The sequence below is a fragment of the Glaciibacter sp. 2TAF33 genome, from assembly GCF_052114945.1.
Taxonomy (GTDB): domain Bacteria; phylum Actinomycetota; class Actinomycetes; order Actinomycetales; family Microbacteriaceae; genus Cryobacterium.
In genome coordinates, this window is sequence record NZ_JBFRFS010000005.1 from 113169 (window position 1) to 170839 (window position 57671).

Genomic DNA, 57671 nt, shown 5'->3' on the forward strand with positions numbered 1-57671 from the left:
CCTCGACCCTGACTTCGTTGCGACAGCGTATGAGCTGAACCGGGTGAACGTGGTGCACGCCGAGGAGGACCCGACGCCGCTTCCGATTGAGCCACCCGCCTTCGACCGGGTCGTCGACATCGACGTGCCCACGCTGGTGACGGTCGGCGAGTTCGACATCACCCCGGCGCTGGCGCAGTCCGAATACCTGTTGTCGGCGATTCCTAACGCGAGCGGATGCACGTTCCGTGGGACCGCCCACCTGCCCAGCGTCGAGCGCCCGGCTGATTTCAACCGCGTGCTCACCGGGTGGCTGGCCGAGCACTCGCTTTAGGTCGCGACGGGCTGGGTATCGGTTCTCCAGCCCGTCGCGGCCGATTCAGCGATCGCGCGGAGCCAGCGTGGAGACTAGCGGTCCGCCTGGTTGAGGCCGATCGTGTCGATGGCCCCGGGTTCCACTCCCCACTTGCTGAGAATCTTCAGGTAGGTTCCGTCGTCCAGCAACGATTGAAGCGACGCTTGCAGAGCCTTGGCCACACTGTCGCTGCCCTTCGCCACCGGCATGCCGTAGAAGAACACGTCGTAGACATCGCCGGCAAGTTCCAGCTTGCCGCCGCTCTGCTTCACCGCGTACTGGATCACGGGCGAGTCAGCGGTCATCGCATCGGCACGACCGAGGACGACGTTGTTCGACGCCTCGTCCTGGGTGTCGAACCCGAGGATGTCGATGGCGGGCTTGCCGGCATCGGTGCACGCTTTCGACTTGGCCGGGAGGTCCTCGAGCGCCTGCGTCGTACCGTTCTGCGCAGCAACTTTCACCCCACAGGCGTTGTTCGGGTCCACCGACTTGCCCGCGGGGGTGGCCCACTGGATGCCCGCCGTGTAGTAGTCGACCATGTCGACTTGTTTCTCCCGCTCCTGGGTGTCGAAGAAGGAGGACAGGCCGAGGTCATACTTCCCGCCGAGGATGCCCGGGAGGATGTTGTCGAACTTGGCGACCTCGTACTTCGTGGTGAGGCCCAGCTTTGCTGCCATCGCGTCAGCGAGTTCCACCTCCCAGCCGATGGGATCTCCGTTGGCATCCTTGTACTCGTTGGGCGCATACGTGGCATCGGTGCCGATGGTGAGAACACCGGCAGTCTTGACCGAGTCGGGGAGCAGCGCCACCGCTGCCTGATCCTGCTTGACGTTGGCGGCCGCACTCGAGTCCTGCTGGCCGGCGGCGGAATTATCGACACAGCCGGTCAACAGCACGGCAGCGGATGCCAGGAAGGCCAGCGTCGGCAGGGTACGGGGAATGCGCATAGGAACTCTCTCTTCTGAGGTATCACGGTAACCAGTGATGGGGTGGCGGGGTGTGCAAGCGACGCCGGTGGCGTCCGGTCATGCTCCGAAAACTCTCCTTCCGTCGATCCAGGTCGAGACGACTCGGGTGGCTCCGATCTCCGACGGCGGGCCAGTGAACGGGTCGCGATCGGTCACACAGAGATCCGCAGCGGCACCGACAGCGATGACGCCGGTCGTGCTCGAGTGGTTGATCCACGCCGAACCCTGGGTGTACGCGCGGAGGGCCGTTGTCAGCCCCAGCGCCTGCTGGGGGTAGAAGGGTTCGGGGTTGAAGCCGGCCATCGAGGCGGGGAGAGTGCGGTTCACCGCGACATGGAGAGCTGCCCACGGGTCGGGGGTGGTGACCGGCCAGTCGGAGCCGGCACAGAGACGACTTCCCGCCCGGGCGAGGTCGCCGAACGGGTACTGCCGGGCAGATCGCTCCGCGCCGAGAACCGGCAGGTTGAGTTCGACCATCTGCGGGTCAAATGACGCCCAGAGCGCCTGGAGATTCGCCGTGACCCCGAGTGCGGCGAAACGCGGGACGTCATCGGAATGCACGATCTGCAGGTGCGCAAGGTGGTGCCGGTGATCGTTCGAGCCGTTCAAGCTCAGTGCCGTTTCGAAGGCGTCGAGTGATTCCCGCACGGCACGGTCGCCGATGGCGTGCACGTGGGCCTGGAAACCTGCCAGGTCCACTGCAGCGATCACCGCCTTCAGTTCGACCGGGTCGATAAAGGAATGACCGGAAGTGCCGCTGCCGACTGACCCGCAGTATGGCTCCAGCATGGCGGCGGTTCGGTTCTCTGGGATGCCGTCCTGCATGATCTTGACGCTGGTGGCCGCGAATCGTTCGTGCTGCAGCTCCCCGCGTCGGTGCACGAGCTCCGCCAACTGCTCCACGCCTCGATTTCGATCCCACCACAGCGCCGCGATGACCTTCGCGGTAAGGTCACCGTTCTGAGCCGCCTCGAGATAGACGTCCCCGGTGTCGCTGTGGTTGCCGTAATCCCCGACGAGGGCATCTTGCCAACCCGTGATGCCGAACGTGTGCAGATAGCTCTGCGCTGCCAACAGTGCTTGGTAGTTCTCGGTCGCGGTGTCTTCAGGGATCATCCGGGAGACCAGCAGTCGGGCACCCTCCTGGAGGACTCCGGTGGGGTTTCCGGCGCGGTCTCGCTCGATGCAGCCGTCGGGTGGGTCGTCGGTGGCTGCCGTGATTCCGGCCATTTCGAGCGCCCGGGTGTTGACCCAGGCTGCGTGGTGATCGCGGCTGGACAAGAACACCGGGCGATCGCTGACGATCTGGTCCAGTTCGGATGCGAGGGGGACTCCACCGGGGAATGCAGCCAACTGCCATCCGCCACCGAGAATCCATGGTGCATCCGTCTCGACGCAGTAGCGGCGGATGAGTGAGCGGTATTCGGCACGATTCTCCCCGGCGGAGAGGTCGCATCGCATCCGTTCCAGGCCGCCTTCGATGGGATGAATGTGCGCATCGGTGAACCCCGGCAGCAGCAGTGCGCCGCCAACGTCGATCATCTCGGTGCGGGGCCCCACGAGGTCAGCGAAGTCTTCGCCGCCCACTGCGACGATCCTTCCGCCGGCGACGGCGACAGCGGATTGGGGTTGGTACTCATGGCCGTCGAAAACCGCACCGTTGGTGAAAACCGTGTCCGCGCGGGTCGACATGTCCTCCGCATCCCCCCTGGCTCGCCACCGAGCCTGACTCCACTACCGGTGATATGGCATGAGTATTGCACGAAGACACACGGAATTCGTTCCGTTAAGCGATTTCGACCACTAATCTCGTCGAATCAGGTCGGGTGTCGAGCCAGGAACGGTCTATCGCCGGGACTCGGCTAGCCCCCGAGGCGCTCGTCGATCTCCCGGATGACCTCCCACGCCCCTTCTTCGGCGTTGCTGAGCACCACAACGTCGAGCCCGTCCTCCCGGTAGTGCCGCAGGATCCCGCTGGCGCCGGCGCTGACCCCGTCGGTGTAGTACGAGCGCACCGACCCGTCTTCGTTCAGGTCGAACTCGAGGCCGAATCCGTATCTGGTGTACTCGTCATGCTCGATCTGCGGGGCGAAGTACTCCTCGGTCAGCTCTGCGCCGAGGAGCTCTCCGTCGCGGGCCGCTTGAAGGAAACGCACCAGGTCGGCGGCGGTGGCCTGCGCGCCTTCGTGCGGCGCGCCAACCGGCGGGACGGAATAGACGTTCGAGATCCACCGGCCGTCGTCGGCGCGGTCCCATCCCTCGGCGACGCGCGGTGCGGCATCCGTCTTGTCGTAGAACCCGGCATTGGTCATCCCCGCGCGGGTGAAGACGTCGTCGTAGATGGACTGCCGGTAGGGCTGCCCGGTCACCTTCTCGAGAGCGAGCCCGGCGAGGATGTAACCGGCGTCGGAGTAGATGGCTTCGGTTCCCGGCACACCGAGCGGCTCCTTCTGTGCGAACAGCGGCAGGTAGTCCGCGGTGTTGCGCAGGGTGTATGCGGGGGTCTGGGCCCAGAGCGCGGCGAAGTCCTCACCGAATTCCTCGTCGACGATGTCAGCGATGCCGCTGGTGTGCGTGAGCAGGTGCAGCAGGGTGACGTCGGTGCCGATCGTGGTGCCGGACAGGTCAACGTAGTGGTGGATCGACGTCTCAAGATCGAGGCGGCCGGCCTCCACCTGCTGCAACACGGCCACGCTGGTGAACAGCTTGGTGATCGAGGCGGTGTCGAACCGGGTCTCGACCGTGTTCGGCACGCCCCAGCGCTGGGAGGCGAGGCCGGTCGCCGCCTCGAACACCGTCACGGCGCCCCGCCGCACCAGAACGACGCCCGAGAACTCCTGGTCGTCGAGAAACTCATTCAGTCCTGAAGTATCCACCGTGCCAGCTTACGGATGCCGGGAGCCGGCGGCACCGGCGCCGCGTCACGCTAGAGCCGCCCGGTGAACTTCTCCATCGAGCGGTACACGCCGAACAGGCTTCCGGCGACGGCGTCCCAGACCGGCAGCGGCAGGATTCCCCGCAGGGCCTTGGAGAGTCCCACCGTCCAGGGCAGCATCAGCATCGGCGTCCCGCGGAGCATCGCGCGCCACACCCGGTCGACGACATACTCCGGGGTCAGCACGGGGGTGAGCAGGGGTCCGCGGGCGCCGGCGAACATGCCGGTGGAGATGTAACTCGGTGACACCGTGGTGACCTTCACATTGCCGTGGTCCTGCTGCACCAGTTCGAGCCGCAACGAGTCGCTCCAGCCGATCACTGCGGCCTTCGAGGCGGCATAGACGCTCATACGGGGGTTGGACAGGGTGCCGGCAGCGGATGCGATATTGACGATCCGCGCTTCCCGGTAGGCGTTGTCGATCATGGCCGGCAGGAACTCGCGGGTGATGTACATCGGCGCCAGGGCGTTGACCTGCATGGTCGGACGGGTATCGTCACCGTTGTCGTGCTCCCAGAAGTACTTGCCGCGCACGATGCCGGCGTTGTTGATCACGATGTCGGGGTTCCCCACCTCCACCCGTACCCGCTGGGCGGTCTGGGCGATCGCCCCGAGGTCGGCGATGTCGACGACGTAGAAGGCCACCCGAGTGCCGGCATCCGCTCGGTCGCTGAGATCGGCCGCGGTGACGGCCAGGGCCGCCGCGTCGTTGTCCCACAGGATCACCGCTGTCGCACCTTCTGCGACGGCGCGCTCGGCGTAGAGGCGGCCCATGCCCATCGCGGCTCCGGTGATGAGAACGCGGGCGCCGGCGACAGTACGAGTCATGGGTCAATCATCCCAAGAGTTTCCGGGGCCGGACGACGACTGAAACACGAGCGAGATGAAAATGACTTGCAGGCGCAACGGAAGTCATGAATACTACTTTCACAGTGATAGTCAGGGCCGCCCGGTCCGATCATCGTTTTCAATGAGGAGACCGCACAATGAAGAAGCGCTACCTCTCTATTGCCATGTTCGCCGTGGCAGCGCTCGGCCTGGCCGCGTGTTCCAGCGGCGGTACCAGTGCAGGAGATTCCGCCGATGCGAAAGGCCAGACCTTGAAGGTCTGGATCATGCAGGGCACCAATCCCGACTCGAAGGGCTATTTCGACGAGGTCGGCAAGGCGTTCACGAAGAAGACCGGCGCGAAGCTCGACGTCGAGTTCGTGCAGTGGGCCGACGCCCACGACCGGTTCGTCACGTCGATCGCCGGCAACACCACGCCGGACGTTGCCGAGACCGGGACCACCTGGACCGCCGAGTTCGCTGATGCCGGTGCTCTCGCGCCGATCGGCGACAAGGTCAAGGCCGCCGGCCTCACCGACGACCTGGTCGAAGGACTGGCGAAATCGGGCACCTACGACGGAGACCTCTACGGCATGCCCTGGTACGCCGGCGTCCGCTCGCTGGTCTACCGCTCCGACGTCTTCGACGAATTGGGCCTGAAAGCACCGACAACCTGGCAGGAGATCATCGACGCGGGCAACGCCATCAAGGCGGCGCACCCCGAGATGATCCCTTTCGCCGTGCCCGGCAACGCCGAATTCGGCGTCTACCCGTGGGTCTGGGGCGCCGGTGGCGACGTGTCCACCAAGAAGGGCGACACCTGGACTTCCGGGCTGGCCAGCACCAAGTCGCGTGAGGGAATCCAGTTCTACACCGATCTCGCCACCAAATACGGCTTCTCCACGGCAGGCGCCACCACGTGGAAAGAGACGGACGTGCTCGACAACTTCGTGCAGGGCAAGGTCGCGATGGCCCTGACCGGTTCATGGACGCCGGCCACCATCGTGCAGAAGGCCCCCGACCTCAAGGGCAAGTTCGCTGCCACCCCGATCCCGGGCCAGGATGGCGGCATCAGCCCGTCAGTTCTCGGGGGCTCGCACCTCAGCATCTTCAACACCAGCAAGAACCAGGACCTTGCGTTCACCTTCGTGAAGATGATGACCACCGGCACCTTCGCCGCGAAGTGGGCGGAGCAGACCGGATACTTCCCGGGCATGCAGTCGCTCCTGGCGAAGACGATGAAGTCCGACGACCCGCTGGTCACCCCGTTCGCGAAGCAGATGGTGGACGGCGGCGCCGCGGTCCCGGTCACCCCGAAGTTCGGTGCGGTCCAGGCCAAGCAGACGACGAACACGATGATGCAGTCCATCCTCTCCGGTACCAAGTCGGTCGATCAGGCCACAACGGATGCCGCAGCCGAGATGGACTCGATCATGAACGGTAAGTAGTGACTACGCTCACCACTCCGGCTCCGGCCGTGGGCGACGGGACATCCCCGTTGCGGGTGTTCCTGTTCTCGCTCCAGGACTATGGGCTCCGCGAGATCGTCAGCGGCAAGACCAACTTCATCGGCTTCGCGAACTACCTCGAGGTGTTCGGCAACTCCACACTGTGGACAGTCGTCCTTCCGAACACCGTCGGCTTCGCGGTGCTCTCCGTGGCCGGCACCGTCATCTTCGGCACCCTTGTCGCCCTGTTGATGGCCTCCCTCGGCACCTTCTGGCGCACCATCGTCGGTAGCGCGATCATGGTCGCCTGGGCGATGCCGGCCGTCACCGGAACCTACATCTGGACCTGGATCTTCGACGCCGACAACGGCATCGTCAACCAGGCGCTGATGGGCGCAGGGCTCATGGACGATCCCTATAACTGGTTCACCAACCGCTTCACCTTCTACGGCATCGTGCTGATCAACATCATCCACCACGGCTTCCCGTTCGTGGCGATCACCATCCTGGCGGGCCTGCTCGGTGTCTCCAAGGAGATGCTCGAAGCCGCAGCCCTCGACGGCGCCGGTGCCGTCCGGCGCTTCTTCCAAATCATCTTCCCCACCATGAAGTCCGTCTTCGCGGTGGTCATCATCCTTTCCACGATCTGGGACTTCAAGGTCTTCGCGCAGGTCTACCTGATGCCCGGCGGGGCAGGGTCGAACCGCGACGTGTTGAACCTCGGCGTCTGGTCGTATGTCGAATCATTCGGCCAGAACCGGTACGGCTTCGGTTCCGCCCTCGCCGTGCTGCTGACCGCCGTGCTTCTGGTGATCACCGTGTTCTACGTGCGAGCCATGTTCAAGGAGGAAAAGCTGTGAGAAGGCGCTCCGTTCGCGCGAACACCGGCAAGGGCGTGCTCGTCGCGCTGCTGCTGGTCTTCACACTGTTCCCGGTGTACTGGATGCTCTCCAGCGCCTTCGACGCCCAGGCGTCCAGCGGTGGCCAGTCCCTGCTGCCCAAGGAATTCACCCTCGACAACTTCCGCTACGTGCTCACCGGCGGCGGTTTCGACGTCTTCCTCCGCAACTCGGCCATCGTAGCCGTGGCGACGGTGCTGGTCTCCGCGCTCGTCGCACTGCTGGCATCCGTTGCTGTGGCCCGGTTCAAGTTCAAGTTCCGCACCACGATCCTGTTCATGATCCTGGCGGTGCAGATGGTGCCGCTGGAGGCACTGGTGATCCCGCTGTTCGTGCAGGTGCGCGACCTGCAGTTGCTGAACACCCTGCTCGGCCTGATCATCGTCTATGTGGCGATCTCGCTGCCGTTCGGCATCTGGATGCTGCGTGGCTTCGTCGAGGCGGTGCCGGTGGAGCTGGAGGAGGCCGCGTACATGGACGGCGCCAGTTGGGGTCGCATGTTCCGCTCGGTGATGCTGCCCCTGGTCGCGCCGGGTCTCGTCGCGACCAGCATCTTCTCCTTCATCACAGCCTGGAACGAGTTCATCTTCGCGATGACCATGCTCGGCGGGGCGCGGGAGAACTACACCGTCGCGATCGGGCTCAAGGCGTTCTTCGGCGAGCACTCCAACGAGTGGGGCTACGTGATGGCGGCGTCGACCATCATCACCGTGCCGGTGATGATCTTCTTCGTGTTGGTGCAGCGGAAGCTTTCCGCCGGCCTGGTCTCCGGAGCGGTCAAGGGATGACCGCGCGGAACGACCCTGCACTCCGCAGCCTCGTCGCCAGCGTGCTGTGGCCCGGATTCAACGGCCACAGCGCGCCGGACTGGCTGAAACGCGCCCTCGAAGAGGGCCTGGCCGGAGTCGTCTACTTCAGCCAGAACATCGACGCCGGCGACCCGGCCCAGCTGGCGAGACTCTCAGCGGAGCTGCGCAGCATCCGCTCCGGTGTGCTGATCGGCGTCGACGAGGAAGGCGGCAACGTCACCAGGCTTGAGGCCCTGCGCGGTTCGACGGTGCCAGGGCACTGGCAGCTCGGCCGTCGTGACGATGTCGAACTGACCCGGCAGGTGGGTGCCGAGCTTGCCCGGCGCGTGCTGGCGGCCGGGGCGAACGTGGCCCTCGCGCCCGTTGCCGACGTGAACACCAACCCACGCAACCCGGTGATCGGGGTCCGCTCCTTCGGTGCGTCGGCCGCCCTGGTGTCGCGCCACGTGTCCGCCATGATCACTGGACTGCAATCCGGCGGGGTGGCCGCCTGCGTGAAGCACTTCCCCGGCCACGGTGACACCCACACCGACTCGCACCATGCCCTCCCCCGGCTCGAACTCGGCTGGGACGAGATCGAGCGCGAGCACCTTCCACCGTTCCACGCGGCCATCGCGGCCGGCGCGCGTTCCATCATGACGGCGCACATCGTGGTGCCTGAGCTCGGCGAGGAGCCTGCCACGCTGAACCCGCGGGTGCTGTCGCGTCTCCGTGCCGCAGGGTTCACCGGCACGATCGTCACCGACGCCCTCGACATGGCGGCAATACGCGCCACGGTGGGCGCCGGGCCGGGCGCCGTGCAGGCGATCCTCGCCGGCGCCGACCTGCTCTGCATCGGCAATCCGGCGAACCTCGGTCCGAAAGCCGGCGCCACGAGCGACCTGGACGACTATCTCGAGGTCCAGGGCGCACTACTCGACGCCCTCGACGACGGCAGCCTCCCGGTGGCGACACTGGAGCGGGCCGCTGCATCCGTCGCCGGACTCGCGGTTCCTTCGCCGGCGCATCCGGGCGACACGGTCCGCCGCGACTTCTCCGAACTGGCACGCGGGTTGATCCAGATCCACGGCGCAGTGCCGCCCCTCCCGCCGGGCGCCACCGAGCTCACCGTGCTCGACCTCCGTGAGCGAGCGACAATCGCGGTGGCCTCGACAACGGATGCCTTCAGCACCGCTCTCGGATCGGAGTTCGTCGTCGAGCGGCTCGTTCCCGGCCCGCTTCCCCGCACTGACAGGCTGCTGTCAGGAGTGGTCGACGATGCCCTCGCCACCATCCCCGCCAGTCGCACTGTCGTCGTACTGGTGGATTCGATCGCCGCGTCCGGACCCCAGCGCACGGCTCTCGACGCCGTGGCGGCCGTCCGCCCCGACGCCATCGTGGTCAACGCGGGACTGGCGGCGGCGCATCCGTTGCCGCCACTCGCCCTGGTCGAAACGCTGACGGCGAGCCGGCTGGCAGCGGAAGCGCTGTTGCGCCTGCTCAGGCCCGCCGCCGATTCGTCGGCGCCCGATTCCCCCGCAGCCGATTCGTTCGCACCCGGTCCGTTCGCACCCGATCCGTTCGCGCTGACGATTCCGCCACACGCTGGGGGCCTGCCCGCCGCGCGTGCAGGAAACCGCAGCGCGACGCGGGCTGGCGCGGAACGGGCGGACGCGACGGGGACTGACGCGGAAGCGACGGAGCGGCGATGAGGATCCTCTCCCTGCAGTCCGGCACATCCGCAGACGGAATCGACGTCGCCGTCGCCGATGTCGAGGCGCTGGACGACTCTGACCGGCCTCCCGTGCGGATGCGCCCGCTGTTGGCGCGCACCGTCGGCTGGCCGCAGGCATTGCGTGACCGCCTGATCGATGCGGTGCACGGGCACCCGGTGACGGCCGGTGAGGTCTGCCAACTCGACACGCTCGCCGGGCAGGCGTTCGCATCCGCTGCCCGCGACGCCATCCGCGAACTAGGCACGCCGGTCGACCTGGTGGTGTCGCACGGCCAGACCCTGTACCACTGGGTCGAGGACGCCCAGGTCCGCGGCACCCTGCAGATCGGCGAGCCGTCCTGGATCGCCGAGGCCACCCACACCCCGGTGCTCTCGCACCTGCGATCCGCCGATATTGCCGCCGGCGGCGAGGGCGCACCGCTGATGGGCCTCTTCGACCAGGCCTGGCTGGGGGACGGGCCTCTGCAGAGCGGCGTTTCGGCCGCGACCGTCAACCTCGGCGGCATCGCCAATGTGCAGATCCTCACCCCGCAGGGGCGCCTGACCGCGTTCGACAGCGGACCGGGCAACTGCCTGATCGATGCAGTCGTCGCCCGCGCGAGCGGCGGAACATCGACGTATGACGCCGACGGCACCCTCGCCGCTGCCGGGGAGCCGCACGAAGGTTTGCTCCTGCAGCTTCTCGCCCATCCCTACTTCTCCGCCGCTCCGCCCAAGTCCACTGGTCGTGAGACGTTCACGCTCGACGTCGTCGATGCCGCGACGGATGCGACCGGCTGCGACGACATCCCGCTCGCCGACCTCGTTGCGACGCTCACAGCGCTGACGGCTCGTTCCGTCGCTGAGGCGGTTGGCGCGGCATCCGCTGCTGTACCCGGCCTTCTCCTCGCGTCCGGCGGTGGGGTGCGCAACCCGGCGCTGATGCGCGCCCTCGCGTCGGATTTGCGGACTCACGGCATCGCACTCGAATCGAGTGCGGAGCATGGGATAGACCCGGACTTCAAGGAGTCGTACCTGTTCGCCTTGATCGGGTTCCTCAGCTGGCATGGCGTGCCCGCCGCGCTGCCTGCCACTCCGGCCGGGGCTGAGCGCATTCTGGGCCGGCTCACGTTCGGATCGGCTCGCCCGGGGTTCCCCCGGGCGCTTCGCGGGATTTCCGGCCTGCGACTGGAGGGCGCGCCCCAGGTGGATGGCGCCCAGGTGGAGAATGCGCCCGCGACGACAGGGTCGGGTTCATGACCGGCGCCGATCTCGCATCCGTCGCGGATGTCGCATCCGTCGCGGGTCTCGCATCCGGCGCCGATCCCGCATCCGGTTCCGGTCCTGTCGTCCTCGCCGTCGATCTCGGCAAGACGTCGTGCCGGGTAAGGCTGACCCGCGGAGGCGTCATCCTTGCCGAGGCGCTGGGTGCGGGCGCGCCCGGCCTGGCTGAACCGGCCGGCGCCGAGCTGGCCTTCCAGGCGATCAGCACGGCGCTCGACGCGGCGGGCGCCGCTCGGCACGCCTCAGCCTCCGACGACACGAAAACATCAACCCGAGCCCCAGAAGGGGCAATCCGTGATGTTTTCGTGTCCGAAACGTCGATCCGCCCTGTTTTGGCGCCGGGCGGCGGCGCTGAGTCCGGCACGCCCGAGTCCCGCACGTCCGGCACGCCCGAGCCCGGCACGCCCGCGATCAACGCGATCGGCATCGGGGCCGCCGGGGCCGCGACCGCGCCGAAAGCCGCAGCCGAACTCATCCGTCGCCTCCGCGCGCGCTTCGACGCCCCCGTCGCGGTGTTGAGCGACGCCTTGGCCGCCCACGCCGGCGCTTTCGCCGGCAAGCCAGGGACAGTGCTGATCGCCGGCACCGGTGCCGTGGTGTTCACCGTCACCGCCGACGGCGCGGTCCGCCAGGTCGACGGCTGGGGTCCCTGGCTCGGCGACGAGGGCGCCGGTCGATGGATCGGGCAGCATGGCTTGCAAGCGGCCCTCCGGGCCCACGACGGCCGAGGACCCGCCACCGGCTTGCTCGCCGATGCGGCAGCCTTCGCCGGAATTCCGGAGGCAGGCAACGACGGCGCCACCGGCGAAGCCATCGGCGCCCTCCCGATCTGGGTGTCGGAATCCGGCGAGCCTGCCCGGCGGCTCGGATCGTTCGCCCCGACCGTGATCCGGCGCGCTGAGGCAGGCGACAGCGTCGCCCGCGGCATCGTCGACGAGGCAGTGCGCCTGCTGGTCCACTCGTGCACGAGCGCGGGCGAACCGACAGTGTGCGTGACTGGCGGGTTGTCGACGCATCCGTTCTTCGCCGCACTGCTGGGCGACGCACTTCGCGCGGCCGGTCTCCAGGAACTCTCGTCGAACGGCGATGCCCTCACCGGTGCGGCGCTCGTCGCCACCGACCACTCCCTGCCCTACGAGAAAAGGACCACCCGTGGTTGACGCCCCGAGTCAGCGCAGTGAACTGCGAGCAATGCTTTCCACCCTCTCCACCGAGCAGGTGAGCACCACGAACACCGACCTCGACCTGATGTCGGTGGGCCAGCTTGTCGCGGCCATGAGCGCCGACGGCGCCACCGTGGCCGAGGTGATCATCGCGGCGGAGCCGCGCATCGTCGTCGCGATCGAAGGCATCGTGGGGCGGATGCGGCGCGGCGGCCGTTTGATCTACGTGGGCGCCGGCACCGCGGGGCGAATCGGCATCCTCGACGCGAGCGAGATCCCACCCACCTTCGGCACCGACCCGGATCTTGTCGTCGGTGTGATCGCGGGCGGCCCTGACGCCATCCACGCGGCCCAGGAGAACGCCGAAGACGACGCCCCCGGCGGGGCTGAAAGCCTCACCGCTCTGGCCCTGACAGCGGATGACGCCGTCGTCGGCGTCTCGGCGAGCGGACGCACGCCGTTCGTGCTCGGCGCGATCGAGTACGCGAAGAGCGTCGGCGCGTTCACCGTGGGTTTCGCGTGCAATGCCGATTCGGCGCTCGGACTCGCAGCAGACGTGGCGATCGAAACCGTGGTCGGCCCTGAATTCGTGGCCGGCTCCACCCGGCTGAAGGCCGGGACCGCGCAGAAGCTGGTGCTCAACATGATCAGCACGATCGTCATGGTTCGGCTGGGCAAGGTCCACGGCAACCTCATGGTCGACCTCAAGGCAACGAATGAAAAGTTGCGGGCGCGGTCTGAGCGCACCGTTATGCTGGCGACGGGCGCCGACGCCGAGACCGCCGCGCGTGCCCTCGATGAAGCGGGCGGCTGGGTGAAAGCAGCGATCATGATGACCGTGACGGGCCTCGACGCCGACAGCGCACAGGCGCTGCTGACCCGGCACGGTGCGGTGCTGCGCAGTGCGCTCGCCGACGCAGGACTGGTGCAGCATGACGTCGTCGACTAGCGTCCTTCTCACGCTGCGGCAGGCGCTTCCCCGGCTGAGCGCGGCAGAAGCGCGGGTTGCGAACGTGATCATCGACAACCCCTCAGTCGTCGTCGATCTCACCATCACCGAGCTCGCCCGACTGTGCGACACGTCACAGGCCACGGTTGCCCGCTTTGCACAGAACCTCGGCTACTCGGGCTACCGGGAATTCCGGCTCGAGATCGCCGCGGCAACCAGCCGCGAGGAAGCGGTGCGGGAACGATTCGAGCTGGCCGACAGCGAGATCAATCCCGCAGACAGCGCCCAGGAGGTCGTCGCGAAGATCGCCTACCAGGACACGCTCGCGATCGAGCAGACCGCGCGGAACCTCGACCTCGACACTCTGGACAAGGTCGTCGATGTGATCGCCACCGCAGGCCAGGTCGACCTGTACGGGTCCGGGTCCAGCGGACTCATCGCGCAGGACCTCCAGCAGAAGCTCTACCGGATCGGCATCTCGGCATTCTGCTCGGTGGACAGCCACCTCGCCCTGGCCTCTGCCGCACTCCGGCGTCCCGGTGATGTCGCGATCGGTTTCTCGCATTCCGGGTTGACCTACGAGACCAACCAGGCGCTCGAGGTGGCGCGCGCGGTCGGCGCGACCACGGTGGGCATCACCAATTTCCCCGAGTCGCGGCTGGCCGCCAGGTGCGACTTCGTGCTCACCACCCAGGCGAGGGAGAACCGCTTCCGGTCAGGCGCCATGTCCAGTCGGATCGCGCAATTGGCCCTCATCGACTTCCTCTTCGTGCGCGTCGCCCAGCGCAGGTACGACCAGACCACCGAGTCCCTCCGCCTCACCTACGAGGCCGTGCAGAACCACCGGCTGCCGCCGGAGCAGCAGCGGCCGGCCCCTGAGCGTCGAAGCGCGGGGGCCGGGTGACCGGCATCCGCTGACGACCAGCCGGGCATGCGGCTCGTCCGGCTTCGCAAACCCTTTGCAAAGCGGGGTGCGACGGCCAGACTGGTGGCGTGAACGAACGGCCGAACTCGTGGGTGCTGCACGTCGACCTCGACCAGTTCATCGCGGCCGTGGAAGTGCTGCGGCACCCCGAGCTGGCGGGCAAACCGGTCATCGTCGGCGGGCGCGGCGACCCGACCGAGCGCGCGGTCGTCTCGACCGCCTCGTACGAGGCACGTGAGTTCGGTGTGGGGTCTGGGATGCCGTTGCGCATCGCCGCTCGAAAGGTGCCCGACGCGGTGATCCTGCCGGTGGACGCCGAGGCGTACACCGCCGCATCGCACGAGGTCATGGCGACCCTGCATGCGCATCCGGATGCCACGGTGCAGGTGCTCGGCTGGGACGAAGCCTTCATCGGCGTCGATACCGATGACCCTGAGGGGTACGCCCGCCGGCTGCAGCAAGAAGTACTCGACAGAACCCACCTCCACTGCAGCGTCGGCATCGGTGACACCCTGGTCCGGGCCAAGGTCGCAACGGGGTTCGGCAAACCACGCGGCGTGTTCCGTCTGACCGTCGACAATTGGATGGACGTGATGGGCGGCCGGTCGACCATTGCCCTGTGGGGAGTCGGACCGAAGGTCTCTCGTCGTCTCGCCGGGCACGGCATCACGACGGTCGCCGAGCTGGCAGCCGCCGAGCCGGGGGGTCTGGTGGCTGAGTTCGGCCCCAAGATGGGCCCGTGGTACGGACAGCTCGCGCGCGGCGAGGGTGCGCGGGTGGTCGATGACACACCCTGGGTGGCTCGCGGCCACAGTCGCGAAACGACGTACCAGCAGGACCTCGCGACATCCGCCGAGGTGGACGAGGCGGTGCGCGCGCTGGTCGAGCGGGTACTCGAGGATGTCGCGGCCGAGGATCGGCCCGTGATCGGGGTGACGCTCAAGGTGCGCTATGCCCCGTTCGACACCAAGATCTTCACCAAGAAGATCCCGGTGACCGCCGATCGAGACGCCGTGCTGGCCCATGCCAGGGGACTCGTCGGCAAGTTCGAACCGGACCGGCCGATCCGGCTGCTGGGATTTCGGGCTGAGATGCCCATGCCGGAGGATGCGCGGGAGGGACACACTCCGACGCGCAGCGGCTGGTGAGACCCTTCCGCCACGCCGATCGCATCCGTTTTTCGTGAATCTAACCGCTGATCGCCAACGCTATCGTGCGCCACCAAGAATGTCAGAGGGTGCCCGTATGGTGAGGGTATGTCAGGTGCAACGGATGCCCTCATCACCTCGGCGGAGAACTTCGCCCAGGTGTGGTCCGGCGCGTTGAACTTCGCCCAGGCAGCAGGCGGCGAGCCGGATCCGGAGGCCGACTCAGTCGGGATGAGCGACTCGGGCCTGCTGGAATCGCTGAAGGCCGGCTTCGCTACGAAGCGGGAGAATGACGCCCTGCTGGCACGGCTGGCCGCGCAGGTCGTTGAACGCTCGCGGCCGTCTCTCGGCCAGGACGGGCTTGCCAAGCGCACCGGCAACACCAGCGCCGCCATGGTCCTGACGGAAACGGGCCACATCACCCTGGCCGAAGCGAGCCGGCTGTGCCGGGTCGGCGACGCAACGGCTACGCCGGTGAGCCTGCTCGGGGAGCGGCTCCGGGCCCCCTTCCCCGCAGTCGCTCGCGCGTTGTCCGCCGGGAGAATCCCGGTCGACGCCGCCGAGGTGATCATCTCGAACCTGGAGCAGGCACGGCAGAACGCCGGCCCGGACGACCTGGCCATTGCCGAGGAAGGACTGGTGGAATTCGCCGCGGAGAACCCGGCGGACCTGGTGCGGAAGCTCGCGATCAGAACCCGGGACCACCTCGACACCGACGGCATCGAACCGAGGGAGGAGCAACTTGTCGCCAAACGCGGCTGGCAGCGGATCAACCGGAGGGATGGGATGGTGCGCTACGTGTTCGACGCTGACCCGCTCTCCGCCGGTTATGTCGACGCGTGGATGGACGCCCATCTCGGCGCAGCCATCCGCGGGGTGAGGATGACGGAGAAGGGCTCCACCGACACCGACCCCGACGACTGCGACGACAACCACGAGCAACTCGATAACCGCACCTTTCCCCAACTCGGAGCGGACGCGATCGTCGCCTTGCTCCGGCACGGGCTCTCCTGCCCCCAGAGCATGGGACCGTCGGCAACCACGACCATGATCGTTCGGATCGGACTCGACGAACTGATGACCGGCCTCGGAGAAGCCCAGATCGACGGCATCGAACAGCCCATCTCCGCCGGGACAGTCCGGCGCCTGGCTGCCGAAGCAGAGATCATCCCGATGGTCCTCGGCGGCGACAGCGAAGTGCTCGACCTGGGACCTCCCGCCGCCTGTTCAGCCGGGCGCAACGCCTCGCCCTGGCCGAACGCGACGATGGATGCGCCTGGTGCAGCAGACCCGCCAGCTACACGGAAGCACATCACATCGAATGGTGGAAGGCTCACGGCGGCCGCACGGACCTGGCGAACGGGATATTGCTGTGCAACCCGCATCACGACATGATCCACCATCAAGGCTGGGCCATCCGCATCTTTGACAACGTGCCCTGGTTCATCCCACCCGCCACGGTCGACACCCACCGAACTCCGCACCGCGGTGGCCGGATCAGGCCTTTCCCGAAGCGCTGAGGGAGAACTCTGCCCTCAACGTCCGATCACTCCACGATGGCGATCGCGTCGATCTCCACCAGCATCTCTTCGCGCGGCAGCCCGGTGAACACGGTCGTGCGAGCAGGGAGGACGCCGCTGGGCGTGTGAGCCGTGACGAACGCCCCGTAGGCGTCGTTCATGATCGAAAAATCCTCGCGCGTGGTGAGGTAGACCCGCAGCATCACGACGTCGTCGAAGGTGGCACCCGACGCCTCGATGATCGCCCGAACGTTCTCGAGCGTGCGCGTGGTCTGCGCCGCGACGTCGCCCGGGTAGAGGTATTCGTTGGTCACCGGGTCGACCGGGCCCTGACCGGACACCTGCACGAATGGGCCCTTCCGTACACCCTGGGAGAACGTGTGGGCCGGAGCCGGGGCACCGTTCGTCTGGATTCGGGTCTTGGCCATATCGCTCTCCTCGCTGTCGGGCGCCGCCGGAGGGCGCCGCGCACGAACCCGTGGTTGGACTCGCACCCGCGACGGACGATACGTTGTTTCAGTGGCCCCTGCAACATCGCCGGGCACGCAGGAGGACGCCGATGAATCCGGAACGCACAATCCCCCTGAGCCCCCACGACAAGTCGTTCCCGGCCGCATCCTGGGGCCTGGCCGGCGAAGACTTCCTGCGCACGTCGCCGACCGTCTCCCACTTCCAAACACCGCTGCTGACGCTCGAACGCACGGCCCTCTCGCACAACACCCGCATCATGTTCGAGTGGGCCAAGCAGAACGGCCTGCACCTTGCCCCACACGGCAAAACCACCATGTCCCCCGCACTCTGGCGTGAGCTCCTGGATGCCGGCGCCTGGGCCCTCACCCTCGCCACCGCGTGGCAGGTTCAATGTGCCCGCTCGTTCGGCGTCGACCGCATCATGCTCGCGAACGCCCTCGTCGACCCGGTCGCACTCAGCTGGCTGGCGGCCGAGCTGAACGAGCACCCGGAGTTCGAATTCACCTGCTGGGCCGACAGCGTCGAGACCGTGCAGCAGATGACGGAAGCCCTGGGCCGGGTCCCCGAACGCAGCCACGACGACGCAGCGCACCCGGCACGCCGCCGGCGGATCGGCGTCATCGTCGAACTCGGCGGCGTCGACGGCCGCACCGGGGCGCGCACCCGCGCCGAGGCGCTGGCAGTCGCCGCGGCGATCCGCGCATCCGGCACGCTCGAGGTCGCGGGAGTCGGCGGGTACGAGGGCGCCCTCGCCCACGACAGAAGCGCCGAGGGCATCGCCCGCGTCGACGCCTACCTCGACGAGGTCGCCGCCCTGCACGCTGAACTGACCGCCGGCGGGTACTACGGCGAGCGCACCCCCATCGTCACGGCCGGCGGCAGCGCCTACTTCGACCGGGTCGCCGACCGGCTCGGCGCGCTGGCCGGGCCGAACGGCAACAGAGCGGTCGTCGTCCTGAGATCCGGCGCGTTCCAAGTGCACGACGACGGTTTCTACCGCGGCATCACACCGATGGGAACCATCGTGGGAGACGAACCCTTCCGCGCCGCCATGCATGCCTGGGTTCGGGTGGTCTCCCGCCCGGAGCCCGGACTTGCGCTGTTCGACGGCGGCAAGCGCGATCTCCCGTTCGACGAGGGATTTCCCGAGCCGCAACGAATCATCGGCCTGGCTGCCGAGGACAGCGCCGCGGTCCTCGCCGGTAGCAGCGTCACCGCGCTGAACGACCAGCACGGCTTCCTGCGACTGGCCGCCGACCAGGCCTCCGCCGGCGCCCTGCCGGTGGGCACGGTTCTCCGCCTCGGGCTCTCCCACCCGTGTACCGCTCTCGACAAGTGGCGTCTCATCCCGGTGATCGACGACGCGGATACTGCAGATCCCGCCGTCGTCGACCTCGTCGAAACGTACTTCTGACCATGGATCCGAAAAGCATGGACCCGATAAGCGTGGATCCGAGAACCATGGATCCGACTGCAGGCGCCATCGTGTTCAGTTCCGCCACCGTCGTGGACGGCACCGGATCCCCCCGATACACCGCCGACGTGCTCGTGCAGGGCGACCGCATTGCGTGGATCGGCGAGCCCGGCGCACTCGAGCCCCGCACCAACGGCCAGGGCGGCGCAGCACCGCACACCCGCCGCATCGACGCACGCGGCCGGGTTCTCGCGCCCGGCTTCATCGACATGCACGCCCACTCCGACCTCGCCGTGCTGCGCGACCCGGCCCACCTGGCCAAGCTCAGCCAGGGCATCACCACCGAGGTGATCGGGCAGGACGGGCTCGCCTACGCCCCGGTCGACGACGCCGCGCTGGCGCAGGTGCGCCGGCAGATCGCCGGCTGGAACGGCAACCCCGACGACCTCGACTTCGGCTGGCGTTCCGTCGCCGACTACCTGGACCGGCTGGATGCCGGCACCCCGACCAACGTGGCCTTCCTGGTCCCACAGGGCAACCTGCGGATGCTCACGGTCGGACTCCACGACCACGCGGCATCCGCTGGAGACCTCGACCGGATGAGCGGCATCCTCCACGACGGACTCGACGCCGGCGCCGTCGGCATGTCGAGTGGCCTCAGCTACACGCCCGGCATGTACGCCGGCACGGCCGAACTCGAGGCCCTGTGCGCTGTCGTGGCCGAGCACGGCGGCTACTACGCCCCGCACACCCGCTCCTACGGGGCCGGTGCCCTCGATGCGTATGCCGAGGTGATCGGCATCGCCCGTCGCACCGGCTGCGCCCTGCACCTCACCCATGCCACCCTCAACTTCGGCAGCAACCGGGATTCGGCGCCCGCCTTCCTGGCCATGGTCGACGCCGCCCTGGACGACGGCGTCGACGTCACCCTGGACAGCTATCCCTACCTCGCCGGCGCGACCACCCTCGCAGCGCTGCTTCCGAGCTGGTTCGCCGTCGGCGGCACGGAAGCCCTGATCGACCGTCTCGCCACCCTCGACTCCCCCGCCATGGCAGGCGAGCGGGACCGGCTCGACCGGGCACTGGACGTCACCGGGTCCGACGGCTTCCACGGCGAGGTCGCCGACTGGAGCGCGATCGAGATCTCCGGCGTCGTGAACCCCGAACTCGCCGGCTACGTCGGGCGCACGATCGCCGAGATCGCTGACACCGAACGCCGTGGGGCGCGCCAGGTGGTCACCGACGTGCTGCTCCGCGATGAACTGGCCACGAGCATCCTGATGCACGTCGGCCACGAGCACAACGTGCAGGCGGTCATGCGGCATCGTGTGCACTCCGGCGGCAGCGACGGAATCCTGGTCGGCACCCGCCCGCACCCTCGGGCGTGGGGCTCGTTCCCGCGGTATCTCGGCCACTACATCCGCGACCTCGGCGTGCTCACACTCGAAGAGGGCATCCGCCACCTCGCCGGTACCCCCGCCAGGCGCCTGCGCCTGCCGGACCGCGGCCTGGTTCGTGAGGGGTACGTGGCCGACCTGGTGTTGTTCGACCCGGCGACCGTGCGTGACACCGCGACCTTCGAGCGGCCCCGGCGACAGGCAGAGGGCATCAGCCACGTCCTGGTCGGCGGCGAGTTGGCCATCGACGACGGCGGACGAACGGATGCCGTATCCGGCCGGGTGCTCCGCAGCACACCATCCACAGAGAAAGCGACTCCATGATCGACACCTCCACCACGTACGGACTGATCCCCCGCCCGACCCGTGCAGAGAGCCTGGAAGGGGAGTTCGTCCTCGACGCACACACCCGGATCAGTGCCCCGGCCGGGCTCGCTGGAGTCGCCCGCTGGTTGCAGGGCGCGCTCCGCCCCGCGACCGGCCTGCCGCTCGACACGGCTCCGGCATTCGAGAGCACTGACAGCCCCACGGCCACCAACACCGTCAGCCTCTCCGTGGCCACGGACCTGCCCGCGGAGTCGTACCGGTTGACTGTCGGCACCGACGGCATCGTTGCGGAAGGCGGCGACGCGGCCGGGGTCTTCTACGCCGGCCAGGCCTTGCTGCAACTGCTGCCGGCCTCGATCTTCCGCCGCAGCCGAATGCCCGGGGTGCGCTGGACGGTGCCCGCCAGCCAGATCCAGGACGGGCCCCGATTCGGCTGGCGGGGCGCCATGCTGGACGTTGCCCGGCATTTCATGCCCAAGCACGACGTGCTGCGCTTCATCGACCTGATCGCGATGCACCGGCTGAACGTGCTGCACCTACACCTCACCGACGACCAGGGCTGGCGGATCGAGATCAAGCGTTACCCGCGGCTGGCCACGGTCGGCGGCTGGCGCAGCGAGAGCCAGGTCGGCGCGGGCCCGGAAGCCGGCACCGACGGCCGGCCGCACGGCGGCTATTACACGCAGGACGACATCCGCGAGATCGTCGCCTACGCCGCCGAGCGGTTCGTGACCGTCGTGCCCGAGATCGAGTCGCCCGGGCACGTACAAGCCGCGATTGCCGCCTACCCGGAGCTCGGTGTGAGCGGCGAGCCCCTCGACGTATTCACCCGCTGGGGCATCAACCCAACCGTGCTGCGGGTAGACGACGACACCGTCGAGTTCTTCACACACGTGCTCGACGAGGTGTTGGAGTTGTTCCCCTCCGCCTACATCGGTGTCGGCGGCGACGAGTGCCCGAAGCAGCAGTGGCAGGGCGACCCGGCGACCCAGGAGCGGATGCGAGGGCTCGGCCTCACCGACGAAGACCAGTTGCAGAGCTGGTTCATCACCAGGCTGAACGACCATCTGGGCGCCCGCGGCCGCCGCCTGTACGGCTGGGACGAGATCCTCGAGGGCGGGCTCGCACCCGGCGCGGTCGTCGCCTCCTGGCGAGGTCTCACCGGGGCGATCACAGCTGCGCGGGCCGGCCACGATGTGGTGGTCTGCCCCGACGACGGCGTGTACCTGGATTACCGGCAGTCCGATGCCCCCGACGAACCGATCCCCGTCGGATTGGTGCTCACCGTGCAGGACGTCTACAACTTCCACCCCGTTCCGGCGGAGCTCACCGCCGAGGAGGCACGCCACGTCCTCGGCGGGCAGGCCAACATCTGGACCGAGCACATGGACTCACCGCGCACCGTCGACTTCTTCGCGTTCCCGCGGCTGTGCGCCGTGTCCGAGGCGTTGTGGGGCGCCCCGGACCGCGACTTCACCGATTTCTCCCGCCGGCTCGAACTGCATCTGGCCCGGCTGGATGCGATCGGCGTTGAGTACCACCGTGCCGACGGCCCCCTGCCCTGGCAGGCCCGGCCCGGTGTCCAGGGGCGACCGCGCACCCGCGAGGAACGCGCCGCGCAGATCGCGGAAATGACCGCCAACATCAGTGGATGACCCGGACCACCCGGCATCCGCTGGGGAGCGGACCGACGGTCAGGAGTACGCCTCCACCACGCGTTCGATCTCGCGCACGGCATCGGCGCTCGGCGCCTCGATGGCCATGCGCACGGTTCCACCGTTGATGCCGAGCGCGCGGTAGGCGGCCTTCATTCGGCCCATGTTCCCTTGAATGGTGTCCACCGCATCGTCGACGGCCTTCTGGGCGACGGCGAGTGCTTCAGCGTCACCCGTTGCCGCGGCTGCGGCCAGCGCACGGAAGGGCTTGGGCAGCACCGAGGAGATCCCGGAGATCACGCCCTGCGCGCCGAACTTCTCTGCGCGGGCCAGATCGCGGTCTCCGCCCGTGTAGATGATGAAGGAATCCGGCACGACGGCACGGTAGGCGGCCAGCTGCTCGAGCGGCTCGTCGCTCACTTTGGCGCCCACAACGCCCGGCAACTGGGCGAGGCGAGCCATCAGTTCGTTGCTCACAAAGTTGCCGCTGACCGCGCGGAAGACGTAGATGTAGATGTCGATGCCGTCTGCTGCGGCGCTCAACCGGGTGTAATAGTCGAGCAGGGCCGCATCGGTGGCCTTCAGGTAGTAGGGCGTGAGAATCGCAACCTCGGTCGCACCGGCCTCGCGCGCCTGCTGCAGGTAGCGCAGGGCCTCGTAGGTGCTTGCGCCGCCAACGTGGACGACGACGCGCATCACCGGCGAGAGGATCCGCAGGCTGAGCTCGGTGAGCGTTCCGCGTTCTTCGAAGCTGAGCGAGGGGAACTCCCCCGTCGTGCCGAGCACGAACGCGCCCTCGTTGCCTGATTTGGCAACGTACTCGAGAATCTCGCGCGACCCGTCGAGGTCAAGCCGACCGTCCTCGTGGAATGCGACGGGAACGGCGGTGAGGATGTCTCTTCTAGTCATGGTGTCTTTCTCGTTCATGTTTCGGGTGTGTTCTTCGGGCTAAACGCCTGAGAATCGTGAATCGCTGTCCTCGCGCACGGGCCCCGCAGCGGCCGCCGCGGCCGCCAGCGCCTGGGCTTTCTTTCGGGCGCGCAGGCGTCCGACAATCGGCACGACGAGCGAGATGAGGGCGAGGACGAGCATCGCTGCGGTCAAGGGGCGGCTGGCCACGTCGAAGAAGTTGCCCTGCGCGATGAGCAGGGCGCGCCCGAGCTCCTTCTCGGCGAGTGGACCGAGAAGCATGCCGAGGACAACGGGGCCGGCCGGGAATCCGGTGCGCTTGAGCACGACCCCCACAACGCCGAAGCCGAGCATCATGATGACGGTGGCGAAGTTGTTCGTCGTCGCGTACGTGCCGATGATGCAGAAGATCAGGATCGTCGCCCAGAGATAGTGGTTCGGCACATCGAGAAGCTTGACCATGCCTTTCATGCGCACCAGGCTGACGCCCAGTGAGAGCAGCGTGGCGATGAGCATGATGCCGGCGATGCTCACGACGAGGTCTGGGCGGTTGGTGAAGAGCCCGGGGCCGGGGTTGATCCCCCAGATCATCATGGAGCCGATCATCACGGCCATCACCGAGTCACCGGGAACGCCCAGCGCCATCGTGGTGGTGAGCGACCCGCCGAGCGTTGCGCTTGATGCCGTGTCGGAAGCGGTGATGCCTTCGATCGAGCCCTTGCCGAAGTCCTGCGGCCGCTTGGAGACGGCGCGGGCACGATCCCAGCCGATCAGGCCGGCGATGTCGCCACCGGCTGCCGGCACAAGCCCGACGCCGAGGCCGACGGCACCCGAGACGAGCATGGGCTTGCCCATCTGCTTGACCTCGGATTTGTTCGGCCACCAACGGCCGAGGCTCGAGATCGGCTTGACCTTCGACTTGCGGTAGGTGAGGAGCTGGTCGAAGAGCTCGGCGATGCCGAACAGGCCGATGATCACCGCGATGAAGCTGAAGCCATCGCGCATGTCGGTGATCCCGAGGGTGAAGCGGGCATCGTTGGTGATGGCGTAGGTTCCGACGGCACCGATCGTGAGGCCGAAGACGCCGGCGAGCAGTCCCTTGATCAGCGACTTGGACGAGATGCTCACCATGATGGTGAGACCGAAGACGACGAGGGCGAACATCTCGGCGGGCCCGAAAAGGCGGTTGGCCATCGTGGCCAGCGGCACAGCGACGGCGATGAAGAGCACGAGGCTGGCGAGAATGCCCACTGCGGAACCGAGCGCAGAAATCGTGAGGGCGAGACCCGCCCTGCCCTGCTTGGCCATCGGGTAGCCGTCGAACGTGGTCGCGATGGATGCCGGGGTTCCCGGCGTGTTCACCAGGATCGACGGCACCCGGTCACCGAAGTTGGCCGCGACATAGATCGTCAACAGCACGGCGAGGCCCTGGACGGGTTCCAGCGTGAGGGTGAATCCGGCTGCCAGGGCAACGGCCATCGTGGCCGTGATGCCGGGGAATGCGCCGACGAGCAGGCCGAGGCCCAGCCCGAGCAACATGCAGAGGCCGACCGTGGGGTCGAGCAGGGAGGCCATTCCCTCGGCGAAGCCGTTCATAGTGCGATCCTTAGCAATTGCCCGAAGAGCAGGTAGATGAAGCCGGTCGTCACGACCGGGTAGATCACCAGGGTCTTCCAGCCGCGGGCGCCGAAGAGGAAGAGCAGTGCCGCAAGGTAGAACGGCGTCGCGATGACGAAGAGCTTGAAACCGATCACGAGGCCGAAGAGCGCCAGTGTCGCCGTCTTCCACGACCAGACGCCGAGATAGCCGGCGGTCAGCGCGAGCGAGATGAGCAGTTTGTTCAGCTGCCCCGGCTGCACGCGCTCAAGATCGTCGCGCTCGTCGGGTGCGCCAACGAGCGCAATCACCAGCCGCCACAGCGCCAGGGAAATTCCGAGCGCGGCGAGAATGGTCGGCCAGAAGCGGGCGTCAATCTGTCCCGCGTCGGCCGCGCGACGCAACTCGATGGACTGCGAGGCGATGAGCAGCACGACGTTGAAGAGCAACGCCCCGCCGGCGACCATGATCTCAAGCTTCTTGGAGGGCTGCGCGACGAGCTCGGGGTCAACCGTCGAAACGATGCCCAGTTCGTGCTCCACGTCGCCGACGGCACCGGCGGCGGGGAGTGTTTCGGTCTCGGTGGCCGGCGCTGTGCCCGCGACATCCGTCGCAGGCACAGCGCCATCCGCGCCGAGGCCCAGGGGTTGTGGCCTCATGATGGTTCGTTAGCCCAGCAGTTCAGCGAAACGAGTGAACTGCTCGTTCACGAACGTCGTCCAGTCGGCCGAGTTGCGGTAGACAACGAGGTTGCCGGCGCTCTTCTGGAACGCCTGGTACTCCTTGGTCTCAACGGCCTCGGCGATTGCCGCCTCGAGCTTCTTGTGCACGGCGGCCGGCAGGCCGGCCGGCGCGTAGATCCCGCCCCAACCACCGAACTCGACCGGGTAGCCCTCGTCAGCAGCGGTCGGAATTCCCGCGAAGTTCGGGTGCTCCTCATTGTGAAGCACAGCGAGCACGCGCAGCGTTCCGTCGTCGTTTCCTGCTTTGGCTTCACCGGCGCCCGAGACTACAGCGTCGATCTGACCGCCGACGGCCGCCGCAACGGCGGGCGCGCCGCCCTCATGGGGAACGTGGGTGAACTGGGCGCCGGACTCGGCGGCCAGCGCCTTGGCCGCGGCCTCCCAGATGGAACCGGTGCCGGAGTTGCCGACGGTGACCGGCTTCGTCTTCGCCGCGGCTACGAGCTCTTCGAGATTCTGGTAGGGGCTGTCAGCGCCGACGGAGATCACCCCGGGGGCCAGCATGATCTGGCCGAGGAGGTCGAATTTCTCCGGCAGGACGTCCGCTCCCTGGGTGGTGTTGAGCATGGCGATCTCGACCGGGCCGAACCCGATGGTGTACCCGTCGGCGGGGAGGCCGGCCACGTACTCCATCGCCGTTGCGCCTCCGGCGCCCGGACGGTTCTCGACGATGATGTCAGTGTCGAGGATGCGCGAGAGCTGGTCGGCGAGCGCACGCGACGAGAGGTCTGAGCCTCCGCCTGGGTTCGCCTGGACGATCAGCGTGATCGGCTTTTCAGGAAAGGCGCTCGCCGCGTCGGAGTCAGCGTCGGGCTTGGCGTCTGCCGCCGTGCCGACGGTGCAACCGACCAGCGCGAGCGACAGGGCTGCGACGGCAATGCCGACGAGTGCTTTCTTGGGATTCACGGGCTTAACTCCTTTGTCGGGGCCACTGCCGGTTGCCTCGAATGCCACCGGCAGGTAATCGATTTCTCACGGTGCGCGGAACACGCTTGTTTTGGCTGTAATCGATTTCTGAGAACCATATGAGAGAGAGCGACGGTTTGTCAATTACGGACGTTTTCAGGCCCTGCTGCGTCAGCTCATGGCGCGGAACGCAGCAGCTCGGTCTCCACAACCACAGTGCGGGCGGGCCCGTCGAACCCGTGGATGCGCTCAAGGAGCATTCGAGCAGCCTGCTGTCCGAGTTCGTAGCTCGGAACGGCCAGTGTCACGATTCGCCCCCGTGGATCCGCGGCCCAGGGCAGCGGCTCGAACGACGCGAGGGCGATCGCGTCCGGGTCGTCAAGCACCTCGGCGATGGCGCGCATCGCGCCCAGCGCCATCGCATGGTTCCCGCAGAAGATGGCCTGCGGGCGATCGGGGAGGGCAAGCAGGCGTTTCGCAGCCAGGTAGCCACCGGGCTCGGAGTAGTCGGCTTCAACGAACAGCTCCGGCTCGAAGGGAAGACCGGCGTCACGGAGCGCACGCCGGTATCCGATGAGCCGCTCGCTGCCGGTCGTGGTGACCAGTGGGCCCGTGATGGTCGCCACCCGGCTCGCGGACTCCAGGAGCCGCGAGGTCACCGCAATGGCGCCGCGCACGTTGTCGAGGGTGACGGTGTCAACGCCGCTCATGGTGCGGTCCACGGCGACGACGGGTATCCCGGTGAGGTCGAAGGCTGCCGCATCGACAGCGGAACGCACGGGCGCAATGACCAGTCCCGCAACTTGCTGGTCGATCAGGAGCTCGAGGTATGCCGCCTCCTTCTCGGCCGTCTCGTCGGTGTTGCACAGCACCAGGAGATAGCCGTTTTCGCGCACCAGGTCTTCGATCCCCCGCACCAGGTCGGTGAAGAAGGGGTTCGTCACATCGGGGATCACGACCCCGACCACGGTGTTGGCGCGCCTGCGCAAGCCGCGAGCGAGACTGTTGTAGCGGTAGCCGAGTTCGGCTTTCGCCTTCATCACTCGTTCGACGAGGTCGGGCGCGACTCGGTCATTGTCGTTGAGCACGCGTGACACGGTGGCCGTCGAGACCCCGGCCAGCCGCGCCACATCACTGAGTTTCGCGCGCGGAGCCATTTTCCACCTCTGCCCATTTGCGCCCTGCGAACACAGACGACGCTTGGCACATGCTACCCGGTGAGTCCCACTGCATCACCGTGCGGCAGCGGTTCCCGCCGGCCTCGTTTTGGCAGTGGCGGCACATGCGTGCCATTAATGATGCGAACGATCGAGGAGGACCGCATGCCGCAGTCACTGAAACAGCGCTGGACCGCCGGGGCACCCTGCTACGGGGCATGGAGCACCATCGACAATCCCGTTCCGGTCGAGTTGATGGGACGGTCGGGATTCGATTTCGTCACGATCGACCTGCAACACGGGTTCGCCTCGCAGCACTCGTTGCCGCACCTTCTCAATGCGTTGCACTCGACGCCGGCGCTGGCGTGCGTCCGCGTCGCGTGGAACGCGCCGGAACAGATCATGCGGGCACTCGACCTCGGTGCCGATGGGGTGATTGTGCCCATGGTGAGCACGGCGCGGGAGGCGGCATCCGCTGCATCCGCTTGCCGGTATGCACCGGCCGGCCAGCGAAGTTGGGGACCCATTCTCGCCAACGCCAGCCATCGACCGGTCGAGCCGGACGACGGCGATGCGCGGGCGACGTGCATCGTGATGATCGAGACCGCGTCCGGGCTGGAGGAGGTCGATGCGATCGCGGCGACCCCCGGCGTCGACGCGCTCTACATCGGACCGAATGACCTCGCGCTCAGCCTCGGGCTCGGACGCGTCGGCTACCGCGAGTCCCCGGCCCTCCTCGAGGCGATGCAGGCGATCGTCGCGGTCGGGAGGCAGAACGGGATCGCAGTCGGCGTGGACTGCACCACGAGCGCCGATGCACGGTTCTGGCACGAGAGCGGTGCCGCATTCACCATGTCGGCCAGTGATGCGCTGCTGCTGCGCGCGGCGGCAGACGCGGCCGGGGCGTCGTTGAGTCGTTAGGCTTCGCGCCGAAGACGGCCCGCAGTGGGGATGCCGGACGGCCGCCTTGACTGTGTAATCGATTACTGACAGTCTGTGGTCACGCACCACACCTCGGTGCTCCGAGCTCAATCGAGGAGGATGAGTGGCTCCGTCGACCACCTACCGAATGCCCGCACAACGCCGCAGCATCGCTGTCGCACCGAAGACGGCCTGGCTGATTTCCAGCGGCGACCTCCGCGAATCAGCGAACACCGCCGGTTGGGCGACCCAAGCCGCCATGGAACGGGACCTCGCCAGCGCATTCGCCGACCTCGGCTGGAGCATTGAGCGCGCGAACCCGGTTGATCCGGTGCTCGGCCACGGTTTCATCCGCAGCCAGCGGATGGGCATCGAGGTGTTCAGGAACATCCCGGCCGATGCGCCGCTGATCGTCGCGGAAGCCGTCTGGCAGTACAGCCACCACGTCCTGGCCGGCCTGCGCACGCACCGCGGCCCCATCCTCACCGTCGCGAACTTCGCCGGCGAGTGGCCGGGGCTCGTCGGCCTCCTTGGCCTCAATGCCGGCCTCACCAAGATGGGCACCGAGTACTCCACGATCTGGAGCACGGACTTCACCGACGAATGGTTCAAGACCGGCATTCGCAGCTGGGTCGAGACGGGCACGATCGCGCACGACGACTCGCACGTCCGCGCCCTCCCCGCGCTGCCGGATTCCCCCGAGGTCGCGTTGGGCCGAGCCCTGGCCGCTGAACTCGTGCGTGACAAGGCCATCATCGGCGTGTTCGACGAGGGCTGCATGGGCATGTACAACGCCATCTTCGACGACGAACTGCTGAACCCGACCGGCATCTACAAGGAGCGCCTCTCGCAGAGCGCGCTGTACGCCGAGATGCTCACCGTGGGCGACGACGAAGCGGATGCCGTCGGCGCCTGGCTGTCCGAACGCGGAATGACCTTCCGCCTCGGCACCGACGAGGCAACCGAGCTCACCCAGACGCAACTCAACTGGCAGTACAAGATGTACATCGCTGCGCTGCGCATTTCCGACGACTTCGGACTGGATGCCGTCGGCATCCAGTACCAGCAGGGCCTGAAAGATCTCGTGCCGGCCAGCGACCTGGCCGAGGGCCTGCTCAACGCCACCGAGCGGCCCCCGGTCACCAGCCGTGACGGTTCGCGGGTGCTCTGGGAAGGTCGGGCGCTCCCCCACTTCAATGAGGCTGACGAGGGCGTGGCCGTCGACGCGCTCATCACCGACCGCGTCTGGCACGCCCTCGGACTGGTGCCCGACAACACCCTGCACGATGTGCGATGGGGTGAACAGTATGGCGACGACTTCGTGTGGGTGTACGAGATCTCCGGCTCGGTGCCGGCCTCGCACCTCGGCGGCTACCAGAATGCCGAAGGGTGGCGCCAGGATCCGGTGTTCTTCCCGGCAGGCGGCAGCACGATCAACGGTGTCTCCAAGGCCGGCGAAATCGTCTGGAGCCGCGTGTACATCGCCGAGGGCATCCTGCAGGCAGACATCGGCCGGGCCAGCGTCGTCGACCTTCCGGCCGAGGAGACCGAGCGTCGCAAGCAGGCGACCAACCCCGAGTGGCCCATCGCCCATGTCGTCCTGCACGGTGTCGACCGCGACCAGTTCATGGCCAGGCACAAGGCCAACCACGCCCAGGTCGTCTATGCGCCGGATGCCGACACAGCCGACCGCGCACTGGTCGCCAAGGCCTCAATGCTCGATGGCATCGGCATCCGGGTGCACCTCATCGGCGATGTGAACATCTGAAATGACGAGCAAGCACACCCCCGGATCGGTCATTGGTGTCGATATCGGCACCTCGAGCACCAAGGGTATACTTCTCGACCTGGCCGGACGGGTGCTGCACTCGGTCGTGCTCGAGCACGATGTGTCGCGGCCCCGTCCCGGCCATGTCGAGATGGACGGCGCCATCTGGTGGAACGAATTCGTCGAGATCGCCAGGGAGCTGGGCGAGGTATCGGCCCTGACCCAACAGCCGATCGTCTCGGTGGGCGTGAGCGGCATGGGCCCCTGCCTGTTGCTCGGCGACGAAGCTGGCACGCCGCTTCGCCCTGCGATCCTCTACGGCGTTGACACCCGGTCCGTGGTGCAGATTGAGCGCCTCACCGCTGAGCTCGGCAACGACGCGATCGTCGAACGCTGCGGTTCCGCGCTCTCCAGCCAAGCCGTCGGCCCCAAGCTCGCCTGGGTGGCCGACAACGAACCAGGCGTGTTCGCTGCAGCTCGGCACCTCTTCATGCCGGCCTCCTGGCTGGTCTGGAACCTGACCGGCGAGTACACCCTCGACCATCACTCAGCGAGCCAGTGCACTCCCCTCTACGACACGGCAGCGCTCGAGTGGCACAGACCCTGGGCCGACGCCCTGCGCGGCGCGGTCGAACTACCGCGCCTGGCGTGGGCGGGCGAACAGGCCGGCGTCATCACGGATGCCGCGGCAGAGTTCACCGGCCTGCCGGCCGGCGTCCCCGTGACCATCGGAACGATCGACGCGTGGACAGAGGCCGTGAGCGTGGACGCGCACCACCCCGGCGACCTGATGCTCATGTACGGGACGACGCTGTTCCTGATCAATACGTCACCGACGCGGGTGACGCACCCGTCGCTCTGGGGAACCGTGGGCCTCGCGCCCGGCACCTGGAACTTCGCGGCCGGAATGGCGACCTCCGGAGCGATCACGAGCTGGATGCGCTCGCTCTTCGGTGAAGCGGACTACGCCGAACTCGTCGCCGAGGCCGCCGCTGAGCCCGCCGGGAGCCGAGGCCTGTTGATGCTGCCGTACTTCGCCGGCGAACGCACCCCCCTCGCAGACCCCGACGCCCGCGGCGTGATCCTCGGGCTCACCGTGGAACATAAGCGCGGCGCCCTGTACCGAGCTGCCCTGGAAGCGACGGCGTTCGGCATCCGGCACAACATCGACGAGATGCGCGCGGCCGGAGCGGTGATCGATCGCATCGTTGCGGTCGGCGGCGGAACGCAGGGCACGCTGTGGCCGCAGATCGTCTCCGATGTCACCGGTCTCAGCCAGCAGCTGCCCACCCTCACGATCGGCGCGAGCTTCGGTGCCGCCCGTCTCGCTGCCGAGCTCGTCGACGCCGATGCGAGCGGATGGAACACGGCGGGCATCGAGCTGCTGCCGCGGCCCGAGAATCGGGTGGTGTACGACGAGCTCTACCGCCACTTCCTGGCGCTCTACCCCGCCACCCGCGACACAGCGCACGCCCTTGCCGCACTGCAGCGCGCTTCAGCCGACTAGCCACTTCGTCCAACGGCGCGGGCCGCTGAGCCGCCCGAGGCATCCGCTCGACGCTCACGAACGATTAGGCAGGGGACCCGGCGAGCGCCGACTGGATCGCAAGCGCTGCGCGTTGCATCCGTGCCGCCAGGGGCGGAATTCGCTCGCTCGGCAGCCGATCGCGCGGTCCCGAGATGGCGAGGGCCCCGACCGGCGAGCCGGTACTGTCGCGGACAACGACCGCGACAGCCGTGAGCCCGACTTCCGATTCCGAGAAATTGGTCGCATACCCTCGCCGCGCGACCTCCTGGAGGTGGCCGTCGATCTCGTCCATCGAACCCAACGTCGCATCGGTGAGCGTCTGCACGCCGCGGGGATACAGGTTGTGTAAGACTTCCGGAGTGACGGCCCCGAGGATGGCCTTGCCCGGGGCGGTCGCGTGCGCCGGAAGCACCATGCCGACCCGCAGCGGCGTGCTCCTGCTGTGGAATCCTTCAAAGCCGGTGACGAAGCGGCAGCTGTTGCCCTGCAAGACTGCGAAATGTGTGGTCTCACCGGTGTCATCCCGCAGCGCAAGGGTCTGTTGCCGTGCCAGTTCCAGCAGGAATGAACGCGACGAACGCGAGGCGAGCGTCGCAAACCGCAGACTCGTGCTGTAGGGCCCGCCCGAATAGTCCTGTGTGATGACGCCGTGTCGAACGAGCGTGGTCAGCAGTCGATGTGCTGTCGGACGCGAGACGCCCAGCAGTCGTGCGGCATCTGACACACGCACGCTCTCGGTCGCCACGAGTTCGAGCAGCAGTTCGATGATCCGATCCGCCGACGAGCTCGCCGAACCTGTGGCCTGAACCTTTCCCGACCGCTCGTCCCCACTGTTCGCCGGCCCACTCATGACGAGGCGAGAACCCTGCTCGCCGTCGGTCGCCCGACGGCTGTACCGATCAGGTGCGTGGCATCCACCTCCGCGTTGTTCCCCGCCCAGGCGATGTACTGGTCCGGGCGCACAAGCACGTCTGCTGCGCCGAATGCCCTCATCGCCGCAGCATCCATGGGTACGACAGTCAAAGGAACGCCCAGCCCCGCCGCCGCAGCGGCGAAGTACGCGCCTGCTTCTGCGTCAGCAGTCAGCAGTGAGAGATCCTGACCGAGCGCTTCGAACAGCTCGCCCCCATCGGCGGTCGTCGCGGGTCCGATGTGGTGTCCGGCACGCGCGCACAACTCGTGGCGGCCCAGCGCGGTCGGAGTGCCCACGGTGCCCGGGATGAGCGGCGAACCCTCGTAGTTGGGCTCGAATGCGCCGGGCTCCGCCTGCGCGCTCGTCGCCCGCTCCAGCCACGCGACCTCGAACGCTTCCTGAGCCACCGCCGGGTCATGCGCGGCGAGGAACTCCCCGTCTCGGTTGATCGAGCGCGCGATGAAATCGTCGCGTGTCGAGGCGAAGACGGGTCGCCGCTCCTGATCGTAGGAATCGAGCAGGCCCTCCCCCGCCCAGCCCTGCAGCGTCGCGGCCAGCTTCCACCCGAGGTTGGCCGCGTCTTCGAAACCGGTGTTGATGCCGTAGCCCCCGTAGGGCGGGTGGCTGTGCGCGGCGTCGCCGGCCAGGAAGACCCGACCCGATCGATAGCTGTCTGCAAGCGTGAAGCGCAGGTCCCAGAAGCCGACGTACTCGACCTCGTGCTCGATATCAATTCCGACTGCGCGACCGAGCACAGCAGGCAGGTCGATCGTCTCGGCAGTGGATGCGGGATCGACCGGGGCGTGGAAGAACCAGGTGTCCCGTGCGTCGACCCGCCCGAAGAACTGCCAGTAGCCGGCCAGTTCGGGATTGAGGACATTCACGAACGCGACATCGGGGTGCCTGGACATGATCTGCTCGAACTGCGCTGAGCGGAAGACAACGAGCACCATGAGGCGGTCGTGGTCGAGCCGCGTCTGGGTGATTCCGACGTCGTCGCGTACTCGTGATCGGCTGCCGTCGCATCCGACGACATAGTCGGCCCGAACGGTTCCGGATTCACCCGAGCGTGAGGTCATCCGTACCGTGACGCCGCGCTCATCCTGCTCGACCGACTCACCGGTCCAGCCTCTGAGCATGGTCGCTGGGGGAAGTTCTGCAAGTCGCGTTCGCAGAACAGCCTCCGTCGCGTACTGCGGCAGCCGCTCGTTCGCGGCAGCGTAGAACGCCCCGACCCGCTCGCGCTGCATCCATGGATACCGGTAGTCGCCCAGCAGCGAGCCGTAGGCGGTCATGCCGGCAGCGGGCTGGTCCGGATCCATCGTGCGCGCCGCCCGAAGCTCGGCTTCAGCACCCCAATTGCGAAAATGTTCCATCGTGCGCTGCGTGAGGTTCTGCCCCTTCGGCACTCGCTGTGGCTGTTCGTAGCGCTCGATGAGGACGGATTCGATTCCGCGGCGGGCGAGGTCGATCGACAGTGCGGTACCCACGGGGCCACCACCGACGATCGCAACCTGTGTGCTGTATTCAGCCATCAGCGCAGCCCCACGGCGCCACCCGGGTCGATCTCAATGGCATCGACGGTCATGGTGTGTCTCCTCGTGTGCCGAGTTCGAAGTTGATGTGCTTGAGTTCGGTGAATTCATGGACGCCCTCGAACCCGCGCGTGCGCCCCATGCCGGAGGACTTCATTCCCCCCGACGGGACCTCGGCGAACGTTCGGTTGTAGCGGTTCACCCAGACCGTGCCGAATCGCAGGGCACGCGCTGCTCGCCAGGCGATCGACACATCGTTCGTCCACACCGCCGCGGCAAGGCCGTACTCGGTGTCGTTCGCCAATGCGTATGCCTCGCTCTCGTCGTCGAAGGGCTCGAGAGTGACGACCGGCCCGAAGATCTCCTCGGATCGCAGCCGGACATCGATGCGTTCCCCGCTGACGATGGCGGGCTGAATGAACGCACCCCCGTCAAGATCCAGTCGCTGCCCGCCCAGCAGGAGCGACCCCTCGGACCGCGCGATATCGAGGTAGCCCTGAATCCGATCCGCTTGGGTCGTCGAGATGATCGCGCCGATGTCCGTGGAGGCATCGCGGGGGTCTCCGACCCTTAGGCTCCGCACCCGCTCGGCAAGCTGCTCGCGCACTCGCGGCAGGACTGAGCGGTGCACCAGGACCCGGGTGTTCGCCATGCACATTTGACCTGCGGTGATGAACGCGTTCCCCATGACCCCGTCGATGGCCTGATCGAGATCGGCATCGGGAAAGATGATGCTGGCGCCCTTCCCCCCGAGTTCCAGCATCGCCCTCGCGAACCGCTGGGCGGCAGCCACCGCGACCGAACGACCCACCGCAGTGGACCCGGTGAATGCGACCGCAGCAACATCGGCGTGATTCGCGAGCGCCTGGCCCACCTCCGGCCCCCCGTTCACGACTGCGATGGCGGATTCCGGCAGCTCTGCCGGTGCGAGTGCGACGGCGCGCATCGTGGCCAGCGGAGTCAGCGGCGACGGCTTGATCACTGCGGTCACCCCTGCCGCAAGGGCGGGAGCCAGATCGCGGAAGAGCAAGAACAACGGCCAGTTCCACGGCACGATGAACGCCGCAACGCCGATCGGCTCGCGGATCAGATGTCCGGCCGAGCCATCGGAGAGCTCGTGTGCTGTCCCCGCGACAAGTCTGCCCATCCCGGCGTTGAAGCGGAGCGCATCGACGGTGAACGCAAGTTCGCGTTCGCACTCTGAGCGGACCTTCCCGGTCTCGGCAAGAAGACACTCGACCAGTTCGCCCCCGGCAGCTTCGAGCGAGTCCGCCCACCGAAGGAGGACATCCTGCCGCAGCCGGGAGTCACGTCGCCACGCACTGGTGCGGAACGCGGTCGAAGCGCGGTCGATCGTGGCGGCCACGGATGCCGCATCGTCCGCTGGCACGGTGCCGACGAGCACCCCCGTCGACTTGTCGATGACGTCAATTGCCATTGCTTACGTTCCAATCTGCCTCGTGAGGCTGCCTGCCGGTCATACCCGTACTGCCTCATCGCTCACTGGTGGAATCATGAAACCTTCGAAGAACGCCGTCAGCTCGGCTCTGGCCCCCAGCGGAAGCACCTGTGCCACGAACTGGTCGGGCCGGACGATCACGACGCAGCCCTGCCCCTGGTCGATTCCCCGCAGCTCGAAGATGTCCTGCCCGGGTCTCGGATCCCGGGCGAAGACCTTCTCCGCGTCCGGCAGCGCGAATCGGCCCTTCTTCGGCCACAGCAGCGTCGGCAGCTGCGCGAGCTCGACTTCATGGTTCGACTGCTGCAGCACCGCCCGGATATCGATGAGGGAGTCGATATCTGCCGCGTCGGGCGTGAATCGCAGCACCGGCGAGTCCCGGTCGTCCGCGAGCCAGCCGCAGAGCTTCGCCAGCGCGTTCCCGGGGTCCGTCGGGTCGCCGTCATCACCGAACAGGTACATGCGCCATCTTCCGTCGGCGTCATGGGCGTGCCCCAGCTGCATCGGCTTCGCGTCCGCCAGGCGGATGACCGGCGCCGAGTGGAAGCGCTCACCGACCGGGTAGCCCTGCGCCAGCTCCCCCTGCCGCTCGCCGAGGCCGACGATCGAAGACGCGGCGTAGCGCGTCGCGACACCGGCCATGAAGCGCCTGCGCTTCGCCTGGTGCACCTGCCGTTCCGCCAGGGTGACCGGCATTCCCTGGTCATCGAACCCGCTCGCTAGTCGGGCCCAGAAGCGGTCGAACTCGATCAGCTCCACGCCGACGGGCTGCCGCTCTTCGGTGTAGGTATCCAGTAACGAGGCCGGACTGCGCCCTTCCAGGACCGCGGCGAGTTTCCAGCCCAGGTTGAAGGCATCGGCCATGGAGACGTTCATGCCCTGGCCTGCCTTGGCGCTGTGGGTGTGGCAGGCGTCCCCGGCGATGAAGATCCGGGGCTCGCGAGCACCCCGCTGTTCCTCGGGGCAGTCATCGAACCGGCTGGTGTACCGCTGGCCGACCTCATAGAGGGACCACCATTGGATGTGTCGGACCTCGAGCCGGTAGGGAGCGAAGACCGACCTGGCCACAGCGATGATGTCCTCGGCACTCACGCGCGCACGCATATCGTGGTCGCCGGGCGAGACCGCTCCCATGTCCACGTACAGTCGGACAAGATATCCGCCCTCGCGCGGGATGACGAGCACCTGTCCGGCGGCTGCGGCGATGCTGGATTTCATCCGGATGTCCGGGAAGTCGGTGTCGACGAGCGCATCGACAACACCCCAGGCGTGGTTCTGCGAGTCGCCGACCAGTGCCAGACCCATCGACTGACGCACGATGCTTCGAGCACCGTCGCATCCGACGACGTACCGCGCGCGAACGGTCAGATCGACTGCGCGGTCCGGTTCGTGTCGCCTGAGGCGCACGGTGACGCGATCATCTGCCTCATCCCGTTCGACAGCGATGACCTCGTGGCCGAAGTCAGGCTCGAGTCGGCGGGCCGATTTCTTCATCCGCTCGGCCAGGAAGTCCTGGACCCGTGCCTGGTTGAGCACGACATGGGGGAACTCGGATGTGCCGTGAGGCATATCCGGGGTCCGCCCCTCCCTGACGATTCCAGGTCGGTCGTCGGGACTCTGCCCCCAGAACGTGAATTCGTTCGCCTGGTATCCCTCGCGCAGTACCGAGTGGACCAGGCCGAACGATTGGAACATCTCAAGGGTGCGCGGATGGAGGCCGTCGGCGTGACCCATTTCGAGCGCGCTGGCTCGTCGTTCCACGACTCGGGTGGAGATCGCCGCGAACTGCGACAGCTGTGCGGCGAGGAGCATTCCAGCGGGCCCCGCTCCGACGATGAGCACGTCGACCTCGTCCGGCAGCGATCCCGCACCACCTTCGGCGATGTCGCTCGCCCGTGGTCGCAGGTCTGGGTCGCGATGCTGGTCACCGTTCAGATAAAACTGCACTCGCTTCTCCTTCGACTATGTGCCCGCCGCGCAGCGACTGCGCGGCGAGCGGCCGTTGTACCTTCAGCGGGGTTCCACACCGAAGTGCTCACGGAAGCTGACGTTTCCGAGGCTCTCGCGCTGGTTGGCATCCATGGCGTCGAGAATGCGCGAGTTCTCGATGATGAGCATTTCGACATCCACCTCATCGTGGGCGTAGTGCCGATGCCAGATCCAGGGCGGCGTGTACACGAAGTCGCCCGGAGCCCATTCAACGACGCTCGTACCGATCTCCGAGTATCCGGTGCCGGAGATCACGTAGTGGATCGACTCATGCACATGACGCTGCAGATCGGTCGCGGTTGTAGCCGGGATCAGCTGGCGCATGAACTTCGACGTCAGCGTGGGGACCCGCGGGAGCAGGCCGATCCGTGACGGATTGCCGGTGCGCTCCGCCGAGAGCCATTCGACCTCGCTCGAGTGCACGACCAGGTTGTGCTCGGGCCCGGTGGTCTGGTCATCGCGATTCGTGATCCGGTTCATCTTGGCCTGGTTGGTGGCCAGCGCGGCGGATTCGCCCTCAGTCGCCATGATCAGGATCCTCTCGAGAACGACTCGGGGGGCGTGTCGCCCCATGCGCTGAAGGTGCCCGACAGATCCGTCCAAATCTTCGTCGGAGCGGTGCGGCTGACGAGCCGGGCCATCTCCGCCGTCATCTCGTACCGGTTCCCTCCGGGTCCCCAGATATAGCTGTACAGGTTTCCTCCGACGCCATGCCGGCCCGGTCCCGTCTCGGTCCTGAAGCCGGCCTGGGCAAAGTAGTCCGAGGCGACCTTGAGATGCTCGAAGCTCGTGAGCGTCCAGCACAGGTGGTCGAGCGTCTCGTCCGCACCGGGACGCTTCTGCCGCATGGCGACGTCATGGTGCTGGTCGCCGACCCTCGTCCAGGCACCGCTCCACACCCCGGGAGACGACTGGACGGCCTCCGAGATACAGAAGTCGAGCGTCGAGGCCAGGAACTCGGACAGTTCTTTGATGTTTTCCACCCGCAGGGTGATGTGATCCAGGTCGATCGGGTTTATTCCGCCGTACCCCTTCTTCGCCTTCGTCAGGGCGGGGTGTAAGAGCGCCTGCTCGCGCTCGCGCTGAAGCACCAACTCCATTCGATGGCCGCTCGGCAGAGCGAACTCGATGGCGGCCTCCACGTCCGGTATCGGTTCGGACATGCGGTTCACCGCCACGCCTGCCTCCTCCAACCGCCGCGTGTAGTGCTCAAGGTCATCCTCTGAGTCGACCTGGACGGCAAAGCTCTCAACCCCGGTACCGCCGCCTCGGATCACCAGGTCCACGTTGCGGTCGTACCCGCAACCGAAGAAGACCCGATCGCCATCGCGGTGCATGATCTGCAATCCGATGACCTCCGTGAGGAAGGCGATCTCAACGTCGAGATCCGTGACGCGCAGCTCCGCGTGCGCGAGTTTCTGCAGGGACATTCAGCGTCCTTCCGTAGTGTGAGCGTTGGTGTACTTGGTCTGCAGCAGAGCCCAGCGACGCCCAGCTTCGCGGGCACCCTCCAGGTATTGCTCGGGGATGCGGTCGTAGGGGGGGCGCGCCGGGCCCGGATCGGTTTGACCGGCGGCGGCGAACCGCGCCTTCTCAAGCGGCACGTTGTAGGTGGCGAACGCCTCGAAGCTTCCCCCGGGGAACAGCGGCTTGTTCGCATGCCGAATCTCGGTGGTCACGGCGAGTGCGAGTTCGTCGTCTCCGGACTCCAGCGCCTCCTTGAGCGCCGTCAGCGGCGCGACACCGCAGTTCGCGCTGCCAGACCACACGGCGGGCGCGAGGTCTCCGGCCCAGCGGTGTCCGTAGTACCAGAACCCCTCCACGAGCATGATCGTGATGCGCCCCCGGCATGCCTCGAGGTCACTGAGGTACTGCGTGGTGAATCCTGCGTACTTCACGGCGACCACGTTCGGGATCTCGGCCAGGCGTGCGTAGACAGCAGTCGAAAGCTTGCCCTTGAAGGCCTCCGGGTTGTCGTACACGATGAACGGCACCCCGGGCATGGAGTCGGCAAGGTCCTGGTAGAAGCCGACGATCATGTCGTCGTCCATCGCGCACCACATCGGCCGGCCCAGGAACAGGCCCGTCGCTCCCAGGCGGATCAGTTCACGCCCACGGCGGATCGTCTCGCGCGTGTTCAGCGTGGTGGCTCCGGCGAAGACGGGAACAGCGCCACCCACGGTGTCGATCACGCACTGGACGAAACCGAAAAGTTCCTGGTCGGTGAGGCTGCCTGCTTCGCCGAATGTTCCGTTGGTCAGGATCGCGTCGACGCCCTGGGTGAGGAGCGCGCTGACGCTGCGTCGGGTTTCGTCGTAGTCCACCGTGTCCGGCGTCTCCAAAAGCGACCCGTCTTTGATCGCGGGGGTCGCGAGAATCGCGTAGATGCCGCGTATGTCGGCCGCTGTCATCTGTGCCATGTGGAGCCGTCCTTCCTGCGTTCGTGATGTGTTGCACTGCCCGGAACTGCGTCGATCGGCGGGTGTGCTCACACTATGTGCGGCGGGTGGACGCACCCCCATCGGTGAGCAGAAGTTCCGCATGGCGGAACATCTGGCCATTGCCTGAGTTTCAATAGATACCATGGCAGCGGCTATATTGCAGAATATATCTTGTGGAACATCGGGATTCCGCTAACCGAAAGGAACAGGCACACCATGGAGATTCAGGACAAGGTCATCGTCGTCACTGGCGCCGGCGGTGCATTCGCGCGCGAGATCGTGCTCGGTCTTCTCGCTGAAGGAGCTCGCGTTGCCGCGGTCGATCACCGCGAGCAGAACCTCGCGGACACTGCGTCTCGTGCGGATGCGGGAGGCCGCCTGTCGACCCATGTCGCGCCACTCAGTGACCGCGCGGCGATCGAGGCCCTTCCCGAGGCCGTGCTCGCCGCGCACGGGGCGATCGACGCGCTGGCCCACGTCGGCGGGTCCATCCACGCCACCCAGCCCCTCAGCCAGCTGCCTGTGGAGGAGATCGAGCAGGTCATCTCCAACAACCTGCTCGGCGCCGTGTACATCAACAAGGCATTCCTGCCGCACCTGCTCGAGCGCCCGGAAGCGTCGTTGGTGAACTTCTCGCACGCCGGCGCTCTCTCCGCCATACCGGGCCAGGGTGGATACACCACGAGCAAGGGTGGAGTCCGGGCCTGGACGGAAACCCTCGCTGCCGAGCTTGCTGACACCTCTGTTGTCGTCACGGTGGCCTTCCCGGGCGACATCGGCCCCGCACCAGCAACCTCCGCTGAGGACGCAGCCCGACAGACGATCGACGCGATCAAGCGGGGCCCGCGGCGCGTGCTGATCGGACAGGACGCGGTGGAACTCGACCGCCTCTCCCGCGCAGACGACTGATCGGGTTCATGGCGGCGCCTCACCTGTCTCGAAGACGACAGGTGAGGCGCGGATGTTGATGCGGTAGACCTCGGGCCGATGATGTTATAAACTATGAAATATAGCATCGGACGAAGTGGTTCCCCCACGGGTATTCCGGCGCGCAACCACAAGGGGTGAAGCAGCTCATGCGCATCGAACTCGACCAGGTGAGCGGGGTGTTCGCAATCATGCCCACGCCCGCGACGGACAATGCCTCCAGTCCGGATGCAATCGACACCGTGGACCACGCCGAAGCCCGGCGGGCGGCATCCGCACTGATTGCCGACGGCGTCGACGCGATCATGATCAACGGCACCTTCGGCGAGGCCGCCACCCTGACGCAGGATGAGCTTTTCGCCTTCACCCGCACAGTCGTCGACGAGGTCGCACAACGGGTTCCGGTCCTCGGCGGCGCGACCACGCTGAACACCCGGGACACGATCTCGCGGGCGCGGATGCTGAGCGAGATCGGGGTGGACGGCCTGCTCCTCGGCCGGCCGATGTGGTCGCCGTGCGACGACGAGACCCTCGTCGACTTCTATCGGCATGTCGGCGCTGCCGTTCCGGAGCTGGGCATCATCGTCTATGACAACCCGGTCTCGTTCCGGGGAAAGATCTCCTCGTGGTGCTACAGCGAGCTCACCCGGATCCCGCAGGTGATCGCCGCCAAGTACCCAGCCCTCGGGCCCGGCCTGGAGGCGGACCTCGACGCGATGGGAGATGGGATGACCCTGCTCCCGCTGGAGCGGGAATGGTATGCCGCATCACAGCTGGCACCGGATCGCATTCACGCCTGCTGGAGCGGGTCATCCTCGTGCGGGCCGGCTCCTGCCGTCAGCCTGCGCAATGCGCTCTCCGCCGGCCGCCTGGGGGAGGCTGAGCTCATCGCAGAGGCGCTCGGGCACGCGAGCGAAACGTTCTTTCCCGAAGGCAGCTTCGAGATCTTCTCGCGTTACAACGTGCCGCTGGAGAAGATCCGGATCGATGAGGCCGGATACATCAAGGCCGGCCCCTGCCGGCCACCGTACATCCACTGCCCCGAAGACTACGCCGAGGGAGCACGTGAGTCCGGGCGGCGCCTTGCCGCACTCCACCGCGAGCTCAGCGGTCGCCTGGCTGCGGCCCGCTCGTGAGCAGGCCGGAACGGGTCCCCAACCTCATCGGTGGCAAGCGCCTCGCCGGAGAGACCTGGTTCGACGTCATCGATCCCGGCCGGCCCAACCAGGTCGTCGGGCAGGCAGCCGAGGGCGGGTCGGAGCATGTCGACCGTGCGCTGCAGGCCGCCACCGAGGTCGCGCCGGCGTGGGCCGCAACGCCGGTCGAGGATCGGGTCGATGCACTGAACCGGGGCCTGGCGCACCTGAGCGCGTCGGCGGGCGAACTCGCGGGCGTTCTGCTCGCTGAGAATGGCGCGCTGCTTCGCGAGGCCGAGCTGGACATCCAGCGAAGCATCGAGCTCGCCCGGGACATGGCTCGCCGCGCGGTCGAGCACCTGCGTCCCCGTTTCGTCGAGGATGCCGGCGGCTCGATCACGGTTCTCCGTAAGCCGATCGGTCCGGTGGGCATGGTCGTGCCCTGGAACTCGCCGATGGTACTCGCGGCCTCGAAGGTCGCGCCGGCACTGGCGGCGGGGAACACCGTGATCCTCAAGCCGTCGCCCGAGGCCCCGCTCGCGCTCACTCGCGCGATGGAGTTACTGGCCTCCGAACTCCCTCCCGGCACGCTCAATGTGGTCAACAGTGCCGGCACAGCGGGACCGGCACTCAGCGCGCACCCGGGGGTGCGGAAGATGTCCTTCACCGGGAGCACCAAGGTCGGTCGCGAGGTGATGTCGGCCGCCGCGACGAATGTCAAGCGGGTCAGCCTCGAGCTCGGTGGTAACGATCCAGCCATCGTCCTGGAGGATGCCGATTTCGCGCAGTCGATTCCCATGCTGGCTCGAGGTGTGTACACACGAGCCGGACAGATCTGCTTCGGCGTGAAGCGGATCTATGTGGCACGGAGCCGCTTCGACGAATTCGTCGACGCCCTGTGCACCCACGTCGACGACTACGTCTGCGGCTATGGCGCGGACCCGGCCTCAACTTACGGACCGATGATCAACGCGCACCAGCAGGCTCGCGTGAATGCGATGGTCGAAGCGGCACGCGACGCGGGCGCACACGTGCGCACGCTGGGGCGGATCAGTGAGCAGGCGCAGCGCGACGGAGGCTACTACCTGCGGCCGTCGGTGGTGACAGGTATCCCCCAATCGGCACCCCTCGTTGCCGAGGAGCAGTTCGGTCCGGCCATCCCGGTGCTCCCGTTCGACGATGCCGACCACGCCGTCGCCCTCGCGAATGACTCGGAGTACGGCCTCGCCTCCTCCGTCTGGTCCGCCGACCCCGAGCATGCCATGTCCGTCGCCACGCGGCTGGAGGCCGGCTGCACGTTCGTCAACTCGCATAACATCTGGTCGCTGAGCTTCGACATGCCCTTCGGAGGCGTCAAGCAGAGCGGCCTCGGGCGTGAGCGTACCGAGATGGGTCTGGACGAGTACGTCGAGACCCACGCCATCCGGGTCTCGCACCCGACAACCTGACAGGAGCACCCATGTCTCAGCATGACGACCTCGATGCATTCCGCGCGGACATCGCGGAGCAGCGCTTGCCGCTCCCCCGAGGCAACACGGACGCCACGATGGTTATCCGCGGCGCCGATGTCGAGTGGTACACCCCGAAGGGGACGAACCCCTCGCACCTGGCACCGATCCTCGGCACGCCGATGAAGACCTTCGAGCTGTTCCTGCAGGAGATTCCCGCGGGTGGATCCTCAGACATGCAGCAGCACCACCACGAGGCGGTCCACTGCGTCATCAGCGGCTCGGGATACAGCGAGATCGGCGGTCGACGCTGGGAGTGGGGCGCCGGAGACTTCGTCTGCGTGCCGCCGATGGAATGGCATCGCCACTACAACGCCAGTCCAACGGAGACGGTGCGGATGCTGCTCGTCGAGAACACGCGATTGCTCTCGGCTCTCGGCCTCAACTATCGCGCCAGTGAAGGGTTCACAACGTACGAGGACCTCATCGCCTCGGGACGTGTGCAGCGACCGAAGCAGGGCTAGAAAACAACGAATCAGAAATGAAGGAGAACTCATGGCTTTCGGAGTCATCAGCGAAATCGGCTACATCTCGATGCAGACGAGCGACATCGTGGCTTCGGTGCAGCACGCGACGAAGATCCTCGGGCTTGTCGAGACCGAGCGCAGCGGGAACGCTGTCTACATGTCCTCGGCCAGCAAGCGGCACCACGATCTCGTCTACATCGACGCGCCGCAGCACGGTGTCGGACACATCGGTCTCATCGCGTCCGGTCCGGCCGCACTCGACACCGTCCGCACGCGGGTCCGCGACGCCGGCTATCCGATCGTCAGCCAGACGCCGCTGCATCCCGGCGTCAGCGACGGCTTCGCGTTCGTCGGTCCCGAGAACTTCATGTTCGAGATCTACCTGCAGCCGGAGACGGTTGACGTCACGCTCGGCGGATTCGCGCCGAATCACTTCGGCCACGTGAACCTGCATCCGACCGATGCCGGGGGGATGCTGCGCTTCTTCCGGGACGTGCTCGATTTCCGGATCTCGGACGCGATCGGCGAGGACTTCGCCTACTTCTTGCGCTGCAACTCGGAGCACCACGGGATCGGCATCATCAAGGGTCGCGGATGGATGCACCACCATGCCTGGCAACTGCAGTCGATCGCCGAACTGGGGCAGGTCGCTGATCGGCTGCAGGAGAACGGCGAGCGACTGCTCATGGGCATCACTCGCCACGGTGCGGGCCGCAACCTTGCTGCCTACTATGTGGAGCCGACCGGGGCGGTGGTCGAGATCTACACCGACATGGAGCACATCTACGATGACGACCGTCTCCCGGTGCAGTGGGATCGCGAAGGCGGAGACTGGGCGACTCTCTGGGCCACCTACGACTTCACGGAGTTCCGTTCGCACGGCCTGTTCCCCGCCCGAGAGGCGATCGAAGCGAAGTAGCCCGCCGCGCCCGGAATGGGGTCCGAGCCGACGGCTCGGACCCCATTCCCATTCCCGCAGCGCGCGGCGGTTGCATACGCCGCTCCCACGATGTTCAGATCCAGTCGCGGTCCGGAGCCGGCCCGATTCGGATCTCCGAGGGGATGGGCTGCCCCAACGCCATGCTCGCGTAACCGCGGAGGTACAGCTCTGGGCTGTTCGAGTGATGCTCGGCACCGACGGACAGATCCCGGAAGAATCGTGAGAACTCGTTCGATGATCGAATGCCCAGGCTGCCTGCTTCTTGATACAGGCGGATCACGGCGTCGAAGGACCGACGAACCCCGACGGTCTGGTCCCGGCGGGTCTCGAGTCGTTCGGCAAGCGTGACGGAACGGCCCGCGGACACGGAATCGTACGCCCTGTTCACGCCGTCGCGCACGGCGAGGAAGCTCGCATCGATCTCGGATGCTGCCGTTGCCAGCGCGGCAAGCTGTGCCGGGGATTGCGAGAAACGCCCCGATCGTTCCGCGTTGCTCAACACCGCGCGCTGGTAGGCGTCGACCGCCCCCTGGGCGATGCCCAAGGTCGCCGTTGCGATGGCCGCGGGAAACAGCACCCAGAATGGCATGCGGTACAGCGGGGTGAGGGTCTCCCACGACGCATCCGCATTGCCGTGCGAGATCGAATCCGCCACGACAATGCGCTCGTTCGAGACCACGGTGTCGATCGCCACCAGATCCTTGCTCCCAGTGCCCCGCAGACCGGTGACATCCCAGGAATCGTGATCGATCGTGTAGTCCGCCTTCGGAATGAGGAAATGCAGCGGGACGTCAGGCCGATCTACGTGCACACCGCCGAGGATCGCCCAGGAGCAGTGATCGGTGCCCGACGCGAACGGCCAGCGACCGGAGACGGTCAGTCCCCCGTCGCAGTCCTTCCCGCGGCCGATCGGTGCGTACGGCGAAGAGATCCAGGTGTCGGGGTCAGCGCCCCAGACTTCACGCTGGACCGTCTCCGACAGCTGGCCGATCTCCCACGGATGCAGCCCGACGACCCCGCCGACCCAGCCCGCCGCACCAGACAATGAAGCCAGCGTGTACGTCGCCTCAAGGAACGTCTGCGGGTCTGTCTCATAACCGCCGAACGCTCGAGGCTGCAGCATCCTGACGACACCGAGTTCGCGCATCCGCTCGACTGTCTTGTCCGAGAGGCGTCCGATTTTCTCCGACTCGACCGCCTCCGCACGGAACTGCTCCGCGTGTTCGCGAATCTTGACGACAAATGGGTTGTTTTGGTTGATCGGCATGGGAAGTGCCACTCCATCTCTCTGCTCGCGCGGCATGCGCGGGTCTGATCGGTATGTAAAACGTGCGCGCTCTCAGCGCTTCCAGTCGGGCGAGGGGGCGAGGCCCCACATGTTCGCCGTCTCCCGAGCCCAGCTCTTCGGCCGCTGGGGCACATCCTCGTGCCACGGCCGCGGCTCGAAGTAGCACGCCTCTTCGTCGTAGATGCGATCCATCTCGACGTACAGCTCGATGACCTGCTCATCAGGGGTGTGGTGGTAGGTCGCAATGTTGTGACCAGGACCGTGGCGAAGCGGACCCCACAGGATCTCCCGATCGGCTGCACCAAGCCGGTCGCATGAGTCGAACAGATGCGTGCGGTCGCGCAGTTCGAAGGCGATGTGGTGCATCCGTGCCGGCCCATCGCCCTGCACGAAGTTGACCGTGTGGTGATCGGGGGTGCAGCGCATGAACACGAAGTTGTCGCCGATCCAGTCGGACGTTCGGAATCCAAGCACGTCGCGGTAGAACGTCTCGGTCTTCTTCGGGTCGAGGACCACGAACGCGATGTGGCCGAGCTTGAGTGGGTTGATGGACTCAGCGACAGGCTCGATGTCAGGCAGGAAGTCCCAGTCTGCGAACAGCTCGATATCCGTGCCCTTCACGTCGCTGAACGCGATCGACGTCGTCACCCCGGGCAGCGCGTCAGTGCGCGCGTCGCTCTGAACGCCCATCCCACTCAGGAAGCCCTGCATCTTTGCAACCGATGTGCCAGGTGACACCTCGAACGCGATCTTGGTCGTCCTGGAAATCGCACCCCGCTCAAGCACGACAGCGAGCTGACCGGCCGGTGTCGCGAGGAAGGCACGCTCGCGCTCCTCCCCCACCAGCACCAGTCCGAGCAATTCGTGGAAATGCTCGATCTGGCGGGGCAGGTCGGGGGTTTCGATCACGGCGTGCCCAAGACGCTTGACGTCGATCATCGGTGTCGTTCCTTACTTGTCATAATTCGTCAGGCTTTCACGTGCGTGCCCATGGGGGTGCGCGGCACCATGTCAAGCAACGCAGCGAGCTCGACCGCGTCCGTCGCGCCGCCGAGGACGTAGCGATCGGGTCGAAGCACGAGAGCCTGCACGCCCCGCTGTTCCAGCCAGGCATCGAGCGCCGGGTCCTGCAGCCAAACGGCCCCCGTTTCAGCAGCGCGCTCGCTCAGCGCGGGCGCTCCTGCAATCCGGCTGGTCGCCAGCACCGCGAACCGCGATCCCACAACCTCATCCAGGGGCTCGCCTGTGCTCAAGCGCGGCTGCCCTTCGATGCGCCCTCCGAAGGCGCCGCCGTCGTGCAGGCCGGGACCGAGCGGCGGCGCGGGATCACGGAAGTCGATCGTCCCGCCGGCGAGCATCTGGGCGTCGCGCTCGGCAGCCTTCGCCGGGTCCGTCGTCTGGATGATGCCACCGAGCCGCGCGGCCGTCTGGATGAACACGTGCGAGTGCGGCCTCCGCTCGCTCTCGTACGTGTCAAGGAGCGCGCTGTCAGCTCCCTGGGAGACCAGCGCAAGCTTCCAGCCCAGGTTCGCGGCGTCCCGGATACCTGTGCACATCCCCTGTCCCAGGAAGGGCGGGGTCTGGTGTGCACTGTCGCCGGCCAGGAGCAGCCGCCCCTCCCTCCACTTCTCGGCGATCAGCGCATGGAAGGTGTAGACGGCGTGCCGCACGAGCACCGCCTGCCCGGGTGCGACCCAGCGCGAGAGCAGTGACCAGACATTCTCATCACTGGTGAACGTGTCCATGTCGTCGTCGGGAAGAATCTTGAACTCCCACCGCCGGCGGTTGCCGGTGACGTGGACGTACGTCGTCGGACGGGCCGGATCGCAATACTGCACCGTGCAATCCGGAAGCTCCACGTCGTCGAGGAGCTCGATGTCGACGACCAGCCAGGGATCGTGGAGGCCGAAGTCTTCCAGTTCGCTGCCGATCGTCCGACGCAGCAGGGAACGCCCGCCATCGCTTCCGACAACCCAGCTCGCCCGCCAGGTGGTCACCTCGCCGGTCGCGAGATCGCGGACGTCGAGCGCAGCACCAGCTTCCTGGTCATCGACGCTCAGAACCTCGTGGAGAGCGCGCACGTCGACAGTCGGATACCGTTCCACACCCTGCCGAAGAACCTGTTCGAGATCGGGCTGGTGGAACATGTTCTTGTCGGTCCAGATGTGCGTACCCTCTACGGCGGGCGGGCGCCGCTCCATCAGCAGCTCGCCGGATGCGCTGTAATAGCGGACTCCGCGCGAAAGGCGGATCACCTTCAGGATCTCGTCGGCCAGGCCGATTGACTGGAAGACCCGCATGACCTCGCCGTCGAAGTGCACCGCGCGGGGCAAGTTCAGGGGCGCCGGCTCGCGGTCGAACACCGCGACGCGCGCGCCGGCCGCGCCGAGGATGTTGGCCAGTACAGCTCCGGTCGGACCCAGTCCGATTATCGCGACGTCGACGGACGGCTCGGTCTCCGCACCACTCATCTCGTCTTCCTTCCAGCTGGAGCGCAGTATTCCATAGCTTATATCTTATGTCAACGGATGCGGCTCATTCCCAGGCCGGCGTGGACTCCTCGGGTCATCAGGCGCTCAGGCAGGCAGGTGTCGCCCCGTCAACCCCGCTCACGGAGCCCGGACGTCAGGTAGCGCTCAAGGTCGCCGCTGTGCGGCCCGGCCAGCAGCTGGCTCACCGCGGCTGCCGCCTCCTGCAGGGCGGCGACGCGCTCGCGAACCTCTGCACCGGTACTGGTGTCCGGCAACGAACTCAGGCGAATGGCAAGCCCGGAGTTGGTCTCGGAGTCGGCTGTGGGATCGAACACCGGCACCGTGATGGAGATGACCCGCTCCGACGCGTCATCGCTGATCGCCTCAACCGGGAAGAAGGCCGCAGCCGACGCAATCACGGTACGCACGGCACGATCGCGGGCGGGCGTGAGTTGTCCGAGCGCGTATTCGTGGAGGGCATCGGTGAACACCCGGTGATCCTCTTCACGTCCCGCCGGCACGATGTGGGCGGTATACCCGCGGTGGCGCACTGCAGCCAGCTGGGCTCGGTACATCTCGACGACCTCGGGGTCGGGCGGGTAGATCCGGCCGAGCCACTTGGCGGACTGCTCCTCGCTCCAGGCGACAGCAGTCTCGCCGAATGGCGGGATGAGCGCCATTCGCACGCCCAGCCGATCGTGCGTCTGCACGGAGGAGGTGCGAGCGGCGGCGCCGATGGTCTGGTCGTGATCGTTGATCTGGATCAGCGCGACCGCCTCGCAGTCGAAGCGCTCGGCCAGCGCCGTCAGTTGCGCACGGGCGACCTCCGCGACCCGGACAGCGGTAATGAGGTCCGAGGCCACGTGCGCGGCGCTGGTCGTTGCGGAGAATCCACCATAGCCGCCCTGGAAGAACAAGAGCGGCGTGACGGGCCGTGTGACCTGCACTTCACGCACGTCGCACAACACGATGAGGTGGTCACCGGCCTCGATCTCTTCTGCGATCGTGCAATAGATGTGGGCTACTGAGTCCTCCAGCTTCGGCACGCCCTGTGCCGACATGGCCCACTTGACTTTGTCGAACTTGTCGGCGTCGCGTTGGGACAGCGCGCGAGTCTCCAACTGCTGGTCGTGCGCGAGCACGTTGATACACAAGGTGGACGACTGGCGAAGCGCCTTGTAGGTCTCGGAGTTCTTCGTCGGCATGAATGACACCAGGGGCGGGTCAAGCGACACGGAGTTGAACGTCCCGACAACCATGCCCAGCGGAGCACCATCGCTGCTGACACCGGTGATGACGACGACGCCGGTCGGGTAATGACCGAGCACGTCCCGGAAAGCGCGCGAATCGATTGCATTCGCCTGCAGCGTGCTCGATGTCAATTCGCTCATCATGTCCTCCTCGTGGCGCAATACGGTATTGCATTTTATATTATATAACCGTTGTGCCAGCCCTGCAATGCCCAGTCGGGTCACGGCCGGCTAGCTCATCGTCAGCCGCTGGCCACCGCTCTCCCCCGGCGCGAGCACGATGTCGAACCGCACGTCGGACCAGGTCGCGCCGTCCGGCAGCACGCGTCCATCGGGGGTCGGGGAACCCGCGGCATGCTGGGTGAACTCCTTGATGAGCGAGTCCTGAACCCCGAACACCGCATCAGAGGTGAGGAGTTCATCGCCTTTCACGAAAATGTGGGTGATGAGCGTCCGGTAGCCGGGGGCTTCGACGAGGAAGTGGAGGTGGCTGGCACGCAACGGCGAGCGCTCGACGAGTTCGAGAAGCTTTCCGACGGGGCCGTCGTGCGGAATCGGATACGGCGTCGGCGTCAGTCCCCAGAATCGGAACTCACCATCCTCAGGCACGATGAGGTGCGCGCGCGCGGCGGTGCGGTCGTCTCGATACTGCACATCATAAAAGCCGTCCTCATCCGCTTCCCAGACCTCGATTCGAGCGCCAGGGACCGGGTTTCCGGCAACATCGAACACGCTCCCCGTGATCCAGCAGGGTTCGCCCGCCGCGCCAAACGACATGTCCTCACCCATCCGGATCTCTGGAGCGTCGTTCACGAAGAACGGGCCGAGCACGGTGGCCTCCGTCGCGTTTCCGTGGAGCGGGTTGTTCATCGAGATCATCTGCATCGACGCACCGAAGACATCCGAGAGCAGCACGAATTCCTGGCGCTTGTCGTCGGTGATGTGCCCCGCATCGGAGAGGAACCGGATGGCCCCGTTCCACTCATGCTCCGTAAGCCTCACTTCGCGCATGAACGCGTGCAGATGCTTGGTCAGCGCCTGCACCAGCTGCCTCAAGCGCGGATTCGGTGTTGCCTCGAACGAGGCCAGCACCCGCTGGATCAGCTGCTCTTCACGCCGATTCTGCTCTGCGGCCTGGTCCCCGGGCGTTGAAACATCGTTAGTCATATTCTTCCTCCAGTAGCGAATCGTCGAGTTCGGTCAGGCCGGGTCGGTGCCTTCCCATGCGGCACGAAGCAGACCTTCCAGATCCGACTTCGAAACCGGCCTGGGATTGCTCACCGGAATCGTCGGCAGGATGATCTCTGCCGCAGCAGGGATATCTGCCTCCTGGAATCCGAGTTCGTGCAGGGAACGGGGCGTGCCCAGCTCCCGGCCAAGTGCGAAGAGGCCCTGTCCGGGGCTGTCAGCGCCGAGCGCCGAGCTGATCCTGTTCGCCGCATCGGGAGCCGAGGCGGCATTGAACGCCGCGACATGACCGATCACGACGGAGTGCATCTCGGCGTGCGGAAGATTGAACGATCCACCCAGCGCATGGCAGATCTTGTGATGCATTCCGGAGCCGGCGGAAGCGAACGCCGCAGCAGCCAGGTACGAACCGTAGAGCGTCCGTTCCCGAGCCTCGGTCTCTTCCGATCGGACGGCGAGCGCCTTGAGGCCGGGAACAAGCGCCCGCAGTCCCTCAGTCCCCAAAGCGATGTTGATCGGGTCCGCTCGCGGCGCCCAGAAGCCGTCAACGGCGTGCGCGATCGCATTCATTCCGCTTGCCACGACGAGCTGGGCGGGAAGCGTGGAGGACAGGGCTGCGTCGTAGACGACGACGCGGGGCAGAACTCGGGAATCGACGCCCGTGGACTTTCGACCGTTCTCGGTGATACCCCAGACATCGGTGGCCTCGGAACCAGCGAACGTGGTGGGCACCGCGACGATCGGCAGCCCGGTATCCCGAGCAATGATCTTCGCCAGGCCGACAGCGGAACCGCCGCCGAGCGCAACGACGAGGTCCGCTCGCGCTTCGCGGGCCGCGCTGACCGCAGTGGCCGCGTTGTCCGCGGGAACATGCTGCACCACGTCGCGTATCCGCCACACCACGGGTACCGTGTCGGTGATGCTCGCTGCCAGCGAAGAGGAGGAGGCGCCCGCGATGAGCAGCACCCGCGTGGCGCCCAGGGAACGGACCGCCGTCAGCACGTTCTCCGCCGCCCGCCCGGTGCCGAAAAGGATTCGTTGGCCCAGCGTGGCGTGGTCGAAGACGATTCCCGGAGCGGGTTCGACCCGTTCCGCCGCCCTGTTCCCGCTGACGAAGTTCATACGATGTGCGTCGTGAGCGTACCGATGCCCTCGACCCAGGCCTCGACAGCATCCTCGGGCTGCAGGAAGCGACCATGGAAAGCCGCGTTGCCCCCCGGAGTGCCGGTGAGGATGATGTCTCCCGGCGTGAGGGTGACGTAGCTGGACAGGTGTGCGATCTGCTCAGCGATCGTGAAGATCATGTCCACTGTTCGATCGGACTGCATCGTCTGCCCATTGATGGAGAGGCCGAGTGCCAGGTCCTGTGGGTCCGCGATCTCTGCCGCGGGCACGAGCCAGGGGCCGAGGGGAGTGGATCCGTCGAAGTTCTTATGCAGCACCCAGTCGGCGCGGAACGGGGAACCCTCCTGAATGCCCGCGCGCCACAGCAGTCCCCGAGCGGAGAGGTCATTGGCGACGGTGTACCCCGCAACATGGCTGAGCGCCGCCTCGGCGGAGACGTTCTTGGCTTTGCTGCCGATGACGACTGCCAGTTCGACTTCCCAGTCGAGCGTATCCGCCGCTGCCGCCGGCCGCGCAACGGTCGCAGCATCGCCAACGACCGTGCTGGGCGCTTTCAGGAAGTGCCATGGCAGCTGTCCACTGGTGCGCGGGTCCTCTGGGGCAGGCCTGCCGGCGATCGTCGCCATCTCGCGGCTGTGTCCGTAATAATTGGCGCCGGCGCCATAGATTGCAGCACCGTGCCGGACCGGGGCATCGAGCCGGGCACCGGCAAGGGGTGTCCGCCCGGTGCCTTGGTTCGAATCCAGCGCATCCCTCACACGTTCGAGGGCTTGATCCCAGTCACGCATGAGATTGCCGATGGAGGCGTACGCCTCCACTCCGGTCAAGGCCGCCGCGTCAAGGATCTCATCCCCCGATACGATGCCCACGCGTGGGCCACGACCTGCCCGATAGTTCACGATCCGAAGATTCGTCATCCCGTTATTTCCGATCCATAACTGCGACAGCGGGAGGCGTCCGAACGCTACGCGCGCGTAGCCCCGGTGACGCGACCGTCGCCGCCGGTCTCCGGCAGCTTCCCGTCCGCGTCGAGACCGAGCCGAGCCCGCACGAGCGTGTCGCGATAGTTGCCACCGGTGGTGGTGGACTGGGGGCGCTCCTGGGCAAGGTCGCGGAAGTAGCGCTGGATGCGCTCGCCGCGCTTGAGCGAAGAGCTTCCGGCCTGACGGAACGCGAGGACGCCGGACTCCCAGGACATGCGGATCGCCAGCTGGAACTGGTTCGCGCACTTCCACAGACGGTACTCATCGGGGAGCACGCGGTTCTCGTACCACTCCTGGGCCATCTCCTCACCCTCCCGAATCGCCTGCATGACGATCGCCTGGGCGCCGTCTGCGAGCTTGACAGCCTCGCCGAAGTCATCCTGGGCCGACTTGCTGTTGCCGTAGAGGCCTCGAACACCCTTCTTGGTGCGCAGCACACCGACCATCTCGTCAATCATCGCCTGGGCGATCCCGACCTGGACCGATGCGACCTCACCCGTGAGGAAGAACTCCAGGTACCCGAGGTACATCGGGTTGCCGTGCAGGCGAGTGCCCTCTGTTCCGGTCTGGGGGTCGCGCAGCGGTGCCTTGTTGTGGCCAACATCCAGGATGGTGAACTCGGTGGGAACGAACTGGTTCTCGACGCGAACCGAATGTGAGCCCGTGCCGTTCAGGCCCAGCGTGCGGCCGTCACCCCAGTCCTCGAGCACCTCGTAATTGCTGCCGTCTCCACGCGGGAGGACGAATTCGATGAGGTTGTTCATCTTGTCGGCCGACCACGAGTTCACGCTCTGGTCGGTGATCTGGCCGTTGACCGGCGCGGTTCCCATCAGGTGATTCGAGTACGGGATGCCCGAGCAGTAGTTGAACGTGCCGTTGATCACGTATCCGCCTTCAACGGGCGTTGCCGTCGACCGGCCCGGCCCATGGCCGCCGTGGATGACCCCGACCCGTTGGTAGATGTCGCGTTGCACCGACTCGGGATAGAACGATGTGAGCATCATCGTTTTCCCGGTGCCGAGCGCGTAGCACCACGCGGTGGACGGGCAGCCGCGCGCGAGTTCGATGATCATCCGGTAGTAGTCACTGAGGGAGGACTCGAGCCCGCCGAACATCTTGGGCTGGATCGCCGCATAGAACCCGGCGTCATTGAGCTGATTCCGGACTTCAAGCGAGTAGTACCCGCGCTTTTCGGTGTCTGCCTGCTGCTCTCGCAGGAGCGGCCGCAACTCAATGGCCTTCTCGATCAGCTTCTTGGGCGTCGCCCCCTCGGGAGCGCTCTTCACCGCATAGTCCGTGAGCGGATTTATGGCCATGTCTTGCCTCGTTCTCTTTGTATCGTAGATGCGCGGGTATCAGGCGGTCTTGCCGAAGACAACCGCCTTGGTCTGGGTCCATTCCAATGGCGAATCCGACGAGGCGATCCGGCCGTAACCACTGGACTTGAAGCCGCCGGCCGGGATGCCGACAGCGCCCATGCCCATCGTGGTGTTCACTGATACGAGGCCGGCCTCCGATCGCCGGGCGAATCGAACAGCCTTGCCGACGTCTTGGGTGAACACGGCGGAGTTCAGCCCGTACCTGGTGCCGTTCGCGATCCGCACTGCCTCATCCTCGGAGTCGAAAGCGATCACGCTCAGGACCGGACCGAAGATCTCCTCCTGCTCGATGCGCATTCCTGCCCGCACATCCGTGAAGATCGTCGGCTCGATGTAGCAGCCCAGGTCGTACTTGCCGCCGGTGAGCCGGCTGCCGCCGTAGGCGAGCGTCGCTCCCTCTTCGACGCCGGCCTTGATGTAGCCGAGGACCGTCTCCCCCTGCGCCTCATTGATCACCGGGCCCATCGTCGGTTCCTCATACCAGGGCCCGACGGTGACCTTGGCGAATGCGGTCTTGAGTCGCTCGATGACATCCTGCTCGATCGAACGCTCGACAAGGAGGCGGGAGCCCGCCACGCAGGCCTGACCGGAGTTGTCGAGAATGCCGCGCACAAGGTGGGGAATGGCGAGGTCGAGGTCCGCGTCCGCATAGACGACGTTCGCGCTCTTTCCGCCCAGTTCGAGGATCGCGGGAATCTGGTGACTCGCCGCCAGCTCCGCGATCCGGGTGCCCGTCTTGGTCGAGCCGGTGAAGCTCACTCGCTTGATGTCCGGGTGCAGAACCAGCGGCTCGCCGACGTCGCGACCGGAGCCAGTGACCACGTTGATGACCCCAGCGGGGATCCCCGCCTCCTCCGCGAGCTTGGCGAGGTAGAGGACGGTGAGCGGCGCTTCCGACGCCGGCTTGAGCACGACTGTGTTGCCGGCGATCAACGGCCCGACGATCCGCTTCGGCGCCGCCCACCCCGGTCCATTCCACGGCACGATGATGGCGATGGCACCGAACGGGTCACGAAGCGTGAGCGCAAGCTGGTCGAGATCGGCCGTTGGCAGCGACGTGCCCTGGATTTTGTCGGCCAGGCCGGCGATGTAGCGGATGTTGGTTGCCGCCGGGTTCGGCGCGAAGCTCGGTCGCCCGATCTCCTGGTTCTCCAGCCGCTCCAGCTCGCGGACGTGCTCGTCGCACAGGTCGGCCCACTTGTTCAGCAGCCGCCCGCGCACGGAGGGGTGCGTCTCGCGCCACCCGGCGAACGCCGCGGTCGCGGCTGCCACCGCGGCGTCGACGTCTGCCCGCCCGCCGCGGGGGACGCGCCCCAGCACTTCCTGGGTCGCGGGGTTCAGCACCTCGAACGTCTCACCGCTCGCGGCCGGAACCCACTTCCCCCCGATGAACATGGTGCCGTCTTCGATGAGCGACTGCGGGTCGACGAGAAACGCCGCAGGGATCGTCTGGGTGATCGTCATTCTGACTACTTCCTTCTGTCGTGTTCGGCGGGCACCGAAAATCAGCTGGCGGAGTGCGCAAGCAGCGAGGGCAGGACCTGCGCAAGGTTGCCGAGGGTCCATCGCTCGTTACCGCGCAACAGCGTCGGCTGGTTCGACAGCTCGAACGGGCGGTGGTACATCGCGACGTCGTTTCCTGCCGCGTACACCCACCGTCCTGTGATTCCCGCACCCGCAGCGGTGGCCAGGTACAGCACGGCCGGGGCGAGAGCCGCCGGGTCGATGTCAGCGACGAACGGGGTCCCCCCGGAGGTGGGTCGCGTCGAGGCGTCTCCCGGGAAGAGCGACGTCTGCGCGCTCGGGAGGATGGCGTTGACATTGATGCCGTGAGGAGCCAGTTCCATCGCCGCGGAGGTGGTCAGCCCCAGCACGCCTGCTTTCGCCGCAGCGTACGCGGGCATCGGGCCCAGGAACGCGGCGCGCGATGAGAAGTTGATGATACTGCCGCCGTCGCCCTGCGCGATGAGGCGCTTCGCCGCGGCCTGCATCAGGCTGACCTCGCCCTTGAGGTGGACGTTGTTCAGCGCGTCCCATTCTTCCTCGGTGACGTCGACGAGCGGAGCCGCAGCCAGGTTGCCCGCCGCGCCCACCAGGACGTCGAGTCGGCCGAACGAGTCCATCGCCGTCTGCACGATCTGCTCGCCCGACGCCCACGGTCCGATCGGAATGTGGCACGCGACTGCCTCCCCGCCGGCCGCATGGATCGCCTCGACCGCGCGTTCGGCGGCTGAGGCGGCTCCGGGCTCCCGGGCCGGGAGATCGACGACGACGACCTTTCCGCCCTCGGCGGCGAACAGTTCGGCGACCGCGCGGCCGATTCCGCCCGCGCCGGTTACGATAGCGACCTTGTTGTTGAATTCACCCATGAGTGTCTTCCCCTCCGTTTCAGCGGCTCGAGTCGGCGGCGACGACTGCACCGACGGCTGCAGTAGCCGCAATGCGGCCGCTGACCAGAGCCTCGGAGACGTTGCCTCCGCCTGGGTAGAGACGGTGCCAGATGGAGCCCAGTTCGCCGGCCGCGTAGAGGCCGGTGATCGGCTCGCCGTTCGGGTTCAGCACCTGGCTCCGCTCGTTGCGGCGCGGGCCGCCCTGGGTGTTCAGCAAGGTGGGTCGAACCGCTGCGCCATAGAACGGCGCAGTATCGATCGGCAGCGTCTCGTTGGCGGGGCGACCGAACTCATCGTCCTCGCCGGCACGGCTGTGCTCGTTGTAACGGTCGATGGTCTCCCGCAGGGCGGCTGCAGGCACGCCGAGCTTCTCTGCGAGCTCTTCGATCGTGTCTGCGCTCTCGAACCAGCCACGCTCGATCTCCTCAGAGTTGTCATCGCTCCACGGGTACCGACGATTGAAACCGAGGCTGCCGGCGACGGACAGTGGGCCGGCCTGGCGGGTCTTCTCGTCAATGACGATGAAGGAGGGGATCCGATCGAAGAGGCCGGTGATCGGGTGCTGCTGGAGCATCGAGTGCAGG

At 66.7% G+C, this 57671-nt stretch carries 51 protein-coding genes (2 of these 51 cut by a window edge); 23 read left to right on the forward strand and 28 right to left on the reverse strand.

Annotation, left to right across the window (positions count from 1 at the left end):
- Positions 1-313, forward strand: partial view of an alpha/beta fold hydrolase gene (locus AB4Y94_RS05970; RefSeq protein WP_441726090.1) — the 3' portion only. The gene continues 503 nt to the left of window position 1, outside the view; 313 of the gene's 816 nt are visible here — the last part of the coding sequence; the start codon falls outside the window, past its left edge; the stop codon is at positions 311-313.
- Between the two features lie 74 nt (positions 314-387).
- Here the strand turns inward: AB4Y94_RS05970 and AB4Y94_RS05975 are convergent, their stop codons facing one another.
- The 4 genes from AB4Y94_RS05975 to AB4Y94_RS05990 form a co-directional block, all read right to left on the reverse strand.
- Positions 388-1284 (reverse strand): ABC transporter substrate-binding protein, encoded by an 897-nt coding sequence (locus AB4Y94_RS05975; RefSeq protein WP_441726093.1) that lies wholly within the window; start codon positions 1282-1284, stop codon positions 388-390.
- 78 nt (positions 1285-1362) lie between these two features.
- On the reverse strand, positions 1363-2997 hold the full coding sequence (locus AB4Y94_RS05980) for an amidohydrolase (protein WP_441726096.1): 1635 nt from the start codon (positions 2995-2997) through the stop codon (positions 1363-1365).
- Positions 2998-3167: 170 nt separating this feature from the next.
- Entirely contained in the window at positions 3168-4181 is a 1014-nt protein-coding gene (locus AB4Y94_RS05985) for a serine hydrolase domain-containing protein (RefSeq protein WP_441726099.1), read from the reverse strand.
- Between the two features lie 50 nt (positions 4182-4231).
- Positions 4232-5068: an SDR family oxidoreductase gene (locus AB4Y94_RS05990; protein ID WP_441726102.1), complete on the reverse strand. Its 837-nt coding sequence runs from the start codon at positions 5066-5068 to the stop codon at positions 4232-4234.
- A gap of 158 nt (positions 5069-5226) precedes the next feature.
- Here AB4Y94_RS05990 and AB4Y94_RS05995 point away from each other — a divergent pair, with 158 nt between their 5' ends.
- From AB4Y94_RS05995 to AB4Y94_RS06045, 11 genes are all read left to right on the forward strand, one after another.
- Positions 5227-6516 (forward strand): extracellular solute-binding protein, encoded by a 1290-nt coding sequence (locus tag AB4Y94_RS05995; RefSeq protein ID WP_441726105.1) that lies wholly within the window; start codon positions 5227-5229, stop codon positions 6514-6516.
- On the forward strand, positions 6516-7376 hold the full coding sequence (locus AB4Y94_RS06000) for a carbohydrate ABC transporter permease (protein ID WP_441726108.1): 861 nt from the start codon (positions 6516-6518) through the stop codon (positions 7374-7376). Before AB4Y94_RS05995 ends, AB4Y94_RS06000 begins: the two co-directional genes overlap by 1 nt.
- Positions 7373-8203 (forward strand): carbohydrate ABC transporter permease, encoded by an 831-nt coding sequence (locus tag AB4Y94_RS06005; protein WP_441726111.1) that lies wholly within the window; start codon positions 7373-7375, stop codon positions 8201-8203. The genes AB4Y94_RS06000 and AB4Y94_RS06005 overlap by 4 nt, the downstream gene beginning before the upstream one ends.
- Positions 8200-9915 carry a glycoside hydrolase family 3 protein gene (locus AB4Y94_RS06010; RefSeq protein WP_441726114.1) on the forward strand — a complete coding sequence of 572 codons (1716 nt, stop codon included), beginning with the start codon at positions 8200-8202 and terminating at the stop codon, positions 9913-9915. Before AB4Y94_RS06005 ends, AB4Y94_RS06010 begins: the two co-directional genes overlap by 4 nt.
- Positions 9912-11177, forward strand: coding sequence for an anhydro-N-acetylmuramic acid kinase (locus tag AB4Y94_RS06015; protein ID WP_441726116.1), 1266 nt, complete (start codon positions 9912-9914; stop codon positions 11175-11177). The genes AB4Y94_RS06010 and AB4Y94_RS06015 overlap by 4 nt, the downstream gene beginning before the upstream one ends.
- The gene (locus AB4Y94_RS06020) at positions 11174-12361 is read left to right on the forward strand and encodes an N-acetylglucosamine kinase (protein ID WP_441726119.1); all 1188 of its coding nucleotides are present in this window, start codon (positions 11174-11176) and stop codon (positions 12359-12361) included. The genes AB4Y94_RS06015 and AB4Y94_RS06020 overlap by 4 nt, the downstream gene beginning before the upstream one ends.
- 31 nt (positions 12362-12392) lie before the next feature.
- Entirely contained in the window at positions 12393-13313 is a 921-nt protein-coding gene (murQ, locus tag AB4Y94_RS06025) for an N-acetylmuramic acid 6-phosphate etherase (protein ID WP_441726122.1), read from the forward strand.
- On the forward strand, positions 13297-14217 hold the full coding sequence (locus tag AB4Y94_RS06030) for a MurR/RpiR family transcriptional regulator (protein WP_441726125.1): 921 nt from the start codon (positions 13297-13299) through the stop codon (positions 14215-14217). The genes murQ and AB4Y94_RS06030 overlap by 17 nt, the downstream gene beginning before the upstream one ends.
- An 89-nt stretch (positions 14218-14306) precedes the next feature.
- Positions 14307-15386 carry a DNA polymerase IV gene (locus AB4Y94_RS06035; protein WP_441726127.1) on the forward strand — a complete coding sequence of 360 codons (1080 nt, stop codon included), beginning with the start codon at positions 14307-14309 and terminating at the stop codon, positions 15384-15386.
- A 108-nt stretch (positions 15387-15494) separates the two neighbouring features.
- Positions 15495-16781, forward strand: a complete 1287-nt coding sequence (locus AB4Y94_RS06040; RefSeq protein WP_441726130.1) for a DUF222 domain-containing protein — start codon at positions 15495-15497, stop codon at positions 16779-16781.
- A complete protein-coding gene (locus AB4Y94_RS06045; protein WP_441726684.1) occupies positions 16703-16906 on the forward strand; it encodes a hypothetical protein in 204 nt (67 codons plus the stop codon). Before AB4Y94_RS06040 ends, AB4Y94_RS06045 begins: the two co-directional genes overlap by 79 nt.
- Before the next feature lie 26 nt (positions 16907-16932).
- Here AB4Y94_RS06045 and AB4Y94_RS06050 read toward each other — a convergent pair whose 3' ends face one another.
- On the reverse strand, positions 16933-17334 hold the full coding sequence (locus AB4Y94_RS06050) for a RidA family protein (RefSeq protein ID WP_441726133.1): 402 nt from the start codon (positions 17332-17334) through the stop codon (positions 16933-16935).
- Between the two features lie 131 nt (positions 17335-17465).
- On the opposite strand from AB4Y94_RS06050, the gene AB4Y94_RS06055 reads away from it, so the two are divergent.
- The 3 genes from AB4Y94_RS06055 to AB4Y94_RS06065 are packed head-to-tail and all read left to right on the forward strand — an operon-like array spanning position 17466 to position 22170.
- Positions 17466-18791, forward strand: a complete 1326-nt coding sequence (locus AB4Y94_RS06055) for an amino acid deaminase (protein WP_441726136.1) — start codon at positions 17466-17468, stop codon at positions 18789-18791.
- Between the two features lie 47 nt (positions 18792-18838).
- On the forward strand, positions 18839-20512 hold the full coding sequence (locus AB4Y94_RS06060; RefSeq protein ID WP_441726139.1) for an N-acyl-D-amino-acid deacylase family protein: 1674 nt from the start codon (positions 18839-18841) through the stop codon (positions 20510-20512).
- Entirely contained in the window at positions 20509-22170 is a 1662-nt protein-coding gene (locus tag AB4Y94_RS06065; RefSeq protein ID WP_441726142.1) for a beta-N-acetylhexosaminidase, read from the forward strand. The genes AB4Y94_RS06060 and AB4Y94_RS06065 overlap by 4 nt, the downstream gene beginning before the upstream one ends.
- A gap of 39 nt (positions 22171-22209) precedes the next feature.
- On the opposite strand, the gene AB4Y94_RS06070 is transcribed toward AB4Y94_RS06065, so the two are convergent.
- The 5 genes from AB4Y94_RS06070 to AB4Y94_RS06090 form a co-directional block, all read right to left on the reverse strand.
- On the reverse strand, positions 22210-23079 hold the full coding sequence (locus AB4Y94_RS06070; RefSeq protein WP_441726145.1) for a dihydrodipicolinate synthase family protein: 870 nt from the start codon (positions 23077-23079) through the stop codon (positions 22210-22212).
- A gap of 39 nt (positions 23080-23118) precedes the next feature.
- Entirely contained in the window at positions 23119-24675 is a 1557-nt protein-coding gene (locus AB4Y94_RS06075) for a tripartite tricarboxylate transporter permease (protein ID WP_441726147.1), read from the reverse strand.
- A complete protein-coding gene (locus tag AB4Y94_RS06080; protein WP_441726150.1) occupies positions 24672-25334 on the reverse strand; it encodes a tripartite tricarboxylate transporter TctB family protein in 663 nt (220 codons plus the stop codon). Before AB4Y94_RS06080 ends, AB4Y94_RS06075 begins: the two co-directional genes overlap by 4 nt.
- A 9-nt stretch (positions 25335-25343) precedes the next feature.
- On the reverse strand, positions 25344-26324 hold the full coding sequence (locus tag AB4Y94_RS06085; RefSeq protein WP_441726153.1) for a Bug family tripartite tricarboxylate transporter substrate binding protein: 981 nt from the start codon (positions 26322-26324) through the stop codon (positions 25344-25346).
- Positions 26325-26500: 176 nt separating this feature from the next.
- Positions 26501-27481, reverse strand: coding sequence for a LacI family DNA-binding transcriptional regulator (locus AB4Y94_RS06090; protein WP_441726156.1), 981 nt, complete (start codon positions 27479-27481; stop codon positions 26501-26503).
- A gap of 165 nt (positions 27482-27646) precedes the next feature.
- Here AB4Y94_RS06090 and AB4Y94_RS06095 point away from each other — a divergent pair, with 165 nt between their 5' ends.
- The 3 genes from AB4Y94_RS06095 (at position 27647) to AB4Y94_RS06105 (ending at position 31677) form a co-directional block, all read left to right on the forward strand.
- Positions 27647-28402 (forward strand): HpcH/HpaI aldolase family protein, encoded by a 756-nt coding sequence (locus AB4Y94_RS06095; RefSeq protein WP_441726158.1) that lies wholly within the window; start codon positions 27647-27649, stop codon positions 28400-28402.
- A gap of 124 nt (positions 28403-28526) precedes the next feature.
- Complete coding sequence (locus tag AB4Y94_RS06100) at positions 28527-30170, forward strand: fucose isomerase (RefSeq protein ID WP_441726160.1); 1644 nt, start codon at positions 28527-28529, stop codon at positions 30168-30170.
- 1 nt (position 30171) lies between these two features.
- A complete protein-coding gene (locus tag AB4Y94_RS06105) occupies positions 30172-31677 on the forward strand; it encodes an FGGY-family carbohydrate kinase (RefSeq protein ID WP_441726163.1) in 1506 nt (501 codons plus the stop codon).
- A gap of 64 nt (positions 31678-31741) precedes the next feature.
- On the opposite strand, the gene AB4Y94_RS06110 is transcribed toward AB4Y94_RS06105, so the two are convergent.
- From AB4Y94_RS06110 to AB4Y94_RS06140, 7 genes are all read right to left on the reverse strand, one after another.
- The gene (locus AB4Y94_RS06110) at positions 31742-32548 is read right to left on the reverse strand and encodes an IclR family transcriptional regulator (RefSeq protein WP_441726166.1); all 807 of its coding nucleotides are present in this window, start codon (positions 32546-32548) and stop codon (positions 31742-31744) included.
- On the reverse strand, positions 32545-34146 hold the full coding sequence (locus AB4Y94_RS06115) for an FAD-dependent monooxygenase (protein ID WP_441726169.1): 1602 nt from the start codon (positions 34144-34146) through the stop codon (positions 32545-32547). Before AB4Y94_RS06115 ends, AB4Y94_RS06110 begins: the two co-directional genes overlap by 4 nt.
- Positions 34147-34195: 49 nt before the next feature.
- Positions 34196-35584 (reverse strand): aldehyde dehydrogenase family protein, encoded by a 1389-nt coding sequence (locus AB4Y94_RS06120; RefSeq protein ID WP_441726172.1) that lies wholly within the window; start codon positions 35582-35584, stop codon positions 34196-34198.
- Between the two features lie 39 nt (positions 35585-35623).
- The gene (locus AB4Y94_RS06125) at positions 35624-37552 is read right to left on the reverse strand and encodes an FAD-dependent monooxygenase (protein ID WP_441726175.1); all 1929 of its coding nucleotides are present in this window, start codon (positions 37550-37552) and stop codon (positions 35624-35626) included.
- 63 nt (positions 37553-37615) lie between these two features.
- Positions 37616-38122 (reverse strand): cupin domain-containing protein, encoded by a 507-nt coding sequence (locus tag AB4Y94_RS06130; RefSeq protein ID WP_441726178.1) that lies wholly within the window; start codon positions 38120-38122, stop codon positions 37616-37618.
- Positions 38123-38124: 2 nt separating this feature from the next.
- Entirely contained in the window at positions 38125-39024 is a 900-nt protein-coding gene (locus AB4Y94_RS06135; RefSeq protein WP_441726181.1) for a VOC family protein, read from the reverse strand.
- Complete coding sequence (locus AB4Y94_RS06140) at positions 39025-40014, reverse strand: dihydrodipicolinate synthase family protein (RefSeq protein ID WP_441726184.1); 990 nt, start codon at positions 40012-40014, stop codon at positions 39025-39027.
- 237 nt (positions 40015-40251) lie between these two features.
- Between AB4Y94_RS06140 and AB4Y94_RS06145 the strand changes: the two genes are divergently transcribed.
- The 5 genes from AB4Y94_RS06145 to AB4Y94_RS06165 all read left to right on the forward strand — a co-directional run bounded on the left by AB4Y94_RS06145 (position 40252) and on the right by AB4Y94_RS06165 (position 44992).
- The gene (locus AB4Y94_RS06145) at positions 40252-40944 is read left to right on the forward strand and encodes an SDR family NAD(P)-dependent oxidoreductase (RefSeq protein WP_441726187.1); all 693 of its coding nucleotides are present in this window, start codon (positions 40252-40254) and stop codon (positions 40942-40944) included.
- Between the two features lie 155 nt (positions 40945-41099).
- Positions 41100-42098 carry a dihydrodipicolinate synthase family protein gene (locus AB4Y94_RS06150; protein ID WP_441726190.1) on the forward strand — a complete coding sequence of 333 codons (999 nt, stop codon included), beginning with the start codon at positions 41100-41102 and terminating at the stop codon, positions 42096-42098.
- The gene (locus AB4Y94_RS06155) at positions 42095-43546 is read left to right on the forward strand and encodes an aldehyde dehydrogenase family protein (RefSeq protein ID WP_441726193.1); all 1452 of its coding nucleotides are present in this window, start codon (positions 42095-42097) and stop codon (positions 43544-43546) included. The genes AB4Y94_RS06150 and AB4Y94_RS06155 overlap by 4 nt, the downstream gene beginning before the upstream one ends.
- 11 nt (positions 43547-43557) lie before the next feature.
- The gene (locus AB4Y94_RS06160) at positions 43558-44070 is read left to right on the forward strand and encodes a cupin domain-containing protein (RefSeq protein WP_441726196.1); all 513 of its coding nucleotides are present in this window, start codon (positions 43558-43560) and stop codon (positions 44068-44070) included.
- 31 nt (positions 44071-44101) lie between these two features.
- Positions 44102-44992, forward strand: a complete 891-nt coding sequence (locus AB4Y94_RS06165) for a VOC family protein (protein ID WP_441726199.1) — start codon at positions 44102-44104, stop codon at positions 44990-44992.
- 94 nt (positions 44993-45086) lie between these two features.
- On the opposite strand, the gene AB4Y94_RS06170 is transcribed toward AB4Y94_RS06165, so the two are convergent.
- From AB4Y94_RS06170 to AB4Y94_RS06220, 11 genes are all read right to left on the reverse strand, one after another.
- The gene (locus AB4Y94_RS06170; RefSeq protein ID WP_441726201.1) at positions 45087-46280 is read right to left on the reverse strand and encodes an acyl-CoA dehydrogenase family protein; all 1194 of its coding nucleotides are present in this window, start codon (positions 46278-46280) and stop codon (positions 45087-45089) included.
- Positions 46281-46352: 72 nt separating this feature from the next.
- Positions 46353-47240, reverse strand: a complete 888-nt coding sequence (locus AB4Y94_RS06175) for a VOC family protein (RefSeq protein WP_441726204.1) — start codon at positions 47238-47240, stop codon at positions 46353-46355.
- A gap of 29 nt (positions 47241-47269) precedes the next feature.
- On the reverse strand, positions 47270-48772 hold the full coding sequence (gene mhpA, locus AB4Y94_RS06180) for a bifunctional 3-(3-hydroxy-phenyl)propionate/3-hydroxycinnamic acid hydroxylase MhpA (protein WP_441726207.1): 1503 nt from the start codon (positions 48770-48772) through the stop codon (positions 47270-47272).
- 128 nt (positions 48773-48900) lie between these two features.
- Positions 48901-50163 carry a flavin reductase gene (locus AB4Y94_RS06185; protein ID WP_441726208.1) on the reverse strand — a complete coding sequence of 421 codons (1263 nt, stop codon included), beginning with the start codon at positions 50161-50163 and terminating at the stop codon, positions 48901-48903.
- A gap of 90 nt (positions 50164-50253) precedes the next feature.
- Entirely contained in the window at positions 50254-51189 is a 936-nt protein-coding gene (locus AB4Y94_RS06190) for a dioxygenase family protein (protein ID WP_441726210.1), read from the reverse strand.
- 33 nt (positions 51190-51222) lie between these two features.
- Positions 51223-52332 (reverse strand): maleylacetate reductase, encoded by a 1110-nt coding sequence (locus tag AB4Y94_RS06195; protein WP_441726212.1) that lies wholly within the window; start codon positions 52330-52332, stop codon positions 51223-51225.
- Complete coding sequence (locus AB4Y94_RS06200) at positions 52329-53252, reverse strand: fumarylacetoacetate hydrolase family protein (protein ID WP_441726214.1); 924 nt, start codon at positions 53250-53252, stop codon at positions 52329-52331. The genes AB4Y94_RS06195 and AB4Y94_RS06200 overlap by 4 nt, the downstream gene beginning before the upstream one ends.
- Positions 53253-53299: 47 nt before the next feature.
- A complete protein-coding gene (locus AB4Y94_RS06205; RefSeq protein WP_441726216.1) occupies positions 53300-54634 on the reverse strand; it encodes an acyl-CoA dehydrogenase family protein in 1335 nt (444 codons plus the stop codon).
- A 39-nt stretch (positions 54635-54673) separates the two neighbouring features.
- Complete coding sequence (locus AB4Y94_RS06210) at positions 54674-56161, reverse strand: aldehyde dehydrogenase family protein (RefSeq protein WP_441726219.1); 1488 nt, start codon at positions 56159-56161, stop codon at positions 54674-54676.
- A gap of 41 nt (positions 56162-56202) precedes the next feature.
- A complete protein-coding gene (locus AB4Y94_RS06215) occupies positions 56203-57066 on the reverse strand; it encodes an SDR family NAD(P)-dependent oxidoreductase (RefSeq protein WP_441726222.1) in 864 nt (287 codons plus the stop codon).
- A gap of 19 nt (positions 57067-57085) precedes the next feature.
- A protein-coding gene (locus AB4Y94_RS06220) for an FAD-dependent oxidoreductase (protein ID WP_441726225.1) crosses the window boundary here: on the reverse strand, positions 57086-57671 show its 3' portion. It continues 1007 nt past the right edge of the window; only the last 586 of its 1593 coding nucleotides appear in the window; its start codon lies off the right edge, out of view — the gene reads right to left on this strand; the stop codon is at positions 57086-57088.

Coding starts and splice junctions, on each gene's coding strand:
- AB4Y94_RS06145 (WP_441726187.1), top strand. CDS start 40,252: ATGGAGATTCAGGACAAGGTCATCGTCGTCACTGGCGCCGGCGGTGCA.
- AB4Y94_RS06135 (WP_441726181.1), bottom strand. CDS start 39,024: ATGTCCCTGCAGAAACTCGCGCACGCGGAGCTGCGCGTCACGGATCTC.
- AB4Y94_RS06040 (WP_441726130.1), top strand. CDS start 15,495: ATGTCAGGTGCAACGGATGCCCTCATCACCTCGGCGGAGAACTTCGCC.
- AB4Y94_RS06115 (WP_441726169.1), bottom strand. CDS start 34,146: ATGGCTGAATACAGCACACAGGTTGCGATCGTCGGTGGTGGCCCCGTG.
- AB4Y94_RS06110 (WP_441726166.1), bottom strand. CDS start 32,548: ATGAGTGGGCCGGCGAACAGTGGGGACGAGCGGTCGGGAAAGGTTCAG.
- AB4Y94_RS06130 (WP_441726178.1), bottom strand. CDS start 38,122: ATGGCGACTGAGGGCGAATCCGCCGCGCTGGCCACCAACCAGGCCAAG.
- AB4Y94_RS06055 (WP_441726136.1), top strand. CDS start 17,466: ATGAATCCGGAACGCACAATCCCCCTGAGCCCCCACGACAAGTCGTTC.
- AB4Y94_RS05990 (WP_441726102.1), bottom strand. CDS start 5,068: ATGACTCGTACTGTCGCCGGCGCCCGCGTTCTCATCACCGGAGCCGCG.
- AB4Y94_RS06065 (WP_441726142.1), top strand. CDS start 20,509: ATGATCGACACCTCCACCACGTACGGACTGATCCCCCGCCCGACCCGT.
- AB4Y94_RS06050 (WP_441726133.1), bottom strand. CDS start 17,334: ATGGCCAAGACCCGAATCCAGACGAACGGTGCCCCGGCTCCGGCCCAC.
- AB4Y94_RS05995 (WP_441726105.1), top strand. CDS start 5,227: ATGAAGAAGCGCTACCTCTCTATTGCCATGTTCGCCGTGGCAGCGCTC.
- AB4Y94_RS06195 (WP_441726212.1), bottom strand. CDS start 52,332: ATGAACTTCGTCAGCGGGAACAGGGCGGCGGAACGGGTCGAACCCGCT.
- AB4Y94_RS06190 (WP_441726210.1), bottom strand. CDS start 51,189: ATGACTAACGATGTTTCAACGCCCGGGGACCAGGCCGCAGAGCAGAAT.
- AB4Y94_RS06210 (WP_441726219.1), bottom strand. CDS start 56,161: ATGACGATCACCCAGACGATCCCTGCGGCGTTTCTCGTCGACCCGCAG.
- AB4Y94_RS06080 (WP_441726150.1), bottom strand. CDS start 25,334: ATGAGGCCACAACCCCTGGGCCTCGGCGCGGATGGCGCTGTGCCTGCG.
- AB4Y94_RS06165 (WP_441726199.1), top strand. CDS start 44,102: ATGGCTTTCGGAGTCATCAGCGAAATCGGCTACATCTCGATGCAGACG.
- AB4Y94_RS06105 (WP_441726163.1), top strand. CDS start 30,172: ATGACGAGCAAGCACACCCCCGGATCGGTCATTGGTGTCGATATCGGC.
- AB4Y94_RS06060 (WP_441726139.1), top strand. CDS start 18,839: ATGGATCCGACTGCAGGCGCCATCGTGTTCAGTTCCGCCACCGTCGTG.
- AB4Y94_RS05975 (WP_441726093.1), bottom strand. CDS start 1,284: ATGCGCATTCCCCGTACCCTGCCGACGCTGGCCTTCCTGGCATCCGCT.
- AB4Y94_RS06090 (WP_441726156.1), bottom strand. CDS start 27,481: ATGGCTCCGCGCGCGAAACTCAGTGATGTGGCGCGGCTGGCCGGGGTC.
- AB4Y94_RS06170 (WP_441726201.1), bottom strand. CDS start 46,280: ATGCCGATCAACCAAAACAACCCATTTGTCGTCAAGATTCGCGAACAC.
- AB4Y94_RS06160 (WP_441726196.1), top strand. CDS start 43,558: ATGTCTCAGCATGACGACCTCGATGCATTCCGCGCGGACATCGCGGAG.
- AB4Y94_RS06075 (WP_441726147.1), bottom strand. CDS start 24,675: ATGAACGGCTTCGCCGAGGGAATGGCCTCCCTGCTCGACCCCACGGTC.
- AB4Y94_RS06020 (WP_441726119.1), top strand. CDS start 11,174: ATGACCGGCGCCGATCTCGCATCCGTCGCGGATGTCGCATCCGTCGCG.
- AB4Y94_RS06030 (WP_441726125.1), top strand. CDS start 13,297: ATGACGTCGTCGACTAGCGTCCTTCTCACGCTGCGGCAGGCGCTTCCC.
- AB4Y94_RS06215 (WP_441726222.1), bottom strand. CDS start 57,066: ATGGGTGAATTCAACAACAAGGTCGCTATCGTAACCGGCGCGGGCGGA.
- AB4Y94_RS06185 (WP_441726208.1), bottom strand. CDS start 50,163: ATGAGCGAATTGACATCGAGCACGCTGCAGGCGAATGCAATCGATTCG.
- AB4Y94_RS06175 (WP_441726204.1), bottom strand. CDS start 47,240: ATGATCGACGTCAAGCGTCTTGGGCACGCCGTGATCGAAACCCCCGAC.
- mhpA (WP_441726207.1), bottom strand. CDS start 48,772: ATGAGTGGTGCGGAGACCGAGCCGTCCGTCGACGTCGCGATAATCGGA.
- AB4Y94_RS06140 (WP_441726184.1), bottom strand. CDS start 40,014: ATGGCACAGATGACAGCGGCCGACATACGCGGCATCTACGCGATTCTC.
- AB4Y94_RS06015 (WP_441726116.1), top strand. CDS start 9,912: ATGAGGATCCTCTCCCTGCAGTCCGGCACATCCGCAGACGGAATCGAC.
- AB4Y94_RS06070 (WP_441726145.1), bottom strand. CDS start 23,079: ATGACTAGAAGAGACATCCTCACCGCCGTTCCCGTCGCATTCCACGAG.
- AB4Y94_RS06200 (WP_441726214.1), bottom strand. CDS start 53,252: ATGACGAATCTTCGGATCGTGAACTATCGGGCAGGTCGTGGCCCACGC.
- murQ (WP_441726122.1), top strand. CDS start 12,393: ATGCTTTCCACCCTCTCCACCGAGCAGGTGAGCACCACGAACACCGAC.
- AB4Y94_RS06120 (WP_441726172.1), bottom strand. CDS start 35,584: ATGGCAATTGACGTCATCGACAAGTCGACGGGGGTGCTCGTCGGCACC.
- AB4Y94_RS06205 (WP_441726216.1), bottom strand. CDS start 54,634: ATGGCCATAAATCCGCTCACGGACTATGCGGTGAAGAGCGCTCCCGAG.
- AB4Y94_RS05980 (WP_441726096.1), bottom strand. CDS start 2,997: ATGTCGACCCGCGCGGACACGGTTTTCACCAACGGTGCGGTTTTCGAC.
- AB4Y94_RS06095 (WP_441726158.1), top strand. CDS start 27,647: ATGCCGCAGTCACTGAAACAGCGCTGGACCGCCGGGGCACCCTGCTAC.
- AB4Y94_RS06010 (WP_441726114.1), top strand. CDS start 8,200: ATGACCGCGCGGAACGACCCTGCACTCCGCAGCCTCGTCGCCAGCGTG.